The following is a 57,113-nucleotide window of genomic DNA, read 5'->3' as shown; positions in this document are numbered from 1 at the left end:
GCAAGGCCAGAGGTTGGGGGATGGTGATCTCCGGCTCTGCCCGGCTCGAAATGGCGTATGGAAGCCTGGGTGATCACCGCCATGACATGCTCGAGGCGGGTGACGTCTGGAGCGTTCCCGCTGATGCAGAGGCATCTTTTCACGCCCATGGTCCAAGCGGGGCGAGTCTCATAGCATTCATAGGAGGTCGCGAAACCCAGGATAACGCGCTTGGCGAGCCCTGGGGACGTGAGGACAGCTATGGCCATAAGGGCGCGCTGCGCCATGGTCTGCTGTCCCAGGAGGCCGAACAGACGGGCTGGGGCAGCATCAGGGTGGTCGAGGCCGACGTCTTCAGCGATCCCGATGCGCTTTCTGCCGCCTTCGTTGAAATCATGCCGGATTGCCGGACGGATCTGCATTGGCATCTCAATACGGCGGTCTGGCAGATCTGCATTGAAGGCACTGGCCTGTTGACCCAACTCGCGTCAGGACACAGAGGCGAAGTCACGCGTCTCGCACCGGGAATGGTGTGTCATGTGCCCCGTGGGGAGGGGTATCATCTGCGGAATGATGGAGAGACCACACTGACAGTGTTGGAAATCTTCCGTTCGGATCACTATCACGACCTTTCCCTGCCACAATGGCTTGCCGCCGCCTCCCCTGAGGCGATCGCCGCGCATCTCTGTGTCGATGTGGGCACGATCGCCCGTCTCTCCCGCGCAGGCTGAGGGATCGAGCCCGTCAGCGCGCGGACCGAAGCTGAAAACAGGCATGGTCAGCTGAGGCTCAATCTGAAGGCAACATGGGGCGGTCGGCTGACCGTCGGGTCCCGTCTCTCTGGCTGGACCTCGGGAGACGGAATAGGGTAGTCGTGAGGACAGGCTTCCTGGTCCATCGGACCGTCTGTCGATGAGTCCCGCATGATCAGCCTGTTCGATCTCTTTAAAATCGGTATCGGTCCGTCCTCCTCGCATACGGTTGGCCCCATGCGGGCAGCGCAGCGTTTCATCGCAGGGCTTCATGACCCTGCTTCTGTCGCAAGCCTTCGTGTCACGCTCTATGGCTCTCTGGCCTGGACGGCCCAGGGTCATGCGACGGACAAGGCGGTGATTCTCGGCTTGTGCGGCGAAATGCCCCAGAGCGTCGACCCTGATGCTGCCGACGGGATCGTGTCACGCGTTGCCGAGATGAAACAGATCAGTTTTCAGGACTGCTTCATCCCTTTCGATCCGGAGAAGGATCTGGTGCTTGACCGGGAAACCGTCCCACCTGTCCATCCGAACACCCTGCAATTCGAAGCGCTCGATGCGGACGGTGACGTGCTTGATCGCGCGCGTTTTTGCTCTGTCGGCGGTGGGTTTATCGTTTCCGAAAGCGTGACCGAGAGCGCGGGCTATGCCCAGCCCGTCGTGCCTCACCCTTTTACCAGCGGGGCGGAGCTGCTGCATCAGGCCAGGACCAGCGGGCTCAGCATCGCCGCCCTGGTTCTGGAAAACGAATGTGCCCTGCGGCCAAGGCAGGAGGTCGAGGCGTATCTCGATGAAATCATCGCCGTGATGATGGCCTGCATCGCGCGGGGCATGGGTCAGACCGGCATCCTGCCGGGCCGGTTGAAAGTACGGCGTCGCGCTGCCGCCCTGCATGAAAAACTGCTCGAGCGCGAACGTGCCAATATGCGTTCGGCCCATGGGATCATGGACTGGATCAGCCTCTTCGCCATTGCGGTGAATGAGGAGAATGCGGCGGGGGGCCGTGTGGTTACAGCCCCAACAAACGGGGCGGCGGGCATCATTCCATCTGTCCTGCGCTATTATCGCGATTACTGCATGCCGTTACCCCCTGCGAGTACCCAGCAAGGGATGCGTGATTTCCTGCTGACGGCGTCAGCCATTGGAGGGTTGTTCAAGCTCAATGCCTCGATTTCGGGCGCCGAGGTCGGATGCCAGGGTGAGGTCGGTGTGGCCTCCTCCATGGCGGCGGCGGGGCTGGCGGCAGCCCTGGGCGGCACGCCCGAACAGATCGAAGATGCGGCCGAGATCGGCATGGAGCATCATCTGGGTATGACCTGCGATCCTGTAGCGGGCCTCGTGCAGATCCCATGCATCGAGCGTAATGCCTTCGGCGCGGTGAAGGCCATCAATGCGGCCTCGCTTGCGCTGAATGGCGATGGTGCCCATCTCGTCTCACTCGATCAGGTTATCCGCACCATGGCCGAAACCGGGCGGGATATGAACCAGCGCTACAAGGAAACCTCGCTGGGCGGGCTCGCCGTCAACCTGCCGGAATGCTGAGCTTCTGAACGGATAATCGCCTGGCGGGGCCGGCATGGTTTGCAGACCCCGACGATGGATCTGGACCTATCGATAGACGATTCCGCCATCGGTCAGGATCGACTGGCCGGTGATATAGTCGGAGTCCGCGCTGGCCAGAAACGCGACGAGGGCTGCCACGTCATCCGGCGTCTGGGCCCGGCCAAGAGCGATGCCATCGACATATTTCTTGTAGGTCTCGCCTTTGGGCGTCCCTGTCAGCGTCGAGAAGCGCTCATCGATTTCGACCCACATATCCGTACCCACGATACCCGGACAATAGGCGTTCACCGTAATGCCTGAGCGCGCATATTCCTTGGCTGCCGATTGCGTGAGGGCGCGTACCGCAAATTTCGTCGCGGAATAGACACCCAGCAGGGCAAACCCGTCATGCCCGGCGATCGAGGACGCATTGATGATCTTGCCTTTCTGGCCGCGTGCCTTGAATTTGGCCGCTGAGGCCTGAATACCCCAGAGCACACCCTGGATATTGATGCGCAAGATGCGCTCGACCTCCTCGGGCATCACATCGGCAATCGGGTTCACCTGCGCGATCCCGGCATTATTGATCATCACATCAAATCCGGCGAGTGCAGTCTCGGCATGATCGATGGCGGCATAGACCGCATCGCGCTGGCTGACATCAGCAGCAAAGACGCTCGCCTTGCGGCCAAGAGCCTCGATCTCGCCGCGTACGCTCTCAAGCTTGTCCGTCTTGAGATCCACAAGGGCAATGTTTGCCCCTTCGCTGGCCAGTCGCAGCGCAATGCCGCGCCCGATCCCCTGAGCCGCACCGGTGACCAGAACGATTTTTCCATCGAGACGCATGGGTGGTTTCTCCCTCATCATGGGCGGGCAACACCCGTGATGGCGTCGCATGGCCCCGTGTCCGAGAGGGAAACGGCGGAACCCAGGCTCAGGTCAGGGTCATGAGCGTCTTGTGAACTTCGAGACAGAACATGTCATGACCTGGGATGAAGGTTCTTGATTCAAGAAGGCAGAAACGGGTGTTCTGGCGTGGAGCTCGTTGTGACGGGGCAGGAGGGGCCCGTTCAGTCAGGCTCAACCGGCTTTCTGCCAGCCCCGTTCCTGCTGCTGCCAATAGGCCAGGTCATGTCCGGCCTGTTTCGCGCTGCTCCACAAGCTGCGCGCGCGACTGACGGCCTGAGTGTCATTGCCATCGAACAGGGTGAAGATACGTTCGAAACGCTCGAGCGCCGTATCGATGCCGCCATCAAGCAGAAACAGAAAACGCGCCTCATTGGGCACGTCATCGCCCTTTGTAAGCCAGATGGGCTGTCTTGGACCATGCCCCATGCTCTGGCTGCCATGAGGCAGCCAGAGGGGGGATTTTGCTTTCCACAGGGCTTCATCGAGTTGCTTGACCTGTGCGGCATCACGGCACCGGATCACGGCGCGCTGCCCTGAGTCGAGCGTCCGCCCCAGAAGGGGAGGCAGCGCGTCTTCCAGCGTTGTGCGCGTCAGGTGATAGAAGCCGATTGCGCTCATGAAGCGGCTGTTTCTCCCTGCTCGTGATGGCGCACGAGCGCATCGAGCAAACGCACGCCGAAGCCGGTTGCGCCCTTGGGGCATTGCGGTGCCGCGTCGGAGCGCCAAGCCACCCCCGCAATATCGAGATGCGCCCAGGGCGTGTCGCCGACGAACCTCGCAAGGAACTGGGCGGCGGTGATGGAACTGCCCGGACGGCCCGTGATGTTCTTCATATCGGCAATATCCGAGCGCAGCTGTCGGTCATAGGCCTTGCCCATGGGCATGCGCCATACGGCCTCACCCGTTGTCTCGCCTGCTTCGAACAAAGCCTTGGCCAGCGCGTCGTCATTGCTGAACAGACCCGCGCGCACATGGCCCAGACTGACCACAATGGCCCCGGTCAGCGTGGCGAGATCCACCATCAGGCGCGGCTGGAAGCGCTCCTTTGCATAGGCCAGCACATCGGCAAGTACCAGACGCCCCTCAGCATCGGTATTGAGCACTTCGATGGTCTTTCCAGCATAGCTGCGCACCACGTCGCCGGGGCGTTGCGCATTGCCTGACAGCATGTTCTCGACCAGACCGACGACCCCGATCACATGGGTGGTGGCCTTGCGTCGCGCCACGGCCTCGAGCGCGCCGACCACGGCGGCGGCCCCGCCCATATCGGTCTTCATCTCATCCATGCCAGCGGCTGGCTTGATGGAGATACCGCCGGAGTCGAAGGTCACGCCCTTGCCGATGAAAGCGATCGGTGCGTCCTCCGAGCCACGATAGCGCATGATCGCAACCCGGGCTTCCTGATCGCTGCCCTGGGCCACGCCCAGCAGCGCTCCGAAACCCAGCTCCCGCAGACGCGCGGCATTGAGGATCTCCACCTCCACGCCGAGATCGCGCAGTGTCTCGATGCGGCGGGCGAATTCGGGCGGGTTGAGCACGTTGGGCGGCTCGCTTACCAGATCCCGAGCGCGAAAGACGCCCTTGGCCACGGCCTGCAGGCTCTCCCACTGAACGCGCACGGTTTCGGTATCATCCACACCCAAATGCAGGCGCTGAAGCTGCGGCGCGTTCTCGGCTTCATCCGTGTGATAGAGGTCGAAGCTGTAGCGTCCCAGTGCAGCGCCATAGGCGGCATGGGCAGCAAACTCGGCGCATCGACCGGCGAAGGCAAGATCGGCATGGGTCGTGTCGCGCACGGCACGCGCCGCCTGACCTCCGGCGGCTTCCATGCACGGGATATCTAGTTCGTCCTCCGGTCCGCAGCCGATCAGCACGATACGCGCGAGTGCGGCGCAAGGAGCCAGCAGCACGCAGCTCTGATCGCGCTGGCCCTTGAAGCGTGAAATGGCAACAGCGCGACGGAGCGCCCCGCCAGTTGCTGCATCGAGATGGGTGAACGGCCCGTGCGCCACATCGAAATCCGGTCCGGTGAGCAGTACCAGCGTCTGTTCCGATTCCGGGGCACCCTTGCCCTGCAGGATTGGAAACGGCGCCTGAATCTGGATGTCGAGCATGGTTCGTCCGGTCAAAATCTGAGAATTCCGCCACTATTGGCATGCCTCGCGCAGATGGCAAAGCGGGACATGAATAACAACGATATTGGATCGTTCATTAAATTCAAACCACTATGAGCGTTGATTGTTGATTGGAATTATGGCCTAGTCGCGCCTCACGCCACCCGACGCCCATCAAGGCCCCGCCATGTCATTGCTTGCCGATCTGAATCTGCTTTTCGTCCTCTCTGGTCTCGGGGTTGGCTTTCTGGTCGGTATGACCGGAGTCGGCGGGGGTTCGCTCATGACCCCGTTGCTGATCCTGTTATTCAAGGTGCATCCCCAGGCGGCAGTGGGCACCGACCTGCTCTATGCCGCGATCACCAAGTCCGTAGGAACGCTGGTTCATGGGCATCGTGGCGCTGTGGAGTGGCGTGTGGTGCTGCGCATGCTGGCAGGCAGCCTGCCTGCCACGGTAATATCCCTGATGTTTCTGCACTGGTATGGCAGCCCGTCTCACGACACGACCCGTCTTGTCTCCACGGCTTTGGGCGTTGCCCTCCTGATCACCGCGCCGAGTGTGTTCTTTCGCAAGGAATTGCAGGAATGGTCGCATCGCCATGCGGGTGAGCTGTCGGCGCGCAGTGCGGCGGCGTTGACCGTCATATTGGGGGCCGTGCTGGGTGTGATGGTCACGCTGTCTTCGGTGGGCGCCGGGGCAATCGGCATGACCGTCCTGATCCTGCTCTATCCCAATCTCAGCACCGCCCGTCTCGTGGGGTCCGATATCGCCCATGCCGTGCCGCTGACGCTTATTGCCGGTATGGGGCATTGGTGGCTGGGCGCGGTTAAGATTCCCATGCTGGTTTCGCTGCTTTGCGGCTCGATCCCGGGCATCGTGCTTGGCAGCCTTTGTGTCGGGCAGGTCAATGAGCGCGTTCAGCGTACAGTGCTCGCCGCCGTTCTCTTCATCGTCGGTTGGCGCCTGGTCTGACGTCCCCTGAAAAAGGGTCGCCGGAGCGCGATGGCCCTTCGGCTGGGAGTGGCGCATAGCCTTCTACACGCCACGCGGAGAGGGAGTGGTCCTTCCTCTGCGTGTTTCAGAGTTCGGTATCGTGACAGGCAATCCATTCAGAATGACCGTCGGCATAGCGTTCACGTTTCCAGATGGGCACACGGCGCTTGAGTTCGTCGATCACGAAGCGGCATGCCAGAAAGGCGCCGTCGCGATGCGCGGCTGAGACCCCGATCCAGACGGCCATATCCCCTATCGCGAGACTGCCGAAACGGTGAATGGCCGAAGCGGCAAGGATCTCAAAGCGCGTTTCGGCCTCGCGCAACACGGCCAGAGCCTCGGCTTCGGCGAGGGGGCGGTACGCCTGATAATCCAGCCCGAGCACATCCTGCCCGTCACTGTGATTGCGCACCCAGCCTTCAAAACTGCAATACCCGCCTGCCTCGTCGAATCTCAAGGCGTGCGCGAATGCCGTGGGATCGATGGGCTGATCTGTCAGAAGGAACGCGCTCATCCGCCGGATACCGGTGGAATGAACACGATATGATCGCCCTCACTGACGGGCTGATCCCAGGGGGCAAAACGCGCATTTACCGCCACGCGCAAACGCGTGCGCGGCAGGGTGAAGCCGCGCGAGTGGGCGAGAGCATCGTAAAGCGCGGCGAGATTGCATGCCTCGGTTTGCAGCGTTTCACTCTGACATCCAGCCTCGTCACGCAAAAGGGCAAAGTATTCGAGTGTCACGCTGGCCATGTCAGCCTGCTCCGAAATCACGCTTGCCACCGCTCTTGCCCATGAGGCGAACATTTTCGATCACCATGTCATGGCTGAGTGCCTTGCACATGTCATACAGGGTGAGGGCGGCAACGGTCGCGCCGGTGAGGGCCTCCATTTCCACACCCGTCTTGCCTTCGCATTTCACACGGCAATCGATAAGCGCGGTGCATCCCTCAACGGTAATGTCGAGCTTGCATCCGGTCAGGGCGAGGGGGTGGCAGAGCGGAATGAGCTGCGCGGTCGATTTGGTTCCCATGATCCCGGCAAGCTGTGCCACGGTCAGCACGGCGCCCTTGCTGGTCATGTAGCCGGACTCGGCAAGGGACTGGGCGACATCGGGGGGGAAACGCAGCGTGGCGCGCGCATGGGCCTCGCGCCGGGTCACCTGCTTGTCGCCTATCTCGACCATGCGAGGCCGTTCGCCGTTTTCATCCACATGGGTCAGGGATGTCATCTCAGCCTCCTATATAATACATCTCGATGCGCTCTTGCGGGTCATGCGCCCCTCCCGCCCGTGACGCAGGCGCCCCGTCATGGCGTTGTTCACTATAGCGATCTGCGCGGGCCTGCCAGATAGCGCGCAGCACTGCCTCGAGGTCTTCATCGGAGTTCTGGGCCAGGGCCGGGCGCAGATCTGTGCCCTGGCTGGCGAAGAGGCATGTGAAGATCTGCCCCTCCGATGAAAGGCGCGCACGCGAGCAATCGCCACAGAACGGGGCGGTGACAGAGGAAATGAACCCGATCTCACCGCCGCCATCCACGAACCGATAGCGCCGCGCCACCTCACCTCGATAGAGCGGGGCCAGTGCCTCGACAGGCCAGGTCTCAGCGATGCGCGACAGGAGCTCGGCTGAGGGCACCACCTCGCCCTGCGACCAGTGATTGCGGGTGCCAACATCCATGTATTCGATAAAGCGCAAGGTGACCCCGCTATGGCGGAAGCGCGCCGCCAGAGGCAGGATTTCGCTTTCATTCACCCCGCGCTGGATGACGGTATTGATCTTGATCCCGCCGGAGAAGCCGCGTTCCGCCGCCTGGTCGATGGCGGCCAGAACGGTCTCAACCTGAGCACGCCCGCCGCTCATGCGACTGAAAATTGCGGGATCGAGGGCATCGAGACTGATCGTGAGCCGGGTCAGACCAGCCTCGTGCAGCGCGTCGAGATGGCGGTCGAGGAGAACCGCATTGGTCGTGAGCGCCACATCATCAATACCCTCGAGCGCCACGAGGCGGGTAACCAGGTCGGGCAGCCCCGGTCTCAGGAGCGGCTCCCCTCCGGTCAGACGCAATTTGCTGACACCCAGCCCCGCCGAGACACGCGCTATGCGGGTGATCGCCTCGAAATCGAGTCGTGCTGCGGGGTCGAGAAAGGCGAAATCGTCATGGAACACTGATTGCGGCATGCAATAGGGGCAGCGAAAATTGCATCGGTCCATGACCGAAATGCGCAGATCATGCCAGGGGCGCGCAAGACGATCACGCGGCGCCGCTCGGGTCGTCTCACCACGCATGAAAAACCAGGCCGGTCCCTGCGGACAAGCGCGTATCGCCCGGCGGCAAGGTCACAAGACCATCGGTCGCGCCGAGCCGATTGAAATCGCCGGAAGTCGTCATGGGGCATGGATAGGCAAGCGTCCGGCCTTGATCGTCATGACCGAGACGCACAGGGACGAAGCGCGTCATGGTGGCGATGGGGGTGAGCGGCGCAGCGAGCATAACGTGGCGGGGCGGCAGATTCAGGCCCTGGGCATGCAACAGCGCCGGCACGACATGACGGCTGCAGCAGGCCAGAGCGGAAACAGGATTACCCGGAAGGGCGAAGACCGGCTGGCCGGATTTACCGATGCCGAACCAGAACGGCTTGCCCGGGCGCTGGGCCACCTTATGGAAAATCCGTTGCACGCCCAAGGCTGCAAGCACCTTGGGAACGAAATCGAAATCGCCCATGGAGACACCCCCGCTGAGCACCACGGCATCATGGGTATCGAGCGCTTCGTCGAGTTTGAGCGTCAGGATCGCCAGATCATCGGGCAGTGTCAGCAGGGTCTGTCGGGTGAGACCCCGGCGGGCGAGCGAGGCTGCGATGGCGTAGTCGTTCGAGCGTCTGATCTGCCAGGGAGCGACGGGCGCGTCGGGCGCTACCAGTTCATCTCCGGTCGAAATGACCGCAATGGAAGGAATTGCCGAAACCAGAGGCTGGCTGATCCCGTTCGCGGCCAGAACCGCCATCTCGGGCGGAGACAATATCAGGCCGCTTTCGAGTAACGCCGCACCCGCGGCGCAATCGGCTCCCATGGGGTGGATGTGCTGCCCACGTTTTGGAGAGACACCCTTCTGCAGGATGAGCGTATCTCCTTCCCGACGGTAATCCTCGCGCGGGATAACGGTATCAGCTCCACGGGGCAGGACCGACCCTGTCATCACGGCCAGTGCCGCCTCATGGCCTGGGTCAAGGGTCAGAGGAGGGTGCCCGGCCGCCTGGGTACCGCTCAGAACCCAGCCTGTCTGTCCGTCACGCCAGGCGACGGCGATCCCATCAAGTATCACGCGGTCATAGGGAGGGAGGGCGCGCTCGGCATGAACTGCCTGGCGCAGGACACGCCCGTACGCGGCTTCCAGTGGGACAGCCTCAACCGGAAACGGCGTCATGGCCTGCCGGATGAGTCGTTCGGCCATAGTTAGGGGCAGGAGATCACTCATGGGCGTTCCATATGGGCATTCCGGCAGGGCACGCCAATGCGCCCGACCAGCATCCTGCGTGAGAGACAGGTGATGCCCGACGATCCGCCGGGCATCAAGTGCATCAAGAAAAGAGGGGCAGCGCATCGATGTCCTGCGGGAAGGGCGCTGTGCGTGGGCCGAAATGGTGGTGAGAAACGCTGCCGTGCCGATTTACGGTGTGCCGGGCAGGGTGTGCCACATGAGAGCTTCTGTGCTGCGCGTCGGTCTGTGTCTTTCCCGTAACAGAAAACGCACTTCATCAAATGGCAAGTTTTGCAGGTGCAACCTATTCTCATCACAGCGACTTGATCTGCGGAACGAAGGGTGAGGGGCATGTGACAGTTCCGCGAAAGGCCAGACATTCTCTGCAACGGATGATTGATGGCTTCTGGAAGCTATGCTAGTTCGTGACCGAACCGAACGGTCATTTTCAGATCAGGCGATGAGATTTCGGGGTAACGGACCCAAAAACTGAGTTGCTTCGGGCAAAGCGGGGCAACGCCGAGAGGATGCACATGGCGCAGGGCGACGAGCAGGATAATCGCGCATCGCAGGGTGATGACGGTAAGAGCGACAATCAGAACAACAAGAAGAACGGGGGCAAGAAACGCAGCCCGCTTCTGCGTGTGATCCTGATTCTCGTGGTCATCGTCGTGGCGATCGCCTGGCTTGGATACTGGTTGCTGACACGCAACCAGATCGAAACGGATGACGCATACACGACAGGGCGCAAGGTCTCGATCGCCCCGCATGTGAACGGCTATGTCAAGCAGCTTCTGGTCAATGACAACCAGTTCGTCCATGCCGGACAGTTGCTGGTCAAGATCGATGATCGCGACTACATCGCCTCGCTGCACAAGGCCGAGGCCAGCATCGCGCAGGCCCAGGCCAATTTCTCGGCTGCCCAGCAGATGCTTCAGGTGGCGCAACAGAACTATCCCGGTCGTCTGATCGCGGCAAAGGGTGCGCTGACCTCCGCCCAGGCCCAGCTTTTCAAGGCCGAAACGGATTATCGCCGCCAGCACAGCGTGTCGCGTGCAGCGACCACCCAGCAGGATATCGATTACTCGAAGGCAGCACTCGACCAGGCCCGCGCCGAAGTCATGCGCGCCGAGGGTGAATTCCAGCAGGCTACCCCGGTCAAGCCGAATATCGAAAACCAGCGCGATACGATGGCGCAGCAGAAAGCGGCTCTGAAGGCCGCCGAGGCCGATCTGGTGCAGGCCCAGCTCAATTATGGCTGGACTGAAGTGCGCGCGCCGCATGATGGCTGGATTTCGCAGCGTAATGTCGAGCAGGGTGATTTCGTCCAGACGGGTCAGAAGCTGTTTTCGATCGTCGAGCCTGAAGTCTGGGTCGTGGCCAATTACAAGGAGACGCAGATCACCAAGATGCGTCCCGGGCAGAAGGTCGAGATCGACGTCGACGCCTATCCCGGTCTGACTCTGCATGGCCATGTGGACTCGATCCAGCTTGGGGCAGGCTCGGCCTTCAGTGCCTTCCCGCCCGAGAACGCGACGGGCAATTTCGTGAAGATCGTCCAGCGCGTACCGGTCAAGATCCTGATCGATAGCGGGCTCGATCCCAACGTGCCGCTGCCTCTGGGTGTCTCTGTCGTCCCGACGGTGACTGTCCAATGAGCGACGCGTCCAGCGAAAACAACCATGCCGACTGGAAGCCCAAAGCCAACCCCTGGTTGATTGCAGTGGTTGTGACGCTGGGCGCCTTCATGGAGGTGCTCGACACCACCATCATCAACGTGGCGCTCCCACATATTTCGGGCGCGCTCGGCAGTTCCTATGACGATGCCACCTGGGCACTGACCTCCTATCTGGTTGCGAACGGGATCGTGCTGACCATATCCGCATGGTTCGGCAAGCTTCTGGGGCGTAAGCGTTACTTCCTGATCTGCATCGCCATGTTCACGGTCTCGTCCTTTCTGTGTGGATTATCGACGAGCCTGCCTATGCTGATCATCTTCCGCCTGATGCAGGGCTTTTTCGGGGGCGGTCTGCAGCCGAATCAGCAATCCATCATTCTCGACACCTTCCCGCCGGAAAAGCGCGGCGCGGCTTTTGGTCTGACCGCCATCGCCACCATCGTGGCCCCCATTCTTGGCCCGCTGCTCGGGGGCTATCTGGTCGATAACTATTCGTGGCGCTGGATTTTCTACGTCAATGTGCCGTTCGGCATTCTCACCCTGGTTGGTGTTTCGGCCCTCGTCGAGGATCCGCCATGGGAAAAGCAGAAGCGTGAGAAAGTAGACGTCATCGGGATCTGCCTGATCTCTCTCGGTCTGGGTTGTCTCGAAGTCATGGCCGATCGTGGCGAAGACGATGACTGGTTCGGGTCGAATTTCATCATCACCATGGCGGCGCTCGGTGTGGCCGGTGTGGTGGGCGCCGTCATCTGGCTGCTGCGCGCCAAGAACCCGCTTCTGAATCTGGCCATCTTCAAGGATCGCAATTTCGCGGTCGGGACGTTCCTGATGGCCATGGTCGGCGGGCTGCTCTATGCCTCCGCCATCATCGTGCCCCAGTTCGCCCAGCAGGTCCTCGGCTATACCGCCACGATCTCGGGTGAGGTTCTGGCACCTGGCGGCGCGGTCATCATCTGTCTGATCCCTATAGTCGGGAAGTTGATGGGCTTCATTCAGGTGCGCAACCTGATTGCCTTCGGCTTCTTCCTGATGGGGCTGGCGATGTTCTATTCGGCTCAACTCGTCCCCACCACAAGCTATGCCCATCTGGTCGAATACCGAATCTTCCAGACCTCGGCCCTGGCTTTTCTCTTCGTGCCGATCTCGACGATCGCCTACTCGACCCTGCCCAAGGAATTGAACTCCGATGCGTCGGCCATGTTCAGCATGTCCCGCAACTATGTAGGGTCGCTGGCAATCTCTCTGGCCACGGCGGCAATCACTGAAACGAAGCAGGTGCGTCAGAGCCTGATGGCCCACTGGTCATCAGACTACAACGCCAATGGACAGGACTACCTGAATACGGTGCAGAAAGTCGCCACCGATGCAGGCATGACCTCATCGGCGGCGCATCAATACGCCATCCACAGTTACTATCAGAGCTTCATGCAGCAGGTTTCCATGGTCGCCTACAACCAGACATTCATGGTGATCGGCATCATGGCGTTCTTCGTCGTTCCCTTCTGCTTCCTGCTCTCCCCTGTGGCCAAGAAAGGCCCGGCCGGAGGTGCCCATTGATGACCCCCTTCATGATTTTCCGGAGCTCCGCCTTGAAGACAGGCCGTTCCCCGCGCGCGCTCATGCTGTGCGGTGCTTCCCTCGCCATGGCCATCTCGCTTGGGGGCTGCGTGGGGCCCAAATACCAGAAGCCCGATCTTTGGTCGCCCAGCCAGTATGACATGCATGCTCACGCAGGTCAGGCAGGCAGTCGTACAACACCCGATGCCCCCGATCCAAACTGGTGGAAGATCTTCAACGATCCGACCCTGACCTCGCTCGAAACGCGCCTGGCTACACAAAATCTGAGCATTCAGCGTGCCACGGCCCAGCTTGCCCAGAGCCGTGCCCAGCTGCTGATGGCGGGTGCCGAGCGTTTTCCGGGGCTGTCAGCCAGCGGCTCCTATACGCGCTCGCAATACAGCACCAAGTCGCTGCAGCGCATCCTGTCCGGTGTCGCGAAGGATAACGCTACGGCACTTGGCCAGCAAAACGCCAATTTGCTCGATCAGAGCGTTGGTAGTGCCACGATCCCAGTGCTGAACCAGTGGAAATATTCCATCGACGCCCAGTACGAGATCGATCTGTGGGGGCGTGTTGCACGGCAGTATGAGGCGGCAAAGGCCGATCTGCAGGCGAGCGACGAGCAACGCCGTGGCGTGCTGATCGCGCAGCAAGCCGACATGGCGAATGATTACCTCACCCTGCGTGGCTTGCAGGAGCAACTGCGTATCACGCGGGCGAACCGGGACACGCAGGTCCGGACGCTTTCCCTGGCAAAGGAGCGTCAAAAGACCGGTCTGGTGACCGAGCTCGACGTAACCAGTGCAGAGAGCCAGCTTGACTCGACCACGGCCCAGATCGCCCAACTGGAGCAGCGCGTTGACCAGCAGATCAATGCGATCAGCCTGCTTTTGGGCTCACCGCCAGGAACGCTCAATGACGAGCTGACCCGTACGGCAGGCATTCCGGTCGTGCCGCCGCGTGTGCCGGTGGGGGTTCCGTCCGAGCTGGCACAGCGCCGCCCGGATATTCGTCAGGCTGAAGCGCAGCTTCACGCCGCTGTGGCGAATGTGGCTGAGGCAGAGGCCGAGTTCTATCCCAAGGTCACGCTCAACGCTGATTTCGGACTGCAATCGCTCTCCTTCCGCGATCTCGGGTTCTGGAATGCGCGCGCCTGGAATATCGGGCCATCCATCTCACTGCCGATCTTTCAGGGCGGACGGTTGCGCGGGCAGCTGATGCTGAACCGCTATGCCCAGAAAGCAGCGGCCATCACTTATCGTGAGACGGTGCTCGAGGCCTGGCGCGACGTCGATAATGCGCTCATCGCCTATCGTGACGAGCAGCATCGCCGTGACGGGTTGCAGGCCGCCGTGGAGGCGGGTCAGCGCGCGCTCAGCCTGTCTCAGGATCAGTATCGCAGCGGTCTGACGAATTACCTCAATGTCCTGTCAGCCCAGCGTGACCTGCTGTCGGCGCAACTGCAGCTGGCGGATAGCACGACCACCATAGCAAGCAATCTGGCCCGACTTTACAACGCATTGGGTGGAGGCTGGGAAACGCAATTCCCGCAAGACAAGCCTGAAGACGCCACCATTCGCCAGCTGGGGGGAGATAGTCCCCGTCACGGCTGATCACGTTATTGTTTGAGATCGCGAAAATAATTCGACGATCTATTGGTGTCGGATAAGCTTTTCCATCTTGCTCATTGAGAAAGATGGAGGAGCATCATGTCGATAACCACTGACCAGCTTCAGAATGTCATCGGGCAAGCCTCCGGATCTCAACCCTGCAAGCTGGTCATTTTCGGGGCAGGGGGCGATCTGACGCGCCGCCTGCTTCTGCCCTCTCTTTACGATCTCGCCGTGGCCGATGCCCTGCCGGCCGATTTCCAGGTCATTGCCGTCGACCGACCCGAGCAGACCGGAACCGAATGGGCTGCGCGGCTTTTCGGCTTGGCTGAACAGGACGCCAGGGATCCCTCTGCCGAGTTCTCCTGCCCCCATCTCGACCGTGATGTGTGGGACAAGGTGACAGCGCAGGCGCTCTATCTGCCCGGTGATTTTACCCGCCCCGATATCTTCGCTGCGCTGGCCACGACCCTTGGGAACAGCAATGTCATTTTCTACATGGCAGTGGCCTCGCGCTTCTTCGCGCAGATCGCCTCCGGCCTGGGTCAGGCTGGTCTGCTCAAGGAAGATGGATGCTTTCGCCGCATCGTGGTCGAAAAGCCTTTCGGTCATGACCTGACGTCGGCACGGGAGCTCGACGAGCAGTTGCGGGCCCAGGCGCAGGAAAGCCAGATCTACCGGATCGATCATTTTCTGGGCAAGGAAGCCAATCAGGGCATCATGATCGCGCGTTTCTCGAACGTGCTGTTCGAGCCGATCTGGCGCCGCGAATATATCGATCATGTCCAGATCACAGCGTCGGAGACGATCGGTGTCGAGCAGCGCGGAGCGTTTTACGAGCGGACCGGCGCGTTGCGCGATATGGTGCCCAATCATCTTTTCGTTTTGCTCAGCCTGATTGCCATGGAGCCGCCAGCCTCCCTTGCAGCCGAGGCTGTCAGGCAGGAAAAGACGCGGCTCCTGCAGGCTATCAGACCGATCACGCCCGATGATTACGTTTCAGGGCAGTATGCGGATGGCGTTCTCAACGGAACCAAGGTGCCGGGTTATCGCAATGAGCCTGGCGTGGCATCTGACAGCCAGACCGAAACCTACGCCTCGATGCGGCTGTTCATAGATAACTGGCGCTGGGGCGGCGTGCCTTTTTATCTGCGCACAGGCAAGCGGCTCTCGGGGCGTCGAACAGAGATCAGTATTGTCTTCAAAAAGCCACCTTACGCTCTCTTCAATCAGGACATGAACGATCCGCGCATCGGCAATGTCATCCGGTTCCTGCTGGATCCCGTAAGGGGGGTATCGATCAATTTCGATGCCAAGCAGCCCGGACTTGAGGAGGCGATAGCCCCCGTGCGCAGCACGTTCCTTTATGATGATTTCTTCAAAAAGGAGCCGAATGTGGGCTACGAGGCGCTGCTGCACGACTGCATGGCAGGGAACCAGATGCTGTTCCAGAGCGCCGAGACCATCGAGGCCTCATGGGCTGCGATCGATCAGATCGTCGATCCTGCCAAGTCTCCATGCCTCTATCCTGCAGGGTCACAGGGACCGGACGAGGCAGATGCCCTGCTTGCACGCGATGGTCGCCGCTGGCTTCCTGTCACCTGAATGAATTCGGCATGTTGTCGCATGGGGGCGATGTCCCCGCGACAATGCTGCTTATCTTCCCCCTATCAGCCTGATGAAAAGGGCTGGGTCGAAAGAACTGATGATGAGTATGGCGATCGAGAATCATGCCGTGATCGGCGATCTGAGAACGACGGCGCTGGTGGCGCTCAACGGATCGATCGACTTCATGTGCTGGCCCCGTTTCGACTCCCCGAGCGTGTTTGCCTCCCTGCTGGAGCCGAATGCCGGGTTCTTCGAACTGGCGCCCGTGCTGGAAGGGGGGCGTTTTCGCCAGTTCTACGTGCCGGACACCAATGTTCTGCTCACACGGGTCCTCTCGCCGGAAGGGGTGAGCGAGATCTCCGATTTCATGACGCTTGCCCCCGATTACCCCGAACAGCGTGTGATCCGCCGGGTGAAGGCCGTACGGGGTACACTGAAGTTCCGACTGCATTGCGCGCCGCGTTTCGATTACGCCCGTGTGGGGCACCGGACGCGCGCGCTCAATGACAAGGTGATCCTGTTTGAGCCGCTGCGGTCCGACCTGCCGACGCTGCGTATCAGTTCGACAATTCCCATGCGGATCATCGAGCAGGATGCCTGTGCGGAATTCGTGCTCGAGCTCAACGAAACCGCCATCTTCATGCTCGACAGCGTCACGACCGACGAGAATCTGTGCCTGGAAGATCACTGGACCTCAAACGCCTTCAAGGCCACGGCCAATTACTGGACCGACTGGGTGGCGCGTGCGGAATACCATGGGCGCTGGCATGATCACATCACGCGTTCCACCCTCGCGCTCAAGCTGCTGACGTCTGCAGAATATGGCTCGATGGTGGCGGCAGCGACCTTCGGCCTGCCAGAAGACCCCGGCGGGGTGCGCAACTGGGACTATCGTTACTGCTGGATCCGTGATTCCTCGTTCATGGTCTACGCCTTCATGAAGACCGGTCACACCGAAGAGGCGACCGCTTTCATCCGATGGCTCCATGAACGGCGTCTCGAGGCGCAGCCCGGTGAGGCCCGCCTGAAGGTCATGTACGCCATTGATGGCAAGGCCTTCGTGCCCGAAACCGATCTGACCCATTTCCGAGGTTTCAGGGAGTCCCGTCCGGTGCGTATCGGCAATGGGGCCGAGGACCAGCTTCAGCTCGATATCATCGGCGAGATGATGGACGCGGTCTATCATGCCGATCGTCACTGCGAGCGCATCAGCTGGAAGGCCTGGGAGTCCATCGCCGAGGGGATCGACTGGCTGTGCGTGAACTGGAACCAGCCCGATGAAAGCATCTGGGAGGTGAGGGGCGGGAAGAAGCACTTCCTGTTCTCGCGCATCATGTGCTGGGTCGCTCTGGATCGCGCCATTCGTCTCTCGGAAGAACGGGGTTTGCCAGCGCGCATTGCAGTCTGGGTGCGTGAACGCAATGCTATCTACATGGATGTCCAAAATAATTTCTGGAGCGACGAGCTTCAGTATTACGTCCAGTACAAGGGCGGTACTGCAATCGATGCGTCCTGCCTGCTCATGCCGCTGATGGGCTTTATTGGCGATCACGACTCCCGCTGGAAGGCCACGCTCAAGGCAGTGGGTGATCAGCTGCTCGATGACAGCCATGTCTTTCGTTATCACGTGGCCGAGGGCGATAACGAGGACGGGCTGGAGGGCCGTGAGGGTACGTTCACCATGTGCTCTTTCTGGTACATCGAGTGCCTGGCGCGGTCGGGCGACCTGCTCATGGCGCGCTTCCTGTTCGACAAGACCCTCTCCTACGCAAATCATGTCGGCCTGTTTTCCGAGGAGATCGGGCCTGCGGGCGAGCATCTGGGCAATTTCCCCCAGGCTTTCACCCATCTGGCGCTGATCAGGGCTGGTCAGTATCTGGACCAGGCCCTGTCCGGCGAAAAAGCGCGAAGTTGAGAATAAATATCAACAAGTTTCTGGACGAATTTCGTCCAGAAAAGGAGCAAGTTGATAACTGATATCAACAAAAAGAGGACTGTTTAAATACTAATAATCACGGGTTCGTGTGCTCCCCTTCAGGTGATAGGCAGGGACTTGATGTGATGCTAGGCAATGGCGCAGAAAAAAACCTCACGACCACTGGCAACTTGCATGCGGATAGGCGTTTCACGCCCTGAGCACACGCAGGCCTGTGGTCCCGTCGGGAATAGGTGGTTGCGCCAGTGTCTCAGTTTCTCGCAGATCATGCTCTAGCGATCTACGTGGCCTTTACGGTCATTTTCCTTTGCATCGTGGTGGCGCTGTCAGCTGCTCTTGGCCCTCGTCGTGTCGGTGCGGCACGCGGTCGCTCGATGAGCCTCCCTTATGAATCAGGTATTCTCTCCACCGGCTCGGCGCGCATTCGCCTGCCGGTGCAGTATTATCTGCTGGCCGTCTTCTTCGTCATTTTCGACGTCGAGGGCGTGTTCATCTATTCATGGGCCTCCGTGGTGGTCGAGGCCGGCTGGGCCGCCTTCATCTCGGTCGTGACCTTCGTCGTCTTTCTGACGCTTGCTCTGGTCTATCTCTGGCGCAGCGGCGCCCTTGAATGGGGCCCCAAGCACCGCCGCATGCCGGTCAAGGTGCCGCCCAATTCCCCCGTCGAACTTGTCAAAATCCCCGAGCGCGAGGTCGTATAACGATGACTTGGACTCTTACCTCCGCCGTCGGCGAGCCCCGTCTGCAATCCCCTGAAGAACTTCTGGCGCACGAGGACGTGCGCCGTAATCTTGTTGTGGGCAAGCTTCAGGATTTCATTTCCTGGGGGCAGAAGAATTCGGTCTGGCCGTTCAATTTCGGCCTGTCCTGTTGCTATGTGGAAATGGCGACGGCCTTCACCAGCCGCTACGACATCGCGCGCTTCGGCTCAGAAGTGTTGCGCGCTACCCCTCGCGAGGCCGATCTGATCGTGATCGCCGGTACCGTGTTCCGCAAGATGGCCCCTATCGTGAAGTATCTGTACGACCAGATGCTCGAGCCGCGCTGGGTCATTTCCATGGGCTCCTGCGCCAATTCGGGTGGTATGTACGACATCTACAGTGTGGTGCAGGGCGTCGATAGCTTCCTCCCCGTCGACGTATACGTGCCGGGCTGTCCGCCGCGCCCCGACGCTTTGCTCGAGGGGTTGATGCTGCTGCAGGATTCGATCGGCAAGCAGCGCCGTCCGCTCAGCTGGATGGTGGGCGATCAGGGCGTCACCAAGGTGACCCCTGCCAGCATGCGCGACCTCAAGCGTGAAGAGCGCATGGCGGTCACCAAGCTGCGTACGCCCGACACGATCTGAGGAGCCTGCAGCAATGAGCGAAGTTTTCGACAACAGCCGCGCAGCAGGCACGGTCACGGGCAGCATGGGGGCTTCGGTCGCTGCCTTCCCGCCGCACATGATCATGATGGAAGAGGCTACGCGCGACGGCGTGCCCACTTTCTGGGTCTCGCGTGGCCAGATCCGCGCCGTGCTTCAGGCCGTCAAGGCCGGCGGCGCGCTGCGCATGCTGCTCGACCTGACCTGTGTGGATGAGCGTCAGCGTATCCATCGTGACGGCCTTCCAGCATCCGACTTCACAGTCATCTACCACATTCAGTCCTTCGACGGGCCGATCGATGAAGTGCGCTTCAAGGTGCCTCTCGCCGTCGATGACGCCAATATCGCCTCCATCACTGATATCTGGCCGAATTCGAACTGGCTGGAGCGCGAAGCCTGGGATTTGTTCGGTGTCGTGTTCGAGGGGCATCCGCATCTCTCGCGCATTCTGACACCGCCGACCTGGGTCGGTCATCCCCTGCGCAAGGACCATTACGCCCGCGCAACCGAGCGCCCGCCTTACACGCTCTCCGAAGGCCAGGTTTTCGACGAGCAGGAAGCGCTGAAATTCGACCCCGAATCCTGGGGCATGAAGCGTCACTCCGACAATAGCGACTTCATGTTCCTCAATCTCGGCCCGAACCATCCTTCGGTCCATGGCGTGTTTCGCGTCGTGCTGCAGCTTGAAGGTGAGTTCATTGTCGATGCGGTGCCCGATATCGGCTTCCATCATCGCGGCGCCGAGAAGATGGCCGAGCGCCAGACCTGGCACAGCTACATCCCCTATACCGATCGTATCGACTATGTCGGCGGGGTGATGAACAACTTCCCCTATGTGATGGGTGTCGAAAAGCTGGCAGGCATCACCGTGCCGCCGCGTGCGCAGCTCATCCGCATCATGCTGGCCGAGTTCTTCCGTATCTCCAGCCATCTCGTGTTCTACGGAACGATGGTGCAGGATCTGGGTCAGCTCTCGCCGGTCTTCTACATCTTCACCGACCGTGAGCGCGTTTTCGAAATCATAGAAAAAATCTGCGGCTTCCGCATGCATCCGGCCTTCTTCCGCATCGGCGGCGTGGCGATGGATCTGCCGCAGGGCTGGGATGGCGAGGTTCGCGCCTTCCTCGATTATCTGCCCAAGCGCCTGGACGAGTACAACGAACTCGTCATGAAGAACCCGATCTTCAAGGCCCGCACCAAGGGCGTTGGCGTCTATAATACCGAAGAGGCGGTGGATTGGGGCGTGACGGGGCCGGGGCTTCGCGCCACGGGTCTGGAATGGGATTATCGTCGCAAGGCGCCCTATTCGGGCTACGACCAGATCGATTTCGATATTCCGACAGCCGTCAACGGCGATTGCTATGACCGCGCAGCGGTGCATATCGAAGAGATCCGCCAGAGCCTGCGCATCATTCGCTACTGCCTCGATAACATGCCGGGCGGGGCCTACAAGGCCGAGCATCCGCTGGCCATGCCGCCGCCGAAGCCGCGCACGATGCATGACATCGAGACGCTCATCCATCACTTCGTGGGCGTCAGCTGGGGGCCGGTCATTCCGCAGGGCGAAGTGCGCACCTGTATCGAGGCGACCAAGGGCCTGAACCAGTATTACCTCGTGAGCGATGGCGGCACGATGTCCTACCGGACGCGTATCCGCACACCGTCGTTCATTCATCTGCAACAGCTTCCGATGCTGTCACGCGGCACCATGATTGCCGATCTGATCGCCATCATCGGAAGCATCGATTTTGTGATGGCCGATGTCGACCGCTGAACTCACGGCGCAGGACGCCGAACTCCCTCAGGATCTCGTCGATACGTTCATCGACATGGCCGCCCACGAACATCATCCGCGTGGCGCCGCCATCGAGGCGCTGCGCCTCGTGCAGGAGCGTTTTGGCTGGATCAACGATGCGCATCTCGCCCATACGGCACGCATCCTGGGCATGTCCCAGGCCGATCTGGATGGGATTGCCACCTATTTCAACCTGCTGTTCCGCAAACCGGTCGGCAAGAACGTGGTCATGCTCTGTGACTCCGTTTCCTGCTACATCATGGGTGCCGAGCAGACACGCGAGCGCCTGTGCAAGAAGCTGGGCGTGAAAATGGGCGAGACGACACCGGACGGTGAATTCACCGTTCTGCCCATCGTCTGCCTCGGTCATTGCGACCATGCGCCGGCCATGCTGGTCGGCAAGGACCTGTTCGGTCCTGTCCGTCCGGAAGATATCGACGGCATCATCGACGACATTCGGGCGAGGAAGAAGTGATGACTGGTCTCAACCCCGAAAAGCAACCGCTTCTGGCGCTCGTCAATCGCGAGACACCGCTTGATCCGGCTGGCTACGACAAGAAGGGTGGCTGGCGCGGTCTGCGCCGCGCCCTGGGCATGAGCCCTGCGGAGATCATCACCGAGGTGACGGACTCCAAGCTGCGGGGACGCGGCGGCGCCGGGTTCAGCACCGGCATGAAATGGAGCTTCGTTCCCAAGGAATCCTCCAAGGACCGCCTCAAATACATCGTCGCCAATGGCGATGAAATGGAGCCGGGCACCTTCAAGGATCGTATCCTTGTCGAAGGCAATCCGCTTCAACTCATCGAAGGCATGATCATCTCGGCCTATGCCATCCAGGCACGGCACGGCATCATCTTCCTGCGCGGTGAATATCATCTCGGTCTGGAGCGTCTTCAGCAGGCGGTCATCCAGGCGCGTGAAGCCGGTTTCCTTGGCGAGAACATTCTCGGCTCGGGCTTCGATTTCGATCTTCACGTCCATCCCTCCGCCGGTCGCTATATCTGCGGTGAGGAAACGGCTCTGATCACGGCGCTGGAAGGCCGTCGCGCCAACCCGCGCGCGAAGCCGCCATTCCCCCAGATCGGTGGTCTGTGGGGCGCGCCGACGGTCGTGAACAACATCGAGACCTTCAGCAACATCCCGCATATCCTGGCCAATGGCACGGAGTGGTATCTGGGACTGAGCGCCTGCGCCGATGGTGGCACGAAGCTCTACGGTGTCAGCGGTCGCGCCAAGCGTCCGGGTGTGTTCGAATTGCCGCTGGGCACGTCGCTGGGCGTGATCCTGAACGAGTGTGCGGGCGGCATGCAGGATGGCTACAAGCTGCGCGCCTTCCTCCCCGGTGGTGCCTCGACAGCGTTCCTCGGGGCCGAACACGCTGACATCGTCATGGATTACCCGACGCCGGAAAAGGCGGGCAGCCGCCTCGGCACGGGTCTGGCTATCCTGCTCGATGACAAGACCAGCCCGATCGGGATGATCCGCAATCTCGAGCACTTCTTTGCACAGGAATCCTGTGGCTGGTGCACGCCCTGTCGTGACGGGCTGCCCTGGGTTGAGCGTCTTCTGATTGCCATTGAGGAAGGGCGCGGCACGCCGGAGGATATCGATCGCCTCCATGACGCAGCCCGCCTGATCGGCCCGATGGGGCGCACTTTCTGCGCCCATGCGCCGGGTGCGATTGCACCTCTGGCCAGCGGTCTGAAGATGTTCGCCGAGGATTTCCAGCGAATGGTTAGCAAGCCCGCCTCCGGCACCGCAGAGAGCGGCGCCGCAGGGCAGGCGGCGTAGGAGGAACGGCCCGATGGCAAAAATCGTAATCGACGGCCGCGAGGTTGAAGCACGTTCAGACGTGAACCTTCTGCAGGCCTGTCTCGAGGCAGGGGAAGACCTGCCCTATTTCTGCTGGCACCCGGAACTCGGGTCTGTCGGTGCGTGCCGTCAGTGCGCCGTCAAGCAATATGCCAATGCCGACGACACACGCGGTCGTATCGTCATGGCCTGCATGACGCCGGTAACTGAAGGCGCGATCATCTCGGTTGAAGACCCTGAAGCCAAGGAATTCCGTGGCGAGGTGGTCGAGTGGCTCATGACGAACCACCCGCATGACTGCCCGGTCTGTGAAGAAGGTGGTGAATGCCATCTTCAGGACATGACCGTCATGACCGGTCATCGCGAGCGTCGCTACCGTTTCGACAAGCGCACCCACAACAACCAGGAACTCGGTCCTTTCGTGAAGCACGAAATGAACCGCTGCATCGCCTGCTATCGTTGCGTGCGCTTCTATCGTGACTACGCGGGCGGCCAGGATCTGGGCGTGTTTGCCTCGCATAACAACGTCTATTTCGGACGCCATGAGAGCGGCACGCTGGAGAGCCCCTTCTCAGGCAACCTCATCGAGGTCTGCCCGACCGGCGTGTTCACCGACAAGCCGTTCTCGAAGATGTACAGCCGCAAATGGGACATGCGCGGCGCGCCGTCCGTCTGCTCCAACTGCGCAACGGGCTGCAACACCATCATCAATGAGCGCGCCGGCAAGGTTCGCCGTACGCTCAACCGCTATAATGATGAGGTGAACCGCTACTTCCTGTGCGATCGTGGTCGCTTCGGTCATGGCTGGGTCAATGCCCCGACGCGCCTGCGTTCGGCTGGTTACGTGATCGATGGCGACATGACGCCGGTACCGGCCCAGGCTGCTCTGGATCATTTCGGCAAGATCGCGGCTTCGGGCAAGCTGGTGGGCATCGGCTCGCCGCGCGCCTCGCTGGAGTCCAACTACGCCCTGCGCAAGCTCGTCGGTGCCGAGAACTTCTCGACAGGCATGGCCGAGCCGCAGCACAGCCTGGTCAAGCTGGCCGTGTCGCTTTTGGCCGCTGGTCCGGCACGCATCGCCACCATGCATGAGATGGAAGCCGCTGACGGCGCCCTGATCCTGGGTGAGGATGTCTCGGCAACCTCGCCACGCATGAGCCTGGCACTGCGCCAGATCAAGCGCACCGCCTTCAATAAGGCGGCCGATCAGGCCCGTGTCCCTCACTGGATGGACGCCTCCGTACGGACGCTGGGTCAGGACACGATCTCGCCGCTCTTCGTCGTGTCCCCCACCGTGACCGATCTGGACGGTTTCGCGCAGGACGCGATCCGCGCCATGCCGGAAGATGCCGCGCGTCTCGGGTTCGCCATCGCGCATCGCATCGACGCGTCGGCTCCCGATGTGGCTGGACTGACCGAGGCCGAGGCGGCTTCCGCGTCGCTTATCGCTGATGCTCTGCTGGCTGCTGAAAAGCCGCTTCTGGTGTCCGGCCTGCAATACGCGTCAGCTGCCCTGCTTCAGGCAACGGCGAACATCGCCTCTGCCCTGGCCGCCAAGGGAAAGACGCCGCTTATCAGCTTCGTCCTGCCGGAAGCCAACTCGATGGGCCTCGCGCTGATGGACGGGCTATCGCTCGACACGATCGCGGCCCGCGCCGCCAATGCCACGCTGATCGTTCTCGAAAACGATCTGAGCCGCCGCCTCGATGGCGCGCAGTTCGAGGCGCTGGTTGAAAGTGCCGCCAATCTGGTGGTGCTCGATCACTCGGTTACGCCGACGGCTATCCGCTCTCAGGTCACCTTCCCCTCGGCAGCCTATTCCGAGACGGATGGCACGCTGGTCAGTGCAGAAGGCCGCGCCCAGCGCTTCTTCCAGGTTGTCTATCCTGACGCGCCGCTTCAGGCGGGCTGGCGCTGGATTGCCGATATGGCGCAGGCCGCTGGCCTCAGCCATGTGCAGCCCTGGGGCAAGCTGGATGATCTGATCGCTGAAATCGCGACGACGATGCCGGCTTTCGCCCGCATCCCCGAGGCGGCACCGGGTTCGGATTACGAGCTGGAAGGCACGCCGCTCCGCAGCCAGACGCATCGCGTCAGCGGACGCACGGCTATTCGCGCCAATATCAGCGTGCGCGACATTCCGCCGCCGAGCTCGCCCGACACACCGCTGCATTCCACGATGGAAGGCTCCTACAGCACCGACATGCCCGGCACGCTCGTGCCGTTCTATCAGGTGCCCGGCTGGAACTCCGAGCAGTCGCTGAACCGCTTCCAGCAGGAAATCGGAGGCAAGATGCGCGGTGGTGATTGCGGCGTGCGTCTGGTGGAAGGGGGGACCAATGCGGCTGGCTCCTATGCCATGGACGTACCGTCGGCTTTTGCCCCCCGCACCGGTCAGTTCATGCTTCTGCCCGAAGCCCGCGTATTCGGCACGGATGAGATGAGCATGATGGCCCAGCCGATTGCCGAGCGCGCTGCCCCTGCGGTGGTCCGTATCGGTGGTGCCGTGGCCAAGGGCGCACAGGTTCGTCTGTCGCTGAATGGCGAGGTCTTCACGGTCGATGCCGTATCCGATCCGGCCCTTCCCGAAGGCGTCGCCACCTGCCCGCCGCATATGGTGTCCCGCTCCTGGTCGGCTCCGGGCTGGGTCTCGCTTGAAATTACGGCGCCTGCCGAGCGTATTGGAACGGAGAGCGCGGTATGATGCCCATCGTGTGGCCAATTCTTGTGATCGTCGTGACCGTCTTCGGTGTTCTCGGCGTCGCAGCGGTCTCGACCATGCTGGAGCGTCGCCTGCTTGGCGTGTTCCAGGATCGCCCCGGCCCGAACCGCGTCGGCCCGTTCGGCCTGTTTCAGGTCATCGCCGATGCGATGAAGATGCTGTTCAAGCAGGACTGGATTCCGCCTTTTGCGGACAAGCCGGTCTTCCTTGTCGCGCCGATCATCGGCTTCCTCGCCGTTCTGCTCTGCTTTGGCGTCGTGCCCATCACGCCCATCTGGGGTGTAGCGGGTGAGCTGAATGTCGGCCTGCTCTTCATCTTCGGCATGCTGGGGCTTGGCGTGTATTCGGTGGTTCTCGCCGGGTGGTCGTCCAATAACAAATATGCCCTGCTCGGTGGCATGCGTGCCGCCGCGCAGATGATCTCCTATGAAGTGTTCATGGGCCTGTCCGTCATGGGCGTGGTCATGGCGGCCGGTTCTTTCAGCATCCGTGATATCGTCGAAGCGCAGACCCATTGCTGGTTCATCATCCCGCAATGCCTCGGTGCCGTGATCTTCCTGCTGGCCGGTATTGCCGAGACGCATCGTCTGCCTTTCGATTTCCCTGAAGGTGAAAACGAGATCGGCGCAGGCTTCCATACCGAGTATTCGGGGATGAAATTCGGCATGTTCTACCTTGCCGAATATGCCGGTGTCGCGCTCAGCTCGGCCCTGATCACCACGCTTTACCTCGGTGGTTGGCATGGTCCGTTCCTGCCGCCCTTCCTGTGGTTCGCGATCAAGGTCTTCCTGCTGATCTGCTTCTACATCCTGCTTCGTGCAGCGCTGCCGCGTCCCCGTTACGACCAGTTGATGTCGTTCGGCTGGAAGGTTCTGCTGCCGCTGTCTCTTCTTAACATTCTGGTCACCGGCGCGGTCATTCTGCTGCGCGCGGGCGTCTGAGAGGGGGCGCGCCATGCTCGGTATTCTCCGCACTATATGGATGACGTTCCTGCACATGTTTCATCGCAATGAAACGGTGCAGTATCCGGACGTCAAACCCTACCTGTCCCCCCGCTATCGCGGCCGTATCGTCCTAACCCGCGACCCCAGCGGCGAAGAACGCTGCGTGGCCTGCAATCTCTGCGCCGCAGCCTGCCCGGTGGATTGCATCAGCTTGCAGAAGGGCGAGAAGGAAGGACGCTGGTATCCGGAATTCTTCCAGATCAATTTCTCACGCTGCATTTTCTGCGGTTTCTGTGAGGAAGCCTGCCCGACCTACGCCATTCAGCTCACGCCCGATTTCGAGATGAGCGAATATGTGCGCCAGAACCTGGTTTACGAGAAGGAAGACCTCCTGATCAGCGGACCCGGCAAGGTACATGATTACAGCTTCTATAATGTGTCGGGGCTCAAGATCCCGGGCAAGAACAAAGGTGAAGCCGAAAATGAAGCCAAGCCCATCGACATTCATGCGCTGATGCCCTGATCATGAATATCATGCTTGAACTCTATGGGCTGATCGCCATCGGCGCGACCGCGTTGGCGATCACCCGCACCATTCCCGTGCACGGCCTGCTTTATCTTGTCGTGTCGCTTCTGGCCCTGGCCTGCATGTTTGAAGAACTGGGCGCGCCTTTTGCCGCCATGCTCGAGATCATCGTCTATGCTGGCGCGATCATGGTCCTGTTCGTGTTCGTGGTCATGATGATCAATCTTGGCCAGCCCGACCAGCTTCGTGAAAAAGGTTGGTTCGCCGGGGGCGCCTGGGTCGGACCGGGTGTGATTTCGATCCTGTTGATGGGTCTTCTGGTTTATGGCGTGAGCCACAACACCATGGCAGTGGGTACCGTGGGCGCGCCGATCGGCCCCAAGGCTGTCGGCCTGACGCTTTACGGCCCCTATATCCTGACCGTCGAGCTCTCCTCGTTCCTGCTTCTGGCGGGGCTCGTGAGCGCCTATCACATCGGCCGCCGGATCGGAGGGAAATCCTGATATGACTGCTGCCGATCCCAATGGCGCGCTCATCGTCGCCGTCATTCTCTTTTCACTCGGAGCGTTGGGCGTCCTCGTGCGCCGCAACCTGCTCTTCATGCTGATGTCGACCGAGATCATGCTCAATGCCGCCTGCCTCGCATTCATTGCGGCGGGTAATCGCTGGCATATGGCAGATGGTCAGGTCATGTTCATCATGGTGGTTGCCTTTGCCGCTGCGGAATCCGCGGTAGGCCTGGCCATCATCCTGCGCATGCATGCAGCCGGACGCTCCACGCTTGATGCCGATACCGGCAATCGTCTGGGGGGTTAGTCACGTGGCTATGCTGCTTCCGCTCGTCATTTTCTGTCCCCTGGCGGTCTCCATCATCCTGATGCTGACCGGGGGCAAGCTCCCGGCACGGGCGACGACACTTCTCGTCGGCGCCGGTATGGGGCTTTGCGCGCTCTTCGCCGTGATTTCGGCCTATAGCTTCCTCTCCGGTCCGGATTCCCTCGGTTCGCTGCACGTTGTGCTGTGGAACTGGATGAATGTCGGTTCCTTCAACGCCCAGATCGCGCTGACGCTCGACCGGCTCTCGCTGGTCATGATGCTTGTCGTCTCCTGCGTCGGCTTTCTCATTCTCGTCTATGCCTGCGCCTATATGTATGACGACGAGGATATCGCGCGCTTCTTCACCTATATGACGCTCTTCGTGGCCTCCATGCTGCTGCTGGTCCTGGCTTCGGACCTTCTGGGCGTCTTCATCGGGTGGGAAGGCGTGGGGCTGTGCTCCTATCTGCTCATCGGCTTCTGGTATGGCGAGCAGGCTAATGCCATCGCGGCGCGCAAGGCCTTTGTGGTCACGCGTGTAGGTGATGCGCTGTTCCTGCTTGGCATGCTGCTGATGGCAACCGCCGTTGGCTCGCTCGACATTCCGACCCTGCTCGCGCTCGGCCCGCATGCCGCGCCGCGCACCCTCACGCTTGGCATGTTCCTGCTGCTGGGTGGCGCCATGGCCAAATCGGCCCAGGTGCCGCTTCAGACCTGGCTGCCTGACGCCATGGCTGGCCCGACACCGGTTTCGGCGCTCATTCACGCTGCCACCATGGTGACGGCGGGCGTGTACCTTCTGGCGCGTCTGCATGGTCTGTTTGTGCTCACGCCGCTGGCGATGTTTGCCTGCGCCATCGTGGGTTTCGTGACCATTCTGCTCGCTGCGGGTAGTGCTCTGGTACAGACGGACATCAAGCGTATCCTCGCCTATTCCACCATGAGTCAGCTCGGTTACATGTATCTGGCGCTCGGTTGCGGTGCCTGGCATGCAGCCATGTTCCATCTCGTCACCCACGCATTCTTCAAGGCACTCCTCTTCATGGCGGCAGGATCGATCATTCTGCGCGTCCATCACGAGCAGGACATCTTCAAGATGGGTGGGCTGCGCAAGGACATGCCCTGGGTGTTTGCCGCGTTCCTTGCCGGTTCGGCTGCTCTGGCTGGTCTGCCGCTGATCACGGCCGGTTACTTCTCGAAAGAACTCATCCTTGGCAGCGCGTATGATCTGAGCCCGATCTTTTGGGCCGGTGCGCTTTTCGGTGCCTTCCTGACCTCGATCTATATCTTCCGCTGCGTGTTCATCGTGTTCTGGGGCGGTCATCGTACCCATGCCCACGGCAAATCGGGTCTGGCGATGGCACTGCCCATGGCGATCCTGTCGGTTCTGGCCATCGGTGGCGGCTGGATGGAAATGCCGGACGCCATCGCCAACGTGCATATCTTCTCCAACCTTCTCTCCCCTGTGCTCGGGGCCCTGCCCGAAGAGCACAATACCAGCCTGCTCATTCTCGGCTCTCTCGTGCCGATTGCCGGCGTGACCATTGCCTGGACGCTGTGGCGTCCCAAGGGCGAGGCGCCGGTTGCAGCCCAAAGCCCCGCCATTTCGACGCTCCGCGCCGATTGGGGCTTCGACACGCTGTATGACTGGGTTTTCGTGCGGCCGTTCATGGTGCTTGCCCACCTGAACCGTCGCGATTTCATCGATCGTTTCTATGATCTGGTTGCAGCCCTGACCCAGGGCAGCGGATACGCTGTTGCGAAGCTGCAAAGCGGCCAGGTTCGTCGCTATGCCGGCTGGATCGCAGCAGGAACGGTTGCAGCTCTTTGTCTGGCGGTATGATGATGTTGGCACTTCCCGCTCTCGTTCTTATCCCCTTTATCGGGGGCCTCGCCGCCTGGCTCGTCGGGCTGCGTGGCGCTTCACGGGCTGCCTGGGCCTCGTCGCTCATCACCCTCGTTCTCATGGTGGTCCTGCTCGCGCAGGTCACCATCAGCAGCCTTGCCGCCGGGGCAGGCACGGGGGGATGGTTCGGCCATTTCTCCATGGCCTGGGTCCCGATGCTGGGTATCAATGTCCGTTTTGACATCGACGGCCTGAGCCTGGTCATGCTGTGGCTCAACGCGCTCATCTCCCTGCCTTGCGCTCTTCTGAGCGCGCGCAACGTGGCTGATCGCGCCGGATTGTTTCACTGCCTGCTTCTTGCAACGGTGGCCGGGATCAATGGCGTCTTTATGGCGACCGATCTGTTCCTGTTCTTCTTCTTCTGGGAACTGATGCTTCTGCCGCTCTTCGGGATCATCCTGATCTGGGGCGATGCGGGCCGCCAGCGCGCCGCGCTGAAGTTCTTCCTGTTCACGCAAGGTAGCGGTCTCCTGATGCTGTTGGCCATTCTCGGCCTCGTCATCGTCAATGCGCAGCGCACCGGGGTGATCACCTTCGATTACTTCGCCCTGTCGCAGACGGCTCTGATCGCTCCGATCGCGCCCGTGCTGATGCTCGGCTTCTTCATCGCCTTTGCAGTCAAGCTGCCGATGGTACCCTTCCATGCCTGGCTGCCTGACACCTATGCCGCATCGCCCGCCGCTGCGAGCATTCTCCTTTCAGGTGTGCTGGCCAAGACGGGTGGCTACGGCCTGATCCGCTTCGTGGTCATGCTCTTCCCCGGTGCGTCGGCGCATCTGGCACCCATCGCCATGACGCTTGGCGTGGTGGGTATTCTGTACTGTGCGTGGCTTGCAGTGGCGCAGGACGATATCAAACGCCTGATTGCCTATTCCTCCATCAGCCATCTCGGCTTCATCCTGCTGGGTGTGTTCTCGGGCACGCGCATCGGCATGGAGGGCGCTATCGCCCAGATGGTGGCCCATGGTCTGAGCACCGGCGCCCTCTTCGTGATCGCCGGGCTTCTGGAAGAGCGTCTCGGTACGCGTGACATGTCCAAGATGGGCGGGCTGTGGCCTGCAATGCCGCAATTCTCGGCGCTCGCCATGTTCTTTGCCGCTGCTTCGCTTGGCCTTCCCGGTCTGGGCAACTTTGTCGGTGAGTTCCTGGTGTTGATGGGAACGTGGCAGGTCAGCCATACCATGACGTTCTTTGCAGCGGCTGGTCTGGTTCTTTCCTCGGTCTATTCGCTCACCATGATGCTGCGTGTCTTCTACGGTCCGAAAAAGACCGATGCGTTGGCACCGCTTGGTGCGCCTTCGGTTCCGCATCTGGCCGTTCTCGGTGTGGCAGCCCTTCTTCTCCTTGCGCTTGGCGTCTATCCGCAGCCGGTTCTGAACCTCTCGGCACCGGCCAGCCCCCATGTCGTGAGCATCGCTCAGGAGCAGGCCCAGTAATGTCTTTCTCGTTCCTCCCCAATGCGGTGCTGGTGTTGTGCCTTGGTAGCCTGGTGCAACTCGCAGCCATCTCCTGGCGGCGTCATGTGGCACGCGACGCTATTCTGTGCGTGATCGTGCTGTTGGCGGCTCTCGCCTCCATCATGATGCCGACCTTCCTGATCATGACCGGCACCACCCCGCTTTTTGCGCCGGACACCTGGGCGTCCTTCTCAGGCGCACTGATTATCCTGTCGGTTCTGGCCATCGTTCTCATGTCGCGCCACGGCGCGATCAGCGCCGATCCGAGCGTGAACAGCGAATATTTCCTGCTGCTCACACTGGGCACGCTGGGTGCGGTAGCCATGACAGGCGCCGTCCATTTCGTGTCGTTCTTCCTCGGTCTGGAAACGCTCAGCCTGTCGCTTCTGGGTCTGATTGCCTTCCGCAACCAGCGCCTTGATGCGGGCGAAGCAGCGATGAAATATCTGCTGCTTTCCGGCGTGGCCTCGGCCGCCATGGTGTTCGGCTTTGCGCTGATTTATGCCGAGACGGGCGCGCTGCGTTTCGCCGCTCCGGATCTGAGCCATGCCCCGGAGCCGATCATCGGCGTCATGGGGGTCATCCTGATCCTGACTGGTATGTTCTTCAAGCTCTCTGCCGTGCCGTTCCATCTCTGGCTGGCGGACGTTCTTGAAGGCACATCCGTGCCGGTGGCGGCACTCGTGGCTGTCACTTCCAAGATTGCCCTCTTCGCTGCCATGCTGCGCTATTTCTCGTCGGTCAATCTCTATGTGCCCAGCGCTCAGGTGAACGAGATCCTGATCGTTGCGGTGCTGAGCATGTTGGGTGGTAACCTGATGGCGGTGGTGCAGACCGATCTGCGCCGCTTGCTGGCGGGGTCGTCCATCGCCCATGTTGGTTATCTGCTGGTGGCGTTCCTCTCACCCGGACCGTTTGGTGTGGCTTCGGCAGCATTTTATCTTGCTGCCTATGCCATCTCGACGCTCGGCGTATTCGCCATCATGAACGGCGTGCTGCCGCAGGGCACAGACATCCGCGAGTGGCACGGCCTCTTCCGTCGCAAGCCTGCTGCGGCTCTGGCCATGTCGGTGATGCTGATCTCGCTTGCCGGTATCCCGCCTGCCGTCGGCTTCTTCGCGAAGTTCTATGTCGCGGCAGCCGGTGTATCCGCTCATCAGACGCTCCTGCTTCTGGTGCTCATCCTGAGCAGCACCATCGGCCTGTTCTATTATCTGCGCCTGATCCTGATCATGCTGACCCCTGCGCCTGCCGACCGCGAGACGCGCGCCGAACTGACGGCGCCTACGCCGGTCAACGCTGCGCTGATCACGGTTCTCGCCTGCGCCACCATTCTGCTGGGCATCTGCCCGAGCACCCTGGTGCAGCGCAGCCAGGGCCTTGTCGTGGCTCCGCCCTTGCCGGTAGCGGCTCCGGCCCAGCTTCCCTGAGCCAATTCGGGTTCATGGGTCTCAGAAAGCTGCATGTCGCAAGGCATGCAGCTTTTTTTGTGAGCGCGAACGGGCTTTGAGCGCTATCAGGCAGTGATGAGCCCTGACTTGATGAGAAGAGGCTGGTGCCCGAGCCTTCATGCCCCCATGCAGACGCATGATGGGTGGCTTGTGCGCGTCACCCCCGATCTTGAGGGGCTCGGTCCGGAACAACTCGCTTTTCTGGCCAAGTATGCAGCGCGTTTCGGCAACGGACGCATGACGCTCACGTCGCGCGGTAACCTGCAACTGCGCGGCCTCGATGAGGTGAGTGCGCGGGATTTCCCCCAGCTCGCTGCTGCACGGGGCCTTGGCCTGGCGGATCCAGCGGCGGAATCCCGAAGGCGTATTCTCTTCGTGTCCCCCCTTGCCGGGAAAGATTCCAGTTGCGCGCCCGAGACGCTCCCCCTGGCGCGTGCGCTCGAGGCGGCGCTGATATCGTTTCCCCCTCTGTGGCGTCCGCCCGAAAAGTTCTCCCTTGCTGTCGATGGGGGCGGCCATGTTCCGGTAGGCGCGCTGCGGGCAGATATCGCTCTGCGCCATGATCGTGGGACGTGGAGGTTGTGCCATGGCCCGTCTTCCGACCTCCTTCAGCCGCATGAACTTATCTGCGCGACTGTGGCGCTTCTGAAGCGTCTGACAGCGCGCATAGGGATGCCGCGTGCCCTCCATTTGGCGCCGCCATTCATTGCGGAGGTGCCGCCTCTGATGGGGCAGTTTCTGCCCGGTTGCCATGGCGTGAAAGCGGTATTGGGCGAGGTGAGTGCCGCAAGCTGTGCTGGCATGGCGCGCGCCGGAATCAGTGCGCGCCTCACACCCTGGCGTGGGCTCATACTGGATCAACCGTTCGAGGCCCCGGACCTCATGCATGACCCTGCCGATCCGCGTCGTCTGGCGGAGGCCTGCGCCGGGCAGGGAGGCTGTGCGCGGGGCCAGGCTCTGACGCAGCGCGATGCCCTGTCTCTCGTTCCCGATCTCGGGGGAAGAACCCTCCATGTTTCAGGCTGTCCCAAGGGCTGCGCCGTACGCGATACGCGTGATGTGACGCTCGTGGCGCAGAAGGACGGGTATGATCTCATATGGTACGGCACGACCGCAGACAGACCGGTAGAGTCTGGTCTTGGCGTCGAGGACGTGCGAAGGCGTCTGCGTCAGAGCCGACACGAAGGAAGGACACCGCCATGACCGAGGCGCATTACGAGTATAGTCGCGATGGCGCGGCAATTTATGCGCAGTCCTTCGCCACGATCAGGGCCGAGGCCGATCTTTCGGGGTTCTCCGCCGAGGAAGCGCGTGTGGCAGTGCGGGTGATCCATGCCTGCGGTATGGTGGAAGTAACGCGCCATTTGGCTTTTGCCCCCGGATTTGTTTCCGCAGCCCGAACGGCGCTCCTGAATGGCAAGCCGATCCTCTGCGACTCCGAGATGGTTGCCCATGGTGTGACACGCGCACGCCTGCCTGCGGACAACCAGGTCATCTGCACCTTGCGTGACAGGCGCACACCCGAGGTGGCGCAGTTCATCGGCAATACGCGCTCGGCTGCGGCAGTCGATCTCTGGGGCGCCGATCTCGATGGTGCGCTTGTGGCGATCGGCAACGCTCCGACGGCGCTGTTTCGCCTGCTTGAATTGATGGCGCGCGGCGGTGTGCGCCCCGCTGCGATCATCGGCATGCCGGTCGGCTTCGTTGGTGCCGCTGAGTCGAAGGAGGCGCTGGCGGCGCTCGATACCATCCCGTGGGCGATCGTGCGCGGCAGGCTGGGCGGCAGTGCCATGGCGGCCGCCTGTGTGAATGCGTTGGCCAGCGAGAAAGAATGAGCGGTATCTGCCAGATTCTGGGAATGGGTCCGGGCGATCCGGAGCTCCTGACCCTCAAGGCCGTGCGTCTGCTTGCCGGTGCTGACTGCGTGGCGTGGTTCGCCGCCTGTGGGCGCCCGGGCCATGCGCGGGTAATCGCAGGCGCGCATGTGCCCGATCACGCCGAGGAATTGCGGTTCGACTATCCCTTCACGACCGGAGTGTCCGTAGAGGACCCGCGCTACCTGATCGAGATGGCGGCATTTTATGATGACTGTGCCGCCCGCCTCGCCAGGGAGCTCGAAAGAGGGCGGCGTATTGCCCTGCTTTGTGAGGGTGACCCGTTTCTGTACGGTTCGGCGATGTATCTTTTCGACCGGCTGAGCCCGCATTTCCGTTGCGAGATCGTTCCGGGTATTACTGGTATGAGCGGATGCTGGTCGGCGGCATCGCTCCCCATGGTGCACGGCGATGACGTGCTGAGCGTGCTGCCTGCGACCATGGATGAGGAAAGCCTTGTCACATGGCTGTGCAAGGGGGATGCGCATGTGATCATGAAGATCGGGCGTAATCTGGACAAGGTACGCGCTGCGCTGGCCAGAAGCGGGCGTGAAAGCAAGGCGATCTATGTGGAGCGGGGCACGCAATCGGGCCAGCTCTGCCTGCCGCTTGAACGCGCGCCTGAGAAAGCCCCCTATTTCTCGATGGTGCTCGTCCCCGGCAGGGCGCGCGCGCGGTGAGTGGCATTCTGTTCATCGTTGGGCTCGGGCCGGGTGCGCCTGGACAGATCACCGATGACGCGCGTGATGCGCTGTCCCAGGCGAGCGATCTCCTTGGCTACGGGCTGTATGTGGCGCGGGCGCGGGCGTTAGGGGCCTCGCCACAGGCAATCTCCCATGAAACCGATAATCGCGAGGAACTGGACCGGGCCCGTCACGCGCTCGATCTCGCTGCGCAGGGGCGGTGCCCGGTTGTCGTATCCGGTGGGGATGCAGGCGTGTTCGGCATGGCGAGCGCCGTGTTCGAGGCTGTCGCAGAAGGACCTGTCTCGTGGCGTGGGCTCGATATCAGGGTTATCCCCGGCGTGACGGCGGTGCTCGCGGTGTCAGCCCGGCTGGGTGCCCCCTTGGGGGGAGATTTCTGCGTGATCTCGCTTTCCGATAATCTGAAACCCTGGGAGGTCGTGGCGCGGCGGCTTTCTCTCGCAGCTCAGGCCGGGCTGGTGATTGCGCTTTACAACCCGCGCTCCCTGGCCCGCCCGGACCAGCTCGACAAGGCGTTCGATGTGTTGCGCGATGTGCTGCCGGCTGAGACGCCGGTCGTCTTCGCACGTGCCATCGGACGTGAGAACGAGCATGTGCTCGGCGTTCCCCTGTCTGAAGCGCGGGGCGAGGCGGCTGATATGAGCACGCTCGTACTTGTCGGGTGCGCCCAGACGCGGCAGATCGAGCGTCCGGGCCTGAATCCGTGGCTCTATACGCTGCGTCGCATACCCTGAATCCAGGCAAGGGCTTCCTCCACACTGGTGCATTCGTTGGCTGGAGGCAGAGGGGGGCGGTCGACCATCACCACTTCGATGCCGAGTTGCTTGGCGGCTTCCAGCTTGGGGGCGGTCGCGTCAGAGCCAGCATTTTTTGTCACGAGACAATCGATCTCGTGATGACGCAATAGGGTGATCTCTTCATCGAGTGCGAAAGGCCCGCGTGCGAGAATGACCAGACTTCGTCGGGGCAAGGGAAGGGGCGGTCTTTCGATGCTCCGGACGACGTAAAAATGGGGCGTATCGATGAAGGGATCCAGATCCTTGCGACCCGTCGTCAGGAAGACTCGGCGCGGTGTCTCCCCCAGAGCTTTGGGCACCTCAGCGATCGCCGGGGCATGAGTCCAGTGTGCGCCCGTTCCGGGACGCCAGGCCGGTCTGATGAGACGCAGGAGGGGCAAGGCGCAAAGCGCGCAGGCTTCTACCGCATGCCGGCTCATCTGCGCGGCGAAAGGATGGGTTGCGTCGATGACAAGATCGATCGCAGCGTCGCGCAGGGTGCGCGCGAGGCCGGCAATGCCGCCAAATCCGCCGATGCGGGTCTCGACAGGCACAGGCAATGCCGAGATTGTGACCCCGGCGAGTGAAAAAATGATATGATGCAGCCCTCGGGACTCGAGCGCCTCGCAAAGAAGCCGCGCTTCCGTGGTTCCTCCAAGGATCAGGATTTTCATCTCTTGCTTTCTCCCCTCTCCCCGACAGGCGCATCACCGTGGCTGACACTGGTCGGCCTTGGCGAAGACGGGTTTGCGGCGCTTTCTCGGTCAGCGCAACGGGCAATCGCTGAAGCGGATCTGGTCATGGGGGGCAGGCGGCATCTCGCGTTGATCGAGGGGCATAACACGGGGGCTCTCATTCCGTGGTCTACTCCCTATGCGCAGTCCCTGGACAGGATCGAGGCGCATCGGGGTAGGAGGATCGTGGTTCTCGCTTCGGGAGACCCGTTCTGCTTCGGTATCGGCAGCCTGATCATGCAGCGTTTCGGACGTGAGGCGCTTGATGTTCTGCCGGGACGATCCTGCTTTACCCTTGCTTGCGCGCGGCTGGGTTGGAGCGGGCAGAATACCGGCTACGCTTCCTTGTGCGGTCGCCCACTGGCGCGCCTCGTGCCGTTGATCCAGCCGGGGGCTCGCCTGATGATCCTGAGTGCCGATGAAACGACCCCCGGTCTGCTGGCCGAGTGGCTTGTTGCCCGTGGGTGCGGCGGCAGTATCCTGCACGTGCTCGAGGCCCTGGGAGGCCCGCATGAGCGCATGCGCTCTCTGACAGCCAGTGATCCTGTTCCCCCTGATATCGCACGGCTCAACATGGTGGCGCTGGAGATCGTGGCGGAGAGCAGTGCGACTTTGCTGCCTCTGACCAGCGGATTGCCTGACTATCTCTTCGAGCATGACGGCCAGATGACCAAGCAAGAGGTCCGGGCCGTCACCTTGGCTGCGCTTGCTCCGCATCCAGGAGAGACCTTGTGGGATATGGGGGCAGGGTCGGGATCGATCGGTATCGAATGGATGCTGCGCCATCCCTCAAACCGCTGCATCGCGATCGAGCGCGATGCAGGGCGCGCAGCACGTATCCTGCGCAATGCCGAGGCGCTGGGCGTGCCCGAGCTTCACGTGGAACAGCGTGCATTGCCTGTCGATCTCTCGGATCTGCCCCGGCCCGACGCCGTTTTTATCGGTGGGGGTGTCGGGACTGCGGGGCTGCTCGATTCAGGCTGGAACGCTCTGGCGTCAGGCGGGCGTCTCGTGGCCAATGCGGTGACGCTTGAGGGTGAGCAGCGCCTCTTCCAGGCTTTTCAAGCATGGGGTGGTGCGCTATCGCGCATCGGCGTAGAGCGTCTAGGACCGATAGGAAATGTGTTTGGATTCAAACCGGCCATGACAGTGACCCAGTATCAGGCTGTCAAGACATGCTGATCGGAGGATTGGGCTGCAAGCTCGATGCCTCTCCCGAGGCCATGATTGCCGTGGTGCGTCAGGCGATTGCGGTCTGGGGTATGCCGCATAGCTTTGCGGTGCCGCCGTTCCGCCAGCATCACGCAGCGGTCGAGGCCGTTTCTGCCCTGTTTGGCCTGCCCGTCGAGATCGTAGATCTGATGGCGCTTGCCAAGGCACAGCCGCGCTGCCTGACGCATTCAGAGCGTGCGCGCATCACCATGGGATTTGGCTCCATCGCCGAGGGCTGCGCCCTTGCGGCACTCGGCCCGCAGGCACGTCTGTTGGGTGCACGCCTGGCTGGCGATGGCGTCACCTGCGCCTTCGCCATGCTCGGGGCGGAATGAGCCCGTGACGGTTCATTTCATCGGGGCGGGGCCGGGTGCCGCCGATCTCATGACCCTCCGAGGGCGTGATATCCTGGCCAGCGTCCCGGTCTGTTTGTATGCCGGGTCAATCGTGCCTAAAGAGATTCTTGGGTTCTGCAGGCCCGAGACGCATTTTGTGGATACGGCGCCGCTTTGCCTGGACGAGATCGAGACGCTGTTCCGTAAGGCCCATGAGCGCGGCCAGGATGTGGCCAGACTGCATTCAGGAGACTTGTCGCTTTACAGCGCGGTGGCCGAGCAGGTGGCGCGGCTGGAAAAGCTGGGAATACCCTACACCCTCACGCCGGGGGTGCCGGCCTATGCCGCGGCGGCCTCGATACTCGGTCGTGAGCTTACTGTGCCGGGCGTGGCGCAATCGCTGGTGCTGACGCGGCTCTCCGGGCGCGCCTCGGCCATGCCCGCGCGCGAAGCACTCGAGTCTTTCGCGGCGACGGGAGCCACTCTGGCGATACATCTTGCCATTCACCGTCTGGATGAGGTGGTGCGCCGCCTGCTGCCTCTTTACGGCGCTGATTGTCCGGCTGCAGTGATTGCCCGCGCGAGTTGGCCCGATGAACGCGTCGTGCAGGCACCCCTAGGTGCTATCGCATCAGCCCTGGCCGATGCGCCCGAAACGCGCACGGCACTCATCCTCGTGGGCAGGGCACTCGATCCCGTTCTCGTGCGCGAGAGCGCGCTTTATGATCCGAACTATCAGCGACGATATCGCGGGCGTGACGAGGCATTTCCCACGAGCAGTGTCTAAAACACGCGTAGCGGAAAGACCCGGGCGGTATCTTGGCGAGGCAGCTCTGTTGTTCCGGATCCGGTGAGCCCAGCCTGACCCGTTTTGACAGGCCAAGGTAGACCAATACCCGTGTCCCAGTTGCGCGATCCGTTGGAGACATCAAGCGAGCGTGAGCCCCATGCCTGGCAGGGAACGTTTCATCGTACTGCGAGCGCAGGGCAATGTCGCTGCCTGGAGAGGGGATCGTCGGCGTCAGGAAAGGGTTTTGGCCTTGGCGCGAGGGGAAGGGGAGAGCCCTTCGCGCGCCTCTTTCTGACGTGCTTCCTTCTGGCGGGCGGCATTCTGCTTGTGCACCTGACGCTCCATCCATTTCTGAGCAGTCAGTTTCAGCTCCGGGTCAAGCAGGCGATAAAGCCGCAGCAGGTCATCTTCATCTGGGGTCAGAACCGCGGGAATATCTTCCTCGATCATGCCCGTCAGGAATGCCTCCGTCGATACGCCGAACAATACCGCGAGCTTGGGAATATATTTTCGCAAACTACCGACACGCCCTGTTTCCCAAAAAGCAACAGCCGAGCGTGATACCCCGAGCGCATCGGCAAGTTGTTGCTGACTAAGCCCCTGACTCTTGCGCAGCATTGCAATCCGGCGTGTCAGAGCAAAGCTTGGCGAGATTTCTCCCTTCTGGTCGATCGGCATATTTCTTGTTCTCTGTTCTTCAGGAGACGTGACTTTTTTCAATATAGCACTTGATCACCGCAGAGATCATCCCCCCGGATGTGTTTCGTCATCGAAATCGACCTCACCTTGTCGGAGCGTGAGCGAAAATTCAGCCTCGTATCCGGTTTCATGAGAAGTCTATGACGGTGAGTCAGGCCGCCTGAACAACGAGCGCCAGGCCGAGCCATCGCGGCGACTGTCAGGCGATTCATCTGGAATGGAAAGAATCGCTTTCCATTATTTCTATATAATCTGGACTCCCTGCTTCGTAAGGTCGTTGCTGCAAAGACCATCGACCCAGTTGGAGGCTCTTCTCATGATCGAACTACGTCCTTTCGCCTCTCTCGGCCATGCTGATCACGGCTGGCTCAAGGCTGCCCATCACTTCTCCTTCGCCGAATATCGTGATCCGTCCCGTATGGGGTGGGGGGCGCTGCGTGTCTGGAATGACGATGAGATCGCGCCCAATACCGGTTTTCCTGCTCACCCGCATCGCGACATGGAAATCATCACCTATGTCCGCACAGGGGCCATCTCGCACAAGGATTCCCTGGGCAATGAAGGCCGTACCGAGGCCGGTCAGGTTCAGGTCATGTCGGCCGGGACGGGTATCGTGCATAGCGAGGTCAATATCGAGCCGGTTACGACCACGCTGTTTCAGATCTGGATTCTCCCTGATCGGCGCGGTCACGCTCCGTCCTGGGGTACGCGCCCTTTCCCGGTCGAGGCACGGGATAACCGTCTGGTGACTCTCGCCTCTGGCGTGGAGGGCGACGAGGACGCCCTCAGGATCAATGCCACGGCACGGGTCAAGGCCGCTACGCTGCGCGCCGGAAGCGCTGTGCAGTGGGAACTCGCGCCTGGCTGGTCTGGCTATGTCGTCCTTGCCTCAGGCGCGGCTCGTCTGCGTGATCTGATGCTGCACAAGCGAGATGGCGCCGCCATACGCGACGAACGCACTCTCATCATCCATGCCGAGCAGGATTCCGAGATCGTCGTCGTCGAGACGATTGGCTGAGAGTGCTTTCCTATACCCTACCCCCTAGGGTATAGGGGGTATATGAGCGCACCGAATCACAAGAAGATCACCCACCGCCTGAAACAGGCTCATGGTCATCTCGCGACCATTCTCGACATGATCGAGGCCGAGCGAAGCTGCGCTGATCTGGCGCAGCAGATCCAGGCGGTGGAAAACACGCTGCGCAATGCCAAGCGCAGCCTTATCCAGGATCATGTCGAGCATTGTATCGTCGAAGCGCTCGAGGATGGCGGGGTCAGTCGCGATTCTGCCATGCAGGAATTTGCCCGTCTCGTGAAATATCTCTGACAGGGACGGGGAATGGCGATGGGCTCTCCCTCAATGCGTTGCGCGATCCTGGCTTTGGCCTTTGCTGCGGGGTTTGGCTTTTCCTCGGCGCCGGTCAGGGCAGCCGAGCCCTGGCGTCATGATTATGTCCTGTCCGATGAAGCCCAACGCAACGAGCATGTCACGCTTGTTGCGTTGCGTCAGGGCAGGGTGTTTGCCCAGGTACAGGCCATGGCGCGCGTGGACGCCGATACGAGCCGGGTGATCGATATCCATTCTGCCGGATCGGGCAAGGTGACGGCGGTGCATGTGACGCCGGGCGAGCCCGTCATCCAGGGGCAGGCGCTCATTTCCTATACCGATCACTCCTTGCACGAATTGCAGCTGCAGCGTGAACAGGTCGAGGCAGCTCTGGCCTCGGCACGCGCGGGGGAAACCGAGGCTGACCTGCTCTACAAGCGTGGTCTGGCACTCGCAGGGAGCGCCGTCTCACGCGGCGAGCTTGAACGTCGCCGCATGGTGCTCGAGCAGCAGCGCGGTCTGGTGACGGCGCGCAAAGCTGATCTGGCGACGCTTGAGCATAGGCAGACGGAAGAATTCACCTCGGTGACCGAGCGGATCGTCCAGGATGAGGCTTCGGACCTCATCAGCCCCGTCAAGGGGGTGGTGCAGGCGGTCAGGACTTCAGTCGCGGCCGATATCAGCGCGGGTGATAATCTCGTGACGGTTGTTGATCTCTCGCGTCTATGGCTCGTCGCTGATCTCTCGCCGGAAGACGCATCCGGCCTCGCACCGGGGGGCGCGGCCGAATTCCGCCTTGCAGGGCAAAAATCCGGTGTCGTGCTGGCAGCCCATATAAGCACGATTGCCGGTCTGGCAGACCCGGCAACCGGGCTTGTGCGTGTGGTTTGTGTGCTCGATCACCCGCCTGTCTCTCTTCGCCCCGGCATGATGCTCGATGCTGCTTTCCAGACCGGAGAGGGTACGCCCGGTCTCGTCGTGCCTGTCGGGGCACTACAGCAGATCAATGGCGAGGACGTGGTCTTTCTCCGCAAGGACCCCACGCACTTCACCCCGGTTTCTGTGCAGATTCACGTCCAGGATGACGATCATGCCGCTATCAGCGGAGCGTTGAAGGGGGGACAGGTCGTTGTGGAGCAGGGGAGCTTTGCGCTCAAATCGATGGCGTTGCTCTCCTCAATGACGGCGGACTGACGCCGCCATGTGGGATTTCCTGCAAGCCAACAAGTTGGCGGTTTTGGGCCTGTGCGTGTTTCTCGTTCTGGCGGGGCTGTTCGTCGTGCCGGATCTGCCGGTCGAACCCGTGCCCGATATCTCGCCGCAGCAAGTGCTCGTTTCGGTCACTTCTCCCGGTCTGGCCACCGAAGAGGTCGAGAAGCAGATCACCTTCCCGCTGGAAGCCAGCCTGACCGGGCTGCCTGATCTGATTGATCTGCGCTCCGTGTCCCGGACCGGCGTTTCGGTTGTCTATCTGCAATTCGACGATCATTCCGATCTGGATCTCGACCGCACCCGGGTGACGGAACGTCTGCAAAAGGCCCGTGAGTCCATCACCGCCCCGGTCAGTGTCTCGATGGGGCCGCTCGCAACGGGCATGGGCGAGATCGTGCAGATCGAGATCGCTGGAGGCCGGCGTTATTCGCCCATCGCCCTCAATCGCCTCATGACCTGGACCGTGGCACCACAACTGCGCCTTGTGCCGGGTGTGGCCGATGTGAATGTCAATGGAGGCGCAGAGGAGACCTATACGCTCACGCTCGACCCGGCGCGTATGCGCGCGCATGACGTGTCGCTCAGCCAGATCTCGACCGCGATCGACAGCAATAACGCGTCTTCAGGGGGGGGATGGATCAGCCACCAGGCCGAGCAGCAGGTGGTGGTGGGGCGCGCCATGGTTGGTTCACTGGCCGATTTCGCCGCGATCCCGGTCAAGATGACGGGTAATGGTGTGGCGGTCAGGCTGCGTGATCTGGGCAGCGTCGCGCTGGGCGCGCGGTTGCGCCTCGGTGCCGTCACGCGTGATGGCAAGGGCGAGATCGTCAATGGCGTCGTGCTCATGCAGAAAGGAGCGAGCTCGAACGCGACCCTTGCTGCCATCAACAAGGCGCTTCCCGCCATCAACCAGACCCTGCCGCCCGGCGTGACGCTCAGGCCATTTTACAGTCGGGCCACCCTGACTGACGAAACGATTCACACCATCAAGGAAAACCTCATACTCGGAGCCATCCTGGTGTTCGTGACACTTCTGGTGGTTCTCGGGAACTGGCGCGCCGCTCTGGTGATCATCTCGGTCATCCCCGTTTCACTGGTCATGGCATTCGTCGGCATGCGTGTGTTCGGCATATCGGCCAATCTGCTGAGCCTTGGCGCGATCGATTTCGGCATGATCGTCGATGGCTCACTCGTGGTTGTCGAGCATCTCATGGTCGAACGTGCCAATGCGCGTGTCAGCGCCGGTGTGGGAGGGGACGTTGACGAGCGACTGGAGACTCTGGCGGTTCATACGGTGCGCGTCGTGCTGCGCCCTGTCACCTTCGCCATCTTTGTGATCATCATGGTCTACCTGCCCATTCTCACCCTTCAGGGTGTTGAGGGGCGGATGTTCAGGCCAATGGCGCAGACCATCATCATGGGACTGCTGACCTCGCTCGTTTACGGCTTTATCGTCGTGCCGGTCCTGTCCGCGCTTCTGATGCGCAATGCGCCGCAGGATCGCGAAACGCGTTTCGTCCAGCTTCTCAGGCGGCGTTACGAGCCTGCCCTTGATTGGTGCGCTGCGCATACCCGTAGCGTTTTCATGGGCACAGCCTGCATCTTCCTGCTCGCCCTCGTGCTGGCCTCGCGGCTCGGCGGCGAATTCGTGCCCCAGCTCGAAGAGGGCGCGCTGGTGGTCAATGCCATGCGCCTGCCGAGCGCCTCTCTGCCTACCGTTCTGGCATCGGTCACGGAAGAAGAGCGCCTGTTGCGCAGTTTCCCTGAAGTCGCGACGGTGGTGAGCAATACGGGCACTGCTGCGATTCCGACCGATCCCATGGGGACGAACGAAACGGATAGTTTCGTGTTTCTCAAGCCTCGTCGGGACTGGCGGCCGGGCATGACGCAGGCCCGGCTCGTCAGGGCCATGAGCGATAAGCTGAGCCATGAACTGCCCGATTCAGCCTATTCCTTCACGCAGCCGATCGAGATGCGCATGGATGATCTGCTTTCCGGTGTGCGGACGCAGCTTGCCATCTCGATTTACGGCGATGATCTGGCGATGCTCGATCGGCTCGGCGCGAAGCTTGTGGGCGTGATCGCTTCCGTGCCTGGGGCCGCCGATGTTGCCCAGCAGGGCGAGGGGTCTGTGCCTTACCTGCATATGGACATCAATCGTGATGCTGCCGCGCGACTGGGCGTGAGCGTGCCCGCAATCCTGGGAACCATCGAAGCGGTGGGCGGGCATATCGGCCGCCCGGTGATTGTCGATAATGCGCTCATACCGACCCAGATCCGATTTCGCGAAGAGGCAACCTCCTCAATCGCGCGCCTGGGCGGGTTGCAGGTTCGGCGTGAAGACGGGACAGGCTGGGTGCTGCTCAAGGATGTCACCCATATCGCGCTTGATCAGGGCACGGCGCGTATCGATCGCGACAGCCTGCGCAGGCGTGTGATCGTCCAGGCCAATGTGCGCGGGCGCGATGTGCGCTCTTTCGTAACAGCCGCGCAGGAGAAGGTCGCGCGGGAAATGACCCTGCCTTCGGGGTATCGCCTCGCCTGGGCGGGGCAGTTTCGCAATCTCGACTCTGCCATGAACCGCCTGACACGCGTGGTGCCCATCGCGCTCGTGCTGATCTTCATGTTTCTCGTTCTGGCACTGGGGTCACCGCGCGCGGCCCTTCTGGTGTTCATCAATCTGCCCGTTGCTGCAACGGGGGGCGTTTTCGCTCTCGCTCTGCGCGGTTTGCCGTTCAGCATCGCGGCGGGGATCGGGTTCATCGCGCTTTTCGGTGTCGCCATTCTGAATGGCGTTGTGCTGGTAAGCCAGATCCGGACCTATCGAGAGGCAGGCCTTGCCGCGGCCGAGGCGGCCTTCGCCGCAGCACGGTCACGCTTCAGGCCGGTACTGGCAACGGCTTCAGTAGCCAGTCTCGGTTTCTTCCCCATGGCGTTTTCGGGCAGTGCGGGGGCAGAGGTCGAGCGTCCCCTCGCTACGGTGGTGATTGGAGGGTTGATGACCTCAACCCTTCTGACGCTTCTCGTTCTGCCCCTGCTTTACGCCCGGTTCTTCAGCGACGAGGATGGGCCCGAGACGCTGAATACAGGCGATCAGCCCATGTGATAGAGGGCGCAGAGCTTGTTGCCCGACGGATCACGCAGATAGGCCAGATAGAGCGTGCCGATGGCAGAGTCGCGCGGGCCGGGCGGGTTTTCAATGGCGGTGCCACCATGGGCCACGCCAGCCTTGTGCCAGGCGTCGACCGCCTCGGGTGAGGGCGCCTTGAAGCCGATCGTGCCGCCATTCGCGCCAGTCGCTTTCTCGCCATTCAAGGGGGTGGTGATCATGAGTCGGCCGCCGTCATGCGTATAGAAAAGGCGGTTCTGAGGCGCGATCGCTCCCGGCGGACAGCCCAGTGCGCCGAGCGTGGCATCGTAAAATGCCTTCGAGGCTTCAAGGTTGTTGCTGCCGATCGTGATGTGACTGAACAAGGCATGTCTCCTTTTCTGGCGGTCCCGGTCTCGCCGGAGACGCGCGCTTCGTGTCTGTCGGGCAGAATGCTCTGCCGGCGCGAAGGATCGGGAGAACGCAAGACGCTGTCAATTGTCCTGCCAGGCAGGCGCCCTGTATCAGGCGATCATGGCGGTCCGCTGACTCGGTACTCGCGCAGGTACGGCTGTCTTGCATTGTTTTCGCACGATCCTGGCGCTGGCAGGGCGCGCAATCGGGCAGAACGGGTCGAGAAGCGTGTTTCGTATCGAGAAAGCCTCGACCTTGAACGACAAAGAACGACAAAAAGCCGGAAGCGTCTCCGCTCCCGGCTTTTCACCTGTCCTGTCACCCGTTTCAGAGGCTGGCGCTGACACGACCGAAATAATAGCCACCGGTAAAGGGTACCTGGTTGGAAAACTGATCATACATCGAGCCACCCGCCGGGACGAGATTGCCCGGAAGACGACGGGGGCGAACATTGAACACGTTGTTCACACCGATGGAGGCATGGACGCGCGAGGTGATCTTGTAGCCGATCTCCAGATCGGTCAGCCAGCGCGGGGTATTCTTGAACTGGCCGAAGCAGGAATTGGAATAGCGCAGGGCACCGCCACTGGCGCATGTGGCGGAGGCCGGGGTCCAATCCTGATAGGTCATCATATTGGTGGTTTCACCATAGCGGCTCTGGCGGATATTCACATCCCATTTGCCGATCGTCCACAGGGCATTGAGGATGATCTTGCTGCGCGGTGTCGCGGTGGTGATGTAGGCGATGGTCTGCTCGTTCAGCAATGGCTTGCCGATGGTCGAGATGCCGTTGTGATGCAGACGCGTGCGGTTGAGGTTGAAGGCCGCCATCAGTGCCAGATTGCCGTATTGGTGCATATGCACCAGATAATCGGCCTTGATATCCAGCCCCTGTGTGCGCGTGCTGGCCCCGTTCGACAGGAAGTAGGCTGAGGAGGCTGCCGCATTGGTGGCCGTGGGGGAGACATCGAAGCCAAAGGAGCGGATGGCGTCCAGCGCCTGCGCTCCGCGTACCGTGCCACCCTGAACGATCCGGTCACGCAGATTGATCTGGTACACATCGGCCTCGACATGCAGACCACGCACCGGCTCCATGGTGAAGCCCGCACTGGCATTGACCGAACGTTCAGGCTTCAGGCCCTGAGCACCCAGCGAGCGGGCGGCTGCCGATTCAACTGGCAACTGGCCGCCGACACTGCCCGTACCGGCGAAGATGTTCAGACGGCTGAAATGGGATTCCTGCAGCGTCGGCGCACGGAACCCGTTGGCGATGGTGCCGCGCAGCGCAAAACGATTGGTGAAGTCATAGCGCGCGGAAAGCTTGCCGTTTTCGGTGTTGTCGGTGTCAGTGTAATATTCATAGCGGCCTGCCACATCGATGGAGAGCTTGCGTGTGGGGCGGAAGGTCGCGTCCACATAGGCTGAGTAGATGTTGCGATACCATGTGCCAGCCGATTGCGGCGGAATACCGGCATGCTCTACCGGACCACCATCGAGATAGGATTCCGGATTGCCCGAGATGATCTGATAGGAGTCCAGACGATGCTCGCCGCCAAAGGCGAGGCTGACCGGCATGGACCAGATTTTGAACCCGCGACGCAGATCGAGATTATTGGTCCATTGCGTGTTTTTCTGGGTGTAGTCCCAGAATTTGCTGGGAGAGTATCCTGTACGGGCGAGTTCGCCCAGATTGACGACGTCGCGGATGCTGATGCGGGAATTATCACCGCCATACACGGTCGAGAGATTCCAGTCGAAACCGAACAGGTTCTCGCCCTTGAGGCCCAGTTCTGCAGCGTAATCAAGTTCGTCATCGCCCGTAATGGGGCGGAGTTCGCTGATGCCTGCTGCAGGCACGATATAGGGATATTTATAAGCGCGCATTTCAGCATGGCGATAGCCGAGCGTGGCCTGTCCGTAGAGCTCGATGCCAGCCGCAAGCGGCTTGCCGAAATTGAGCGCAAAGGTCTCGCGCGTCTCCTTCGGCGTGCTCAGATAATCGGTCTTGCGACCGCGCCAGCTCTCGGAACCAGGCTTGACGCCCACGAAGTAATTCTTGGTATCGGCACCGGCAGGCCAGTAGCCGAGCAGAGCATGATCCGGCCCCCACGCAATGGCATGCTGCGTCTGATAGAACTGGGCACCCAGATGCACATAGCCGTCCTTGCCGAGCTTGAATCCGCCATCGGCGTCCAGCTGATATTGTTCGCCACTGCCAAGATAGGAATTCGCACCACCCTGACCGCTGAGCGTCAGCCCGTGATCCTTTTCCTTGGTGATAATGTTTACCACACCGGCGATGGCGTCAGAACCATACATGGCGGCAGCACCATCTTCGAGCACTTCGATATGGTCGATCATGTTGCCAGCCAGCATGTTCAGATCGACGCCCGAGGAGGCAAACTGGGGACCAGGCTTCTGCACGATATTGGCGGTCGAGTGACGGCGCTTGCCATCGACCAGAACCAGCGTCTCGTTCGGCCCAAGGCCGCGCATCTGGATGGACGACACCAGAGAATTGGTGTTCGATCCGCGGGCGCTCATGGTGATCGATGGATAGGTGCGTGTGAGCGCATTGGCCACGTTCAATTCGCCTGAGCGTTCCAGCGTTTTGGACGAGATGACCACAACGGGGCTGATGCTCTGGCGGGCCTTTACATGACTCTCACGCGTACCGGTCACGACCACCTGCTCGGCGTCATCCGAGCCTTTGACGAATTTGTTCTTCTTCGTCAGGGCAGTGGTCTTGTCAGCTTTTTTCTGCGCGACTTCCTGCGCCTCGGCGGCGCTTGCGGCATCGGCAGCGCGGCTCACGAAAGGCGTGCAGGCAGTCGTTGCAACGAGGAACAGGGCAAGTCTTTTCACCAGTCTCTCCGACACGTGTCTTGATGTAACGCGTCGCAAAAGCGTTACCGAGCGGGTCGGAGTAAAGTTAAGCTTTTATGGCAATATGTCGTAACATTTCTGTTTCTTGTTTCAGTATTTCAAGTGCTTCTCTGGCGTATGAACGACACTGACAGGGAGATATCTCAAATCGACAGTTAAGTAACAATACTATAATAACTTCTAGAAAAATACCGCTTATCCTAAGTTCATGAAATGATACTAAAGTTAGTGACAATGTGCTTCTTGTGTATTGCATTCGTCCGGGAGCGTTTCTCGAGGCATCGATTACCGTTAATCGTTCAGAGCCAATGGGCCTCGATCATACGAAACGATGCGTAACTACTTAGTAAAAATCTTTTTATGAGGATGAAGGACGCATGCTGCCCCTTGTTCGGCCGTGACGAGATGTCCTGGGGATTTTAGGGAGTGTCATCAAACTGTCATCGGTTACGATCGGTCCGGGGTGCCGTGCCTGAAAGGTTTTGCGTTGTCCCGGGGCGCGGCGAACCAGCAGAGCCGATCACATGATACGTGCACTGTCGGCGATTCCGAAGTGATGTTTCCATAGCTTTATCGTAATGATCCGATCCCGGATTGCTCCCGTTTCGAATTTGCATATTCAGCCATCTTATGGATTGATACATTATATCATAATCGAGACGAGATCCTGCCCATGTCCCAAGCCCGGTCTTCCCTCCTGCTCTCTTCAGCGCTGCTTGGCGCGTTTGCCTTTGCCAGTACCGCCCATGCCGATGAAGGCATGTGGACCTTCGACCATCTGCCGAAGGCTGCCCTGCAGAAGGGATATGGTTTTACCCCGAATGCACGCTGGATCCAGCATGTCGTGCAATCTTCGGCTCGTCTGGCCGAAGGCTGCTCTGCGTCCTTCGTATCGGGCGACGGTCTGGTGATGACCAATCATCACTGCGCCAATTCCTGCCTGGCTGCCTTGTCGGACAAGGGTCATGATTATTTCCGCGATGGGTTTTACACCAAGGAGCTCGCTGATGAGCGTCAGTGCCCCGGTATGGAGCTCGACCGTCTGGACACCATGAAGGATGTCTCCGCCCCTGTCGCCGAGGCCACCAAGGGCAAGCAGGGCGCTGCCTATTCGGCAGCCTTGCAGGAAGTGGAGAGCAAGCTCACCAAAGACTGCATCGGTGGTGATGACGAACACTGGCGTTGCGACATGGTGCCGCTCTACCATGGTGGCCAGACTGCGCTCTACCGGTATCGCCGTTACAAGGACGTACGCGTCGTGATGGCCCCCGAGCAGGGGATCGCCTTTTTCGGCGGGGACCCGGATAATTTCGACTACCCTCGCTATGATATCGATTTGTCGATGTTGCGCGTCTATGAGGGCGGCAAGCCGGTCCATACACCGTTCCTGCAATTCGACCCCAATGGCCCCAAAGCCGATGATCTGGTCTTCACCTCGGGCAATCCGGGGCGCACGCAGCGCGGTCTTCCCGCTTCTGCTCTCGCCTTCCAGCGGGATGTCGCCAACCCGGCCATCATCTCTGCCCTGACCCTGCGCGAGGGGATGCTCTGGCAGTATAGTCGCGAGAGCGCGGAACACGAGAAACAGGCTGAGGACGCGCTGTTCTCCATCCAGAACGGGATCAAATCCTATTCCGGCACCCAGGCTGCCCTGCAATCAGGCGATATCGTCTCGCGCCGTGTGAAGGAAGATGCCGCGCTCCAAGCCTGGATTGACGCCGATCCAGCACGGCGCGCGGCCTACGGCCAGCCTTTCAGGACCGTCGACAAGGCCATCGCGCTCGAGAAAGATCTCTTTTCGCGCAATCTCGCCATCGGCATGGTGTTTCGCGGGTTCCTCGATGACGTCATGACACTGGTAGAGGGGGCGCATGAGCGTGAGAAGCCCGATGCCAAGCGCCATGCGGGGTATCATGACGCCCAGCTCGGAGAAATAGAAACGGCTCTCGCTGCCAAAGAACCTTTCTACCCGGACCTCGAAACTGCCTCTCTTGCGCTCAGCCTGACCAGCCTGCGCCAGATTGCCGGAGCGGATGATCCGTTGGTTCGTCTTACTCTTGGCAAAGAAGCCCCCGATGCCCTGGCGGCAAGTCTGATCAAGGGTACAAAGCTTTCTGACCCGGCTGCGCGGTTGGCTCTCTGGAAGGGCGGTCTCAAGGCGATCGAAGCCTCTACCGATCCTCTCATCGTGTTCGCGCGCCGGATCTACCCCAGCTACACGACGCTGCATGACAAGATGCGCGACGACGTTTCTGCCCCCTTGCACAAGGCGCAGGGCGATATCGCCCGCGCGCGTTTCGCTCAGGCCAAGGCCGAGGGGCGTCTGGATGCTCTTTATCCTGACGCGACATTCTCGCCACGCCTGTCCTATGGCACGGTCAAAGGCTGGCGCAAGAATGGCGTCGATGTTGCGCCCTTCACCGATTTCGCAGGCATGTACGGTCACGCGACAGGGGCAGAGCCTTTTGCTCTGCCCAAACGCTGGCTCGACGCGAAGGCGCGCCTTCCCCTGTCGACCCATCTTGATTTCGTCTCCACCAACGATATCGTCGGCGGCAATTCAGGCTCACCGGTGCTGAACCGTGAGGGCAAGGCGGTCGGACTCATTTTCGACGGCAACCTGCCGAGCCTCGCGGGTGACCTCTACTACGACATTAGCAATAACCGCGCCGTCGCTACCGATACGAGCGCCATCATCACGGCCCTCAAACTCGTCTACAACGAGGAAAGTCTGGCGAACGAACTCACGAACGGCCACCGCTGACAGGGAGGGAGTCTCTCAAGACGAATATATTCCAACGGGCACCGTGATGGAGCCCCATGGCGGAGAGGTTTCTTCGGGAGAGCGCTCTGCGGGGCTCTGCCCCGCTCCCCGGAAAGGGGCTCGCCCCTTTCATCCCTTTTTCGCAAACAGGTTTCCAAAGGACGACTGTCCTTTGGTGGGGTTTGGGGCGAAGCCCCATGCCCTCTCCCCCCTCAGATGACGGGTGTACCGCCTGTCACAGCGATGGTTGCGCCGGAGATATAGCTGGCTTCGTCGCTCGCCAGCATTACATAGGGCGCGATAAGTTCGACTGGCTGGCCAGGGCGGCCTAATGGGGTGTCTTCGCCGAAAACATGGACATGGTCACCATGCATTGTTGCAGGGATGAGCGGTGTCCAGATCGGGCCGGGGGCGACAGTGTTGGAACGGATGCCTTTCTCGCCCAGAAGCTGTGCAAGGCCGCCGCTGAAATTCTGGATCGCGGCCTTGGTAGCGGAATAAGCGAGCAGGCGCGGTTTGGGGCTGTCGGCATTGACCGAGATCGTGTGGATGAGCGAGGCCCCGCTTTTGAGATGGGGCAGGGCATTACGGGTCAGGCGGAAACTGGCGCCAATATTGGTAGCGAAGGTGTCATCCCATTCGTCTTCGGAGATGTCATCGAGTGCGAGGCGTTCGATCTGGAAAGCTGCATTATTGACCAGAATATCGAGCTTGCCGAAGGTCTGGATGGTTTTCTCAATAATGGTGCGGCATACTTCGCGGGATTTCAGATCGCCGGGGAGGAGCAGCGCTTTGCGCCCCGCCTTTTCGATCCAGGCTGCAGTTTCCTGAGCGTCCGCTTCTTCCTCTTCCAGATAGGAGAGAGCGATATCGGCACCCTCGCGGGCATAGCCAATCGCCACAGCACGACCGATGCCGGAATCGCCCCCGGTGATCAGGGCAACTTTACCCGTAAGGCGCCCCGAGCCCTCATAGCTGGTTTCGCCATGGTCGGGCTTGGGTGTCATGGCAGCTGTCTGACCGGGAATTCGATCCTGAAGGGGGGTATCGAAAGGGGGCTTCGCGAAATTTGTCATAGGGGACATCCAGCACGAGGGGGCACGCTGCCTGAGCAGGGCACGAACCTGTAGTCATCGCGAAAACGTGAGGTAAGGTTGCATGGCAAAGGATATCAGGGACTGAGCCCTGATATCCTGAGCAGCGCAATCAGGCTGAGCGGATCAGCTTGTGATTGACGAATTCCTCGATGCCATTCGAGGAGAGTTCACGGCCATAGCCTGAGTTCTTGACGCCGCCGAAGGGGAGTTCGGGGGCTGTGCCGGTGATATCGTTGATGAATACCATGCCGGTTTCAATGCGCTCTGCCAGCTTGCGGCCACGCTCGATGTCGCTGGTATGGACCGATCCGCCCAGACCGAAGGGTGAATCATTAGCCAGGGCGACAGCGGCGTCGTCGTCTGACACCGCGTAGACGATGGCGGCCGGACCGAAGATCTCTTCGTAAAAGATCGGATTGTCCTTGGTCACGCCGGTCAGGAGGCCAGCTTGCATGAAAAACCCTTCGCGATCGAGTTTCTTGCCGCCGGTGACGAGCGTAGCGCCGTGCTGCACGGCCTTCTCGACCTGACTGATGGCCAGCTTCATGGCGTTTTCGCTGCTCATGGGGCCGTGGGTCACCCCTTGCTCGAGCGGATCGCCGTAGCGGAAATCGGTTAGGGCATCGGACAGGCGACGCACGAAATCATCGGCAAGGGATTCGTGAACGATCATGCGCTTGGCAGCGGTGCAGACCTGACCGTTATTGGACATGCGCCCGGCGACGGCACGGGGAATAACCTCGTCGAGATTGGCATCATCGAGCACGATGAACGGGTCAGACCCTCCGAGTTCGAGTGTCGTTTTCTTCAGGGCCTTGCCTGCCTGCGCAGCCACCGCACTGCCAGCGCGCTCACTGCCTGTGAGGGCAACGCCGCGTACCTCCGGGCGGGCGATCAGTTCCTCGGAGACGTCGTTATCGATGAAGAGATTGGTCCAGGCACCCTTGGGGGCGCCAGCTTCAAGGAACAGGGATTCGAAGGCGAGGGCGCATTGCGGCACGCCAGGGGCATGCTTTGCCAGCACGACATTGCCTGCCATCAAATTGGGGCCTGCCACCCGGGCGAGCTGATAATAGGGGAAGTTCCACGGCTCCACGCAGTAGATGACACCGAGAGATTGGCTCAACACTGTTGCGCGCCCCTCGCTCACCTTGATCTCCCGTGGCGCGAGGAAGTCTTCGGCATTTTCGGCATAGTAGGCCAGGATTTTGGCCGAGAGCTCGGTTTCGGCAATCGCCTCGGGTAGGACCTTACCCATCTCGATCGAGATCAGACGGGCATATTTTTCCTTGCTCTGCTCGAGGATCTGCGCGGCTTTGCTGATGATTGCTCTGCGCTCCGCAAAGCTGCGATGGCGCCAGTCACGCTGGTAAAAATCATGGGCGGCTTCAAGCTTCTCGAAAGCCTGCGCCTTGGTATGAAGCTCGAATTCGCGCTCGGTCTTGCCCGTGGCGGGGTTGATCGTACGGTAGAGACTCATCGTCTTCTGCTCCTGTCTTTTCATGCACCCGATGCGTAACCGGGCCGGTGTCACGGTTTCAGAAAACCTGAACCGGCTCATGGTTTCGTCGAAAATCATCTGCCCATGAGCCGCCGGTCCGGTGGAGGCGCTGCATCTGGGGCTGATCGCCGGTCGCGTCCGGACAAGCGGAGGGGGCAACGTTAGCCGCGAAAAAGACCCAGGCGTAAGGTCAAAAGAGGCTTGGCTTGCGGGGGCGGGAGCGGCTACGACCGAGGGGTCGAAGGTCTTGCGCGAGCAAGTGAATAGGGAATGCCGAACGGACTGGCTGATCGTCATGGGATCGGGTTCGAGGCGGCAGCTGTCCCCGCAACTGTGAGCGGCGAGTTTTTCCGCACAAACCACTGGGTGCCTGCACCTGGGAAGGGGCGGAAAAGCGATGAACCGCGAGCCAGGAGACCTGCCTTCGTCCCATCAGACTGTCAGGCCGGACGGGACGATCCGCCAGAGGGAGAAAAAGCGCGTGAGCCGACCAGCCCCACCCGTTCCACTTCTGTTCAAAGCCCAGGGTGACATCAAGCGATCGGGGAGGGGTCATGCAAGCTGACCTCATCGCCCAGCCCACGCGCAGCCTGAGGCTGCGTGTCAGCCTGCTCGGTGCCGGATTGCTCCTGGCCAATATGGCGCTCTGGATATGGACGTTCATCATGTTCCATGACAGGCCGCTGCTGCTTGGGAATGCACTCCTGGCCTATGGGTTCGGATTACGTCATGCGGTCGATGCCGACCATATCGCCTCCATCGATAATGTGACCCGAAAATTCATTCAGATGGGGCGGCAACCTCTGCTGACCGGGTTCTGGTTTGCCATCGGCCATTCGATGATCGTGGTGCTGGCCGCGCTGGGAACGGCTCTGTTGTCCCAGGCCATGCAGGATCGTTTCGGCGCCTGGCGCGATATTGGTGGCGTGGCGAGCACGCTTGTGTCAGCGGGTTTCCTCTTTGCGCTGGCCATCACCAATTTCATCGTGCTCCGCGGTGCGTGGCGGGCCTGGCGGCACGTCAGGGCCGGGGGCGCGGTCGAGGAAGTCGATATCGATGCCCTCATGAGCAAGGGCGGCCTCCTGTCGCGTCTGCTCTATCCGCTGTTTCGCCTCGTCTCGCGTAGCTGGCATATGGTGTTATTGGGGTTTCTGTTTGGGCTCGGATTTGACACGGCGACCGAGGTTTCCCTGCTCGGACTTTCGGCATCCCAGGCGAGCCGGGGCGTTTCTGTCGCGGCCATCATGATCTTTCCGGCCTTGTTCGCTGCCGGTATGGCGCTGATTGATACGGCTGACGGTGTGCTGATGCTGGGGGCCTATCGTTGGGCTTTTGTCGATCCCTTGCGCAAGCTCCGCTACAATATCATCATCACGCTGATTTCTGTCATCGTGGCGGTCGGGATTGGAAGTATCGAGACGCTCAAGCTGCTGGGGGATCAGATCGGGTTCCAGGGGCGCTTCTGGCAGGCTGTATCGGCAGTGAGCGACAGTTTTAATCAGATCGGTTTCATCGTAATCGGGTTATTTCTACTGGCCTGGATGCTGTCGCTCCTGTTCCACCGCGCCGGCAGGAAGCGCTCCCGATGAGACGGACCGGCTCCTGTAGCACACCCTCTTCATGAGCGAGGCCGCAGGCGTCCGTCCGGAAATCCCGTCTTGCGGTTGTCTGCAGAGAGAAGCGTCTGCAAGTCCCTCCGCGCTCGGTTCTTTCGAAAAGGGCGCGTCAGAAGTGAGCGCCCACACGCATCTGGAAATTGCGTCCGATCAGAGCCTCGTAATAACGCGCCGGATCATAAATTCCGGAATCCCGTGGCAGGGCATCGGTAATATTATTGACGACGAAGCCCGCCGAGAGATTACGGGTGATCTCATATCCGACAGAGAGATTGAAATAGGCAAAGGCGGGGCGCTTGTTGCCCTGATAGCGGTTATCCGGCACCTGCTGCATGAAGACACTGGGCCCGTACCAGAGTGTCTGCCATTGCGCGCTGAGTGCCCCGCTTTGCCATGTGGCGTTCAGGGTCATGTTGTCCTTGGGTGAGGCTATGCGTCCCGCCAGAAGATAGCTGCTGCCCAGATAATCCTGCTCGCTCTTGAAATAATGAACGTAGTTACCCTGCAGATCGACCAGTCCCCAGGACTCGCTTAGGCCAAAACGTGTAAGCGGCGTTCCATATTCCGCCGTTGTCTGCAGCGCCTGCGTCTCGTAACGCGCGATATTATAATAGCCGGACTGGAAATCGCTGATCTGCCCGGTTGCGTCACGACTGACATGCGTACAATAGGCGTTATCGGGATAGGTCGAGGAATCGTAACACGCGGCTAGAAGCTCTGCCGCCCCGAGATAGGTGATGGCATCCGCGATCCGGACATCGACGAACGACGCTTTCACATCGAGGCCTCTGGCGAAATGAGGTCTGAATTCGAGGCTCGCCGTATAGCTCTTCGATCGCTCATTACGAAGCGCGGAATTGCCCCCCGCTGTTCCCTCGACGGGGAAATAGTTGAAATTAGATATGAAATTCCGACCGATCCCGGCCTTGGCGCAATTGGCTGCACGGGTCGCGGGGTTCGGACCCGAACCGAGACCGACATCCGAGCATGGATCGGTCCCGCTTTCATAGCTGAGCGAGCGTGGCGAAAAGAGTTCGCCCACAGAGGGATTGCGAACGGAGACGGCATAATTGCCGCTGAAACCGAAATCCCGCATTGGCCACCACGAGCCGCCCAGCATATAGGTCCAG

49 protein-coding genes and 1 riboswitch (2 of these 50 cut by a window edge) are annotated in these 57,113 nt (G+C 60.9%); of the genes, 34 read left to right on the top strand and 15 right to left on the bottom strand.

Annotated features, from left to right (window positions below; all coding sequences use genetic code 11):
• Both WFJ47_RS07130 and WFJ47_RS07125 read left to right on the top strand, forming a co-directional pair.
• Nucleotides 1–710 carry the 3' portion of a cupin domain-containing protein gene (locus tag WFJ47_RS07130; RefSeq protein WP_336761908.1) on the top strand. The gene continues 256 nt to the left of window position 1, outside the view, so the window shows 710 of its 966 coding nt (coding positions 257–966); its start codon lies off the left edge, out of view; its stop codon occupies nucleotides 708–710.
• A gap of 192 nt (nucleotides 711–902) precedes the next feature.
• Nucleotides 903–2,273 carry an L-serine ammonia-lyase gene (locus tag WFJ47_RS07125; protein ID WP_336761907.1) on the top strand — a complete coding sequence of 457 codons (1,371 nt, stop codon included), beginning with the start codon at nucleotides 903–905 and terminating at the stop codon, nucleotides 2,271–2,273.
• Nucleotides 2,274–2,339: 66 nt separating this feature from the next.
• On the opposite strand, the gene WFJ47_RS07120 is transcribed toward WFJ47_RS07125, so the two are convergent.
• From WFJ47_RS07120 to WFJ47_RS07110, 3 genes are all read right to left on the bottom strand, one after another.
• Entirely contained in the window at nucleotides 2,340–3,119 is a 780-nt protein-coding gene (locus WFJ47_RS07120) for an acetoin reductase (RefSeq protein WP_127101769.1), read from the bottom strand.
• Between the two features lie 234 nt (nucleotides 3,120–3,353).
• Nucleotides 3,354–3,800 carry a DNA polymerase III subunit chi gene (locus tag WFJ47_RS07115; RefSeq protein WP_127101770.1) on the bottom strand — a complete coding sequence of 149 codons (447 nt, stop codon included), beginning with the start codon at nucleotides 3,798–3,800 and terminating at the stop codon, nucleotides 3,354–3,356.
• Nucleotides 3,797–5,296 (bottom strand): leucyl aminopeptidase, encoded by a 1,500-nt coding sequence (locus WFJ47_RS07110; protein ID WP_336761904.1) that lies wholly within the window; start codon nucleotides 5,294–5,296, stop codon nucleotides 3,797–3,799. The genes WFJ47_RS07115 and WFJ47_RS07110 overlap by 4 nt, the downstream gene beginning before the upstream one ends.
• Before the next feature lie 187 nt (nucleotides 5,297–5,483).
• Between WFJ47_RS07110 and WFJ47_RS07105 the strand changes: the two genes are divergently transcribed.
• Nucleotides 5,484–6,269: a sulfite exporter TauE/SafE family protein gene (locus WFJ47_RS07105; RefSeq protein WP_127101772.1), complete on the top strand. Its 786-nt coding sequence runs from the start codon at nucleotides 5,484–5,486 to the stop codon at nucleotides 6,267–6,269.
• A 106-nt stretch (nucleotides 6,270–6,375) separates the two neighbouring features.
• Here WFJ47_RS07105 and WFJ47_RS07100 read toward each other — a convergent pair whose 3' ends face one another.
• From WFJ47_RS07100 to WFJ47_RS07080, 5 genes are read right to left on the bottom strand one after another with little or no spacing between them, the layout of a single operon-like run.
• Nucleotides 6,376–6,804, bottom strand: coding sequence for a molybdenum cofactor biosynthesis protein MoaE (locus WFJ47_RS07100; RefSeq protein WP_336761902.1), 429 nt, complete (start codon nucleotides 6,802–6,804; stop codon nucleotides 6,376–6,378).
• Nucleotides 6,801–7,043 carry a MoaD/ThiS family protein gene (locus WFJ47_RS07095; RefSeq protein ID WP_336761900.1) on the bottom strand — a complete coding sequence of 81 codons (243 nt, stop codon included), beginning with the start codon at nucleotides 7,041–7,043 and terminating at the stop codon, nucleotides 6,801–6,803. The genes WFJ47_RS07100 and WFJ47_RS07095 overlap by 4 nt, the downstream gene beginning before the upstream one ends.
• A 1-nt stretch (nucleotide 7,044) precedes the next feature.
• Entirely contained in the window at nucleotides 7,045–7,521 is a 477-nt protein-coding gene (moaC, locus tag WFJ47_RS07090; RefSeq protein ID WP_336761899.1) for a cyclic pyranopterin monophosphate synthase MoaC, read from the bottom strand.
• A 1-nt stretch (nucleotide 7,522) separates the two neighbouring features.
• On the bottom strand, nucleotides 7,523–8,578 hold the full coding sequence (gene moaA / locus WFJ47_RS07085) for a GTP 3',8-cyclase MoaA (RefSeq protein ID WP_336761898.1): 1,056 nt from the start codon (nucleotides 8,576–8,578) through the stop codon (nucleotides 7,523–7,525).
• A complete protein-coding gene (locus WFJ47_RS07080) occupies nucleotides 8,568–9,893 on the bottom strand; it encodes a molybdopterin molybdotransferase MoeA (protein ID WP_336761896.1) in 1,326 nt (441 codons plus the stop codon). Before WFJ47_RS07080 ends, moaA begins: the two co-directional genes overlap by 11 nt.
• 410 nt (nucleotides 9,894–10,303) lie before the next feature.
• Here WFJ47_RS07080 and WFJ47_RS07075 point away from each other — a divergent pair, with 410 nt between their 5' ends.
• From WFJ47_RS07075 to cobJ, 22 genes are all read left to right on the top strand, one after another.
• Nucleotides 10,304–11,428 (top strand): HlyD family secretion protein, encoded by a 1,125-nt coding sequence (locus WFJ47_RS07075; RefSeq protein WP_336761894.1) that lies wholly within the window; start codon nucleotides 10,304–10,306, stop codon nucleotides 11,426–11,428.
• On the top strand, nucleotides 11,425–13,005 hold the full coding sequence (locus WFJ47_RS07070; RefSeq protein ID WP_127101778.1) for a DHA2 family efflux MFS transporter permease subunit: 1,581 nt from the start codon (nucleotides 11,425–11,427) through the stop codon (nucleotides 13,003–13,005). Before WFJ47_RS07075 ends, WFJ47_RS07070 begins: the two co-directional genes overlap by 4 nt.
• Nucleotides 13,006–13,067: 62 nt before the next feature.
• Nucleotides 13,068–14,621 carry an efflux transporter outer membrane subunit gene (locus WFJ47_RS07065; protein ID WP_233582021.1) on the top strand — a complete coding sequence of 518 codons (1,554 nt, stop codon included), beginning with the start codon at nucleotides 13,068–13,070 and terminating at the stop codon, nucleotides 14,619–14,621.
• A 96-nt stretch (nucleotides 14,622–14,717) separates the two neighbouring features.
• The gene (gene zwf / locus WFJ47_RS07060; protein WP_336761892.1) at nucleotides 14,718–16,223 is read left to right on the top strand and encodes a glucose-6-phosphate dehydrogenase; all 1,506 of its coding nucleotides are present in this window, start codon (nucleotides 14,718–14,720) and stop codon (nucleotides 16,221–16,223) included.
• Nucleotides 16,224–16,332: 109 nt separating this feature from the next.
• On the top strand, nucleotides 16,333–18,141 hold the full coding sequence (locus WFJ47_RS07055; RefSeq protein WP_336761890.1) for a glycoside hydrolase family 15 protein: 1,809 nt from the start codon (nucleotides 16,333–16,335) through the stop codon (nucleotides 18,139–18,141).
• A 266-nt stretch (nucleotides 18,142–18,407) separates the two neighbouring features.
• Nucleotides 18,408–18,863, top strand: coding sequence for an NADH-quinone oxidoreductase subunit A (locus tag WFJ47_RS07050; protein ID WP_127101781.1), 456 nt, complete (start codon nucleotides 18,408–18,410; stop codon nucleotides 18,861–18,863).
• A 2-nt stretch (nucleotides 18,864–18,865) separates the two neighbouring features.
• Nucleotides 18,866–19,507 (top strand): NADH-quinone oxidoreductase subunit B, encoded by a 642-nt coding sequence (locus WFJ47_RS07045; RefSeq protein WP_023979422.1) that lies wholly within the window; start codon nucleotides 18,866–18,868, stop codon nucleotides 19,505–19,507.
• A 64-nt stretch (nucleotides 19,508–19,571) separates the two neighbouring features.
• A complete protein-coding gene (gene nuoC, locus WFJ47_RS07040) occupies nucleotides 19,572–21,299 on the top strand; it encodes an NADH-quinone oxidoreductase subunit C/D (protein WP_336762079.1) in 1,728 nt (575 codons plus the stop codon).
• The gene (gene nuoE / locus WFJ47_RS07035; RefSeq protein WP_127101782.1) at nucleotides 21,286–21,795 is read left to right on the top strand and encodes an NADH-quinone oxidoreductase subunit NuoE; all 510 of its coding nucleotides are present in this window, start codon (nucleotides 21,286–21,288) and stop codon (nucleotides 21,793–21,795) included. Before nuoC ends, nuoE begins: the two co-directional genes overlap by 14 nt.
• Nucleotides 21,795–23,111, top strand: a complete 1,317-nt coding sequence (gene nuoF / locus WFJ47_RS07030) for an NADH-quinone oxidoreductase subunit NuoF (RefSeq protein ID WP_336761887.1) — start codon at nucleotides 21,795–21,797, stop codon at nucleotides 23,109–23,111. The genes nuoE and nuoF overlap by 1 nt, the downstream gene beginning before the upstream one ends.
• A 13-nt stretch (nucleotides 23,112–23,124) precedes the next feature.
• Nucleotides 23,125–25,836 (top strand): NADH-quinone oxidoreductase subunit NuoG, encoded by a 2,712-nt coding sequence (gene nuoG, locus WFJ47_RS07025; RefSeq protein WP_336761886.1) that lies wholly within the window; start codon nucleotides 23,125–23,127, stop codon nucleotides 25,834–25,836.
• Complete coding sequence (nuoH, locus tag WFJ47_RS07020; RefSeq protein WP_127101785.1) at nucleotides 25,833–26,795, top strand: NADH-quinone oxidoreductase subunit NuoH; 963 nt, start codon at nucleotides 25,833–25,835, stop codon at nucleotides 26,793–26,795. Before nuoG ends, nuoH begins: the two co-directional genes overlap by 4 nt.
• Nucleotides 26,796–26,808: 13 nt before the next feature.
• Entirely contained in the window at nucleotides 26,809–27,321 is a 513-nt protein-coding gene (nuoI, locus tag WFJ47_RS07015) for an NADH-quinone oxidoreductase subunit NuoI (protein WP_023979429.1), read from the top strand.
• Between the two features lie 2 nt (nucleotides 27,322–27,323).
• Complete coding sequence (gene nuoJ / locus WFJ47_RS07010) at nucleotides 27,324–27,827, top strand: NADH-quinone oxidoreductase subunit J (protein WP_127101786.1); 504 nt, start codon at nucleotides 27,324–27,326, stop codon at nucleotides 27,825–27,827.
• A gap of 1 nt (nucleotide 27,828) precedes the next feature.
• The gene (gene nuoK, locus WFJ47_RS07005) at nucleotides 27,829–28,140 is read left to right on the top strand and encodes an NADH-quinone oxidoreductase subunit NuoK (protein ID WP_023979431.1); all 312 of its coding nucleotides are present in this window, start codon (nucleotides 27,829–27,831) and stop codon (nucleotides 28,138–28,140) included.
• A 10-nt stretch (nucleotides 28,141–28,150) separates the two neighbouring features.
• Nucleotides 28,151–29,983 (top strand): NADH-quinone oxidoreductase subunit L, encoded by a 1,833-nt coding sequence (gene nuoL, locus WFJ47_RS07000; RefSeq protein ID WP_336762077.1) that lies wholly within the window; start codon nucleotides 28,151–28,153, stop codon nucleotides 29,981–29,983.
• Entirely contained in the window at nucleotides 29,980–31,482 is a 1,503-nt protein-coding gene (locus WFJ47_RS06995; protein ID WP_336761884.1) for an NADH-quinone oxidoreductase subunit M, read from the top strand. The genes nuoL and WFJ47_RS06995 overlap by 4 nt, the downstream gene beginning before the upstream one ends.
• Nucleotides 31,482–32,933 (top strand): NADH-quinone oxidoreductase subunit N, encoded by a 1,452-nt coding sequence (locus WFJ47_RS06990; protein WP_336761882.1) that lies wholly within the window; start codon nucleotides 31,482–31,484, stop codon nucleotides 32,931–32,933. Before WFJ47_RS06995 ends, WFJ47_RS06990 begins: the two co-directional genes overlap by 1 nt.
• A 111-nt stretch (nucleotides 32,934–33,044) precedes the next feature.
• The gene (locus WFJ47_RS06985; RefSeq protein ID WP_336761880.1) at nucleotides 33,045–34,157 is read left to right on the top strand and encodes a precorrin-3B synthase; all 1,113 of its coding nucleotides are present in this window, start codon (nucleotides 33,045–33,047) and stop codon (nucleotides 34,155–34,157) included.
• Entirely contained in the window at nucleotides 34,154–34,789 is a 636-nt protein-coding gene (locus tag WFJ47_RS06980) for a precorrin-8X methylmutase (protein ID WP_127101789.1), read from the top strand. Before WFJ47_RS06985 ends, WFJ47_RS06980 begins: the two co-directional genes overlap by 4 nt.
• Nucleotides 34,786–35,508: a precorrin-2 C(20)-methyltransferase gene (locus tag WFJ47_RS06975; RefSeq protein WP_127101790.1), complete on the top strand. Its 723-nt coding sequence runs from the start codon at nucleotides 34,786–34,788 to the stop codon at nucleotides 35,506–35,508. The genes WFJ47_RS06980 and WFJ47_RS06975 overlap by 4 nt, the downstream gene beginning before the upstream one ends.
• Complete coding sequence (gene cobJ, locus WFJ47_RS06970; protein ID WP_336761878.1) at nucleotides 35,505–36,266, top strand: precorrin-3B C(17)-methyltransferase; 762 nt, start codon at nucleotides 35,505–35,507, stop codon at nucleotides 36,264–36,266. Before WFJ47_RS06975 ends, cobJ begins: the two co-directional genes overlap by 4 nt.
• Here cobJ and WFJ47_RS06965 read toward each other — a convergent pair.
• Complete coding sequence (locus WFJ47_RS06965) at nucleotides 36,242–36,982, bottom strand: cobalt-precorrin-6A reductase (protein ID WP_336761877.1); 741 nt, start codon at nucleotides 36,980–36,982, stop codon at nucleotides 36,242–36,244. The two genes, cobJ and WFJ47_RS06965, sit on opposite strands and share 25 nt — an antisense overlap.
• Before the next feature lie 3 nt (nucleotides 36,983–36,985).
• On the opposite strand from WFJ47_RS06965, the gene cbiE reads away from it, so the two are divergent.
• From cbiE to cobM, 3 genes are read left to right on the top strand one after another with little or no spacing between them, the layout of a single operon-like run.
• Nucleotides 36,986–38,224: a precorrin-6y C5,15-methyltransferase (decarboxylating) subunit CbiE gene (cbiE, locus tag WFJ47_RS06960; protein ID WP_233582009.1), complete on the top strand. Its 1,239-nt coding sequence runs from the start codon at nucleotides 36,986–36,988 to the stop codon at nucleotides 38,222–38,224.
• Nucleotides 38,218–38,589, top strand: a complete 372-nt coding sequence (locus WFJ47_RS06955; protein WP_158625358.1) for a cobalamin biosynthesis protein — start codon at nucleotides 38,218–38,220, stop codon at nucleotides 38,587–38,589. Before cbiE ends, WFJ47_RS06955 begins: the two co-directional genes overlap by 7 nt.
• A 4-nt stretch (nucleotides 38,590–38,593) precedes the next feature.
• Nucleotides 38,594–39,376, top strand: coding sequence for a precorrin-4 C(11)-methyltransferase (gene cobM / locus WFJ47_RS06950; protein WP_336761875.1), 783 nt, complete (start codon nucleotides 38,594–38,596; stop codon nucleotides 39,374–39,376).
• 234 nt (nucleotides 39,377–39,610) lie between these two features.
• Here cobM and WFJ47_RS06945 read toward each other — a convergent pair whose 3' ends face one another.
• Nucleotides 39,611–40,057, bottom strand: a complete 447-nt coding sequence (locus WFJ47_RS06945; RefSeq protein WP_127101795.1) for a helix-turn-helix domain-containing protein — start codon at nucleotides 40,055–40,057, stop codon at nucleotides 39,611–39,613.
• A 337-nt stretch (nucleotides 40,058–40,394) separates the two neighbouring features.
• Between WFJ47_RS06945 and WFJ47_RS06940 the strand changes: the two genes are divergently transcribed.
• Genes WFJ47_RS06940 through WFJ47_RS06925 form a run of 4 tightly spaced genes read left to right on the top strand, consistent with a single transcriptional unit; the run spans nucleotide 40,395 to nucleotide 45,723 of the window.
• Nucleotides 40,395–41,096, top strand: a complete 702-nt coding sequence (locus WFJ47_RS06940; RefSeq protein ID WP_336761871.1) for a pirin family protein — start codon at nucleotides 40,395–40,397, stop codon at nucleotides 41,094–41,096.
• A gap of 42 nt (nucleotides 41,097–41,138) precedes the next feature.
• Nucleotides 41,139–41,405 (top strand): metal-sensing transcriptional repressor, encoded by a 267-nt coding sequence (locus WFJ47_RS06935; RefSeq protein ID WP_127101797.1) that lies wholly within the window; start codon nucleotides 41,139–41,141, stop codon nucleotides 41,403–41,405.
• Between the two features lie 12 nt (nucleotides 41,406–41,417).
• Complete coding sequence (locus WFJ47_RS06930; RefSeq protein WP_336761869.1) at nucleotides 41,418–42,599, top strand: efflux RND transporter periplasmic adaptor subunit; 1,182 nt, start codon at nucleotides 41,418–41,420, stop codon at nucleotides 42,597–42,599.
• A 7-nt stretch (nucleotides 42,600–42,606) separates the two neighbouring features.
• Complete coding sequence (locus WFJ47_RS06925) at nucleotides 42,607–45,723, top strand: CusA/CzcA family heavy metal efflux RND transporter (protein WP_336761868.1); 3,117 nt, start codon at nucleotides 42,607–42,609, stop codon at nucleotides 45,721–45,723.
• Here the strand turns inward: WFJ47_RS06925 and WFJ47_RS06920 are convergent.
• Together WFJ47_RS06920 and WFJ47_RS06915 are read right to left on the bottom strand one after the other, a co-directional pair.
• Complete coding sequence (locus WFJ47_RS06920) at nucleotides 45,711–46,091, bottom strand: VOC family protein (protein ID WP_336761867.1); 381 nt, start codon at nucleotides 46,089–46,091, stop codon at nucleotides 45,711–45,713. The two genes, WFJ47_RS06925 and WFJ47_RS06920, sit on opposite strands and share 13 nt — an antisense overlap.
• Nucleotides 46,092–46,446: 355 nt before the next feature.
• The gene (locus WFJ47_RS06915; RefSeq protein ID WP_336761866.1) at nucleotides 46,447–48,984 is read right to left on the bottom strand and encodes a TonB-dependent receptor; all 2,538 of its coding nucleotides are present in this window, start codon (nucleotides 48,982–48,984) and stop codon (nucleotides 46,447–46,449) included.
• A 694-nt stretch (nucleotides 48,985–49,678) separates the two neighbouring features.
• Between WFJ47_RS06915 and WFJ47_RS06910 the strand changes: the two genes are divergently transcribed.
• Nucleotides 49,679–51,769, top strand: a complete 2,091-nt coding sequence (locus WFJ47_RS06910) for a S46 family peptidase (RefSeq protein WP_336761864.1) — start codon at nucleotides 49,679–49,681, stop codon at nucleotides 51,767–51,769.
• Between the two features lie 212 nt (nucleotides 51,770–51,981).
• Here the strand turns inward: WFJ47_RS06910 and WFJ47_RS06905 are convergent, their stop codons facing one another.
• Both WFJ47_RS06905 and WFJ47_RS06900 read right to left on the bottom strand, forming a co-directional pair.
• Entirely contained in the window at nucleotides 51,982–52,845 is an 864-nt protein-coding gene (locus tag WFJ47_RS06905; protein WP_336761862.1) for an SDR family oxidoreductase, read from the bottom strand.
• A 130-nt stretch (nucleotides 52,846–52,975) separates the two neighbouring features.
• Nucleotides 52,976–54,346 carry an NAD-dependent succinate-semialdehyde dehydrogenase gene (locus tag WFJ47_RS06900; RefSeq protein WP_336761861.1) on the bottom strand — a complete coding sequence of 457 codons (1,371 nt, stop codon included), beginning with the start codon at nucleotides 54,344–54,346 and terminating at the stop codon, nucleotides 52,976–52,978.
• 246 nt (nucleotides 54,347–54,592) lie between these two features.
• Nucleotides 54,593–54,808, top strand: a riboswitch (cobalamin riboswitch).
• Nucleotides 54,809–54,921: 113 nt separating this feature from the next.
• Between WFJ47_RS06900 and WFJ47_RS06895 the strand changes: the two genes are divergently transcribed.
• The gene (locus WFJ47_RS06895) at nucleotides 54,922–55,956 is read left to right on the top strand and encodes a HoxN/HupN/NixA family nickel/cobalt transporter (RefSeq protein WP_336761860.1); all 1,035 of its coding nucleotides are present in this window, start codon (nucleotides 54,922–54,924) and stop codon (nucleotides 55,954–55,956) included.
• A 136-nt stretch (nucleotides 55,957–56,092) separates the two neighbouring features.
• Here WFJ47_RS06895 and WFJ47_RS06890 read toward each other — a convergent pair whose 3' ends face one another.
• Nucleotides 56,093–57,113 carry the 3' end of a TonB-dependent receptor domain-containing protein gene (locus tag WFJ47_RS06890; protein ID WP_336761858.1) on the bottom strand. Its footprint extends 2,273 nt past the window's final position, so only the last 1,021 of its 3,294 coding nucleotides appear in the window; its start codon lies beyond the right edge, outside the window; the stop codon is at nucleotides 56,093–56,095.

This window comes from Asaia sp. VD9 (genome assembly GCF_037150015.1).
GTDB lineage: Bacteria > Pseudomonadota > Alphaproteobacteria > Acetobacterales > Acetobacteraceae > Asaia.
The sequence above is the reverse complement of the archived record's forward strand: the minus strand, read 5'-3'. Positions and strand labels throughout refer to the sequence as shown.

What these genes read in the sequence shown, in the direction of transcription:
- WFJ47_RS07125 (WP_336761907.1), top strand. Translation starts at nt 903, where the DNA reads ATGATCAGCCTGTTCGATCTCTTTAAAATCGGTATCGGTCCGTCCTCC.
- WFJ47_RS07120 (WP_127101769.1), bottom strand. Translation starts at nt 3,119, where the DNA reads ATGCGTCTCGATGGAAAAATCGTTCTGGTCACCGGTGCGGCTCAGGGG.
- WFJ47_RS07115 (WP_127101770.1), bottom strand. Translation starts at nt 3,800, where the DNA reads ATGAGCGCAATCGGCTTCTATCACCTGACGCGCACAACGCTGGAAGAC.
- WFJ47_RS07110 (WP_336761904.1), bottom strand. Translation starts at nt 5,296, where the DNA reads ATGCTCGACATCCAGATTCAGGCGCCGTTTCCAATCCTGCAGGGCAAG.
- WFJ47_RS07105 (WP_127101772.1), top strand. Translation starts at nt 5,484, where the DNA reads ATGTCATTGCTTGCCGATCTGAATCTGCTTTTCGTCCTCTCTGGTCTC.
- WFJ47_RS07100 (WP_336761902.1), bottom strand. Translation starts at nt 6,804, where the DNA reads ATGAGCGCGTTCCTTCTGACAGATCAGCCCATCGATCCCACGGCATTC.
- WFJ47_RS07095 (WP_336761900.1), bottom strand. Translation starts at nt 7,043, where the DNA reads ATGGCCAGCGTGACACTCGAATACTTTGCCCTTTTGCGTGACGAGGCT.
- moaC (WP_336761899.1), bottom strand. Translation starts at nt 7,521, where the DNA reads ATGACATCCCTGACCCATGTGGATGAAAACGGCGAACGGCCTCGCATG.
- moaA (WP_336761898.1), bottom strand. Translation starts at nt 8,578, where the DNA reads ATGCGTGGTGAGACGACCCGAGCGGCGCCGCGTGATCGTCTTGCGCGC.
- WFJ47_RS07080 (WP_336761896.1), bottom strand. Translation starts at nt 9,893, where the DNA reads ATGCGCTGCCCCTCTTTTCTTGATGCACTTGATGCCCGGCGGATCGTC.
- WFJ47_RS07075 (WP_336761894.1), top strand. Translation starts at nt 10,304, where the DNA reads ATGGCGCAGGGCGACGAGCAGGATAATCGCGCATCGCAGGGTGATGAC.
- WFJ47_RS07070 (WP_127101778.1), top strand. Translation starts at nt 11,425, where the DNA reads ATGAGCGACGCGTCCAGCGAAAACAACCATGCCGACTGGAAGCCCAAA.
- WFJ47_RS07065 (WP_233582021.1), top strand. Translation starts at nt 13,068, where the DNA reads ATGCTGTGCGGTGCTTCCCTCGCCATGGCCATCTCGCTTGGGGGCTGC.
- zwf (WP_336761892.1), top strand. Translation starts at nt 14,718, where the DNA reads ATGTCGATAACCACTGACCAGCTTCAGAATGTCATCGGGCAAGCCTCC.
- WFJ47_RS07055 (WP_336761890.1), top strand. Translation starts at nt 16,333, where the DNA reads ATGGCGATCGAGAATCATGCCGTGATCGGCGATCTGAGAACGACGGCG.
- WFJ47_RS07045 (WP_023979422.1), top strand. Translation starts at nt 18,866, where the DNA reads ATGACTTGGACTCTTACCTCCGCCGTCGGCGAGCCCCGTCTGCAATCC.
- nuoC (WP_336762079.1), top strand. Translation starts at nt 19,572, where the DNA reads ATGGGGGCTTCGGTCGCTGCCTTCCCGCCGCACATGATCATGATGGAA.
- nuoE (WP_127101782.1), top strand. Translation starts at nt 21,286, where the DNA reads ATGTCGACCGCTGAACTCACGGCGCAGGACGCCGAACTCCCTCAGGAT.
- nuoF (WP_336761887.1), top strand. Translation starts at nt 21,795, where the DNA reads ATGACTGGTCTCAACCCCGAAAAGCAACCGCTTCTGGCGCTCGTCAAT.
- nuoG (WP_336761886.1), top strand. Translation starts at nt 23,125, where the DNA reads ATGGCAAAAATCGTAATCGACGGCCGCGAGGTTGAAGCACGTTCAGAC.
- nuoH (WP_127101785.1), top strand. Translation starts at nt 25,833, where the DNA reads ATGATGCCCATCGTGTGGCCAATTCTTGTGATCGTCGTGACCGTCTTC.
- nuoI (WP_023979429.1), top strand. Translation starts at nt 26,809, where the DNA reads ATGCTCGGTATTCTCCGCACTATATGGATGACGTTCCTGCACATGTTT.
- nuoJ (WP_127101786.1), top strand. Translation starts at nt 27,324, where the DNA reads ATGAATATCATGCTTGAACTCTATGGGCTGATCGCCATCGGCGCGACC.
- nuoK (WP_023979431.1), top strand. Translation starts at nt 27,829, where the DNA reads ATGACTGCTGCCGATCCCAATGGCGCGCTCATCGTCGCCGTCATTCTC.
- nuoL (WP_336762077.1), top strand. Translation starts at nt 28,151, where the DNA reads ATGCTGCTTCCGCTCGTCATTTTCTGTCCCCTGGCGGTCTCCATCATC.
- WFJ47_RS06995 (WP_336761884.1), top strand. Translation starts at nt 29,980, where the DNA reads ATGATGATGTTGGCACTTCCCGCTCTCGTTCTTATCCCCTTTATCGGG.
- WFJ47_RS06990 (WP_336761882.1), top strand. Translation starts at nt 31,482, where the DNA reads ATGTCTTTCTCGTTCCTCCCCAATGCGGTGCTGGTGTTGTGCCTTGGT.
- WFJ47_RS06985 (WP_336761880.1), top strand. Translation starts at nt 33,045, where the DNA reads ATGAGAAGAGGCTGGTGCCCGAGCCTTCATGCCCCCATGCAGACGCAT.
- WFJ47_RS06980 (WP_127101789.1), top strand. Translation starts at nt 34,154, where the DNA reads ATGACCGAGGCGCATTACGAGTATAGTCGCGATGGCGCGGCAATTTAT.
- WFJ47_RS06975 (WP_127101790.1), top strand. Translation starts at nt 34,786, where the DNA reads ATGAGCGGTATCTGCCAGATTCTGGGAATGGGTCCGGGCGATCCGGAG.
- WFJ47_RS06965 (WP_336761877.1), bottom strand. Translation starts at nt 36,982, where the DNA reads ATGAAAATCCTGATCCTTGGAGGAACCACGGAAGCGCGGCTTCTTTGC.
- WFJ47_RS06955 (WP_158625358.1), top strand. Translation starts at nt 38,218, where the DNA reads ATGCTGATCGGAGGATTGGGCTGCAAGCTCGATGCCTCTCCCGAGGCC.
- WFJ47_RS06945 (WP_127101795.1), bottom strand. Translation starts at nt 40,057, where the DNA reads ATGCCGATCGACCAGAAGGGAGAAATCTCGCCAAGCTTTGCTCTGACA.
- WFJ47_RS06940 (WP_336761871.1), top strand. Translation starts at nt 40,395, where the DNA reads ATGATCGAACTACGTCCTTTCGCCTCTCTCGGCCATGCTGATCACGGC.
- WFJ47_RS06935 (WP_127101797.1), top strand. Translation starts at nt 41,139, where the DNA reads ATGAGCGCACCGAATCACAAGAAGATCACCCACCGCCTGAAACAGGCT.
- WFJ47_RS06930 (WP_336761869.1), top strand. Translation starts at nt 41,418, where the DNA reads ATGGCGATGGGCTCTCCCTCAATGCGTTGCGCGATCCTGGCTTTGGCC.
- WFJ47_RS06925 (WP_336761868.1), top strand. Translation starts at nt 42,607, where the DNA reads ATGTGGGATTTCCTGCAAGCCAACAAGTTGGCGGTTTTGGGCCTGTGC.
- WFJ47_RS06910 (WP_336761864.1), top strand. Translation starts at nt 49,679, where the DNA reads ATGTCCCAAGCCCGGTCTTCCCTCCTGCTCTCTTCAGCGCTGCTTGGC.
- WFJ47_RS06905 (WP_336761862.1), bottom strand. Translation starts at nt 52,845, where the DNA reads ATGACAAATTTCGCGAAGCCCCCTTTCGATACCCCCCTTCAGGATCGA.
- WFJ47_RS06900 (WP_336761861.1), bottom strand. Translation starts at nt 54,346, where the DNA reads ATGAGTCTCTACCGTACGATCAACCCCGCCACGGGCAAGACCGAGCGC.
- WFJ47_RS06895 (WP_336761860.1), top strand. Translation starts at nt 54,922, where the DNA reads ATGCAAGCTGACCTCATCGCCCAGCCCACGCGCAGCCTGAGGCTGCGT.